This window comes from Sulfuricurvum sp. PD_MW2, assembly GCF_002633015.1.
Lineage (GTDB): Bacteria > Campylobacterota > Campylobacteria > Campylobacterales > Sulfurimonadaceae > Sulfuricurvum.
In genome coordinates, this window is record NZ_NSIU01000017.1 from 1 (window position 1) to 45,627 (window position 45,627).

Annotated in this window: 51 protein-coding genes and 1 pseudogene; 31 read left to right on the top strand and 21 right to left on the bottom strand. The window is 42.3% G+C overall.

Translation table 11 applies throughout. The features are described from left to right. Positions 1 to 50 precede the first annotated feature (50 nt). The 3 genes from CJD30_RS08230 to CJD30_RS08240 all read right to left on the bottom strand — a co-directional run bounded on the left by CJD30_RS08230 (position 51) and on the right by CJD30_RS08240 (position 3,533). The gene (locus CJD30_RS08230) at positions 51 to 950 is read right to left on the bottom strand and encodes a GGDEF domain-containing protein (RefSeq protein ID WP_294918225.1); all 900 of its coding nucleotides are present in this window, start codon (positions 948 to 950) and stop codon (positions 51 to 53) included. A gap of 86 nt (positions 951 to 1,036) precedes the next feature. Next, a complete protein-coding gene (locus tag CJD30_RS08235) occupies positions 1,037 to 2,269 on the bottom strand; it encodes an EAL domain-containing protein (RefSeq protein WP_294918227.1) in 1,233 nt (410 codons plus the stop codon). Positions 2,270 to 2,324: 55 nt separating this feature from the next. Continuing rightward, the gene (locus tag CJD30_RS08240; protein WP_294918229.1) at positions 2,325 to 3,533 is read right to left on the bottom strand and encodes a putative glycoside hydrolase; all 1,209 of its coding nucleotides are present in this window, start codon (positions 3,531 to 3,533) and stop codon (positions 2,325 to 2,327) included. Positions 3,534 to 3,650: 117 nt separating this feature from the next. On the opposite strand from CJD30_RS08240, the gene CJD30_RS08245 reads away from it, so the two are divergent. Next, a complete protein-coding gene (locus CJD30_RS08245) occupies positions 3,651 to 4,979 on the top strand; it encodes a DEAD/DEAH box helicase (RefSeq protein WP_294918230.1) in 1,329 nt (442 codons plus the stop codon). A gap of 11 nt (positions 4,980 to 4,990) precedes the next feature. Beyond that, entirely contained in the window at positions 4,991 to 5,413 is a 423-nt protein-coding gene (gene arfB / locus CJD30_RS08250; RefSeq protein ID WP_294918232.1) for an alternative ribosome rescue aminoacyl-tRNA hydrolase ArfB, read from the top strand. 9 nt (positions 5,414 to 5,422) lie between these two features. Here the strand turns inward: arfB and CJD30_RS08255 are convergent, their stop codons facing one another. The 3 genes from CJD30_RS08255 to CJD30_RS08265 are packed head-to-tail and all read right to left on the bottom strand — an operon-like array spanning position 5,423 to position 6,805. Then, entirely contained in the window at positions 5,423 to 6,127 is a 705-nt protein-coding gene (locus CJD30_RS08255; RefSeq protein ID WP_294918234.1) for a hypothetical protein, read from the bottom strand. 14 nt (positions 6,128 to 6,141) lie between these two features. Further along, the gene (locus tag CJD30_RS08260; protein ID WP_294918236.1) at positions 6,142 to 6,510 is read right to left on the bottom strand and encodes a DNA-binding protein; all 369 of its coding nucleotides are present in this window, start codon (positions 6,508 to 6,510) and stop codon (positions 6,142 to 6,144) included. Position 6,511: 1 nt separating this feature from the next. Further along, positions 6,512 to 6,805 (bottom strand): type II toxin-antitoxin system HigB family toxin, encoded by a 294-nt coding sequence (locus CJD30_RS08265; protein ID WP_294918238.1) that lies wholly within the window; start codon positions 6,803 to 6,805, stop codon positions 6,512 to 6,514. A gap of 100 nt (positions 6,806 to 6,905) precedes the next feature. Here CJD30_RS08265 and nspC point away from each other — a divergent pair, with 100 nt between their 5' ends. Further along, entirely contained in the window at positions 6,906 to 8,051 is a 1,146-nt protein-coding gene (nspC, locus tag CJD30_RS08270) for a carboxynorspermidine decarboxylase (protein WP_294918240.1), read from the top strand. Between the two features lie 10 nt (positions 8,052 to 8,061). Here nspC and CJD30_RS08275 read toward each other — a convergent pair whose 3' ends face one another. From CJD30_RS08275 to CJD30_RS08290, 4 genes are read right to left on the bottom strand one after another with little or no spacing between them, the layout of a single operon-like run. Next, entirely contained in the window at positions 8,062 to 9,129 is a 1,068-nt protein-coding gene (locus CJD30_RS08275; RefSeq protein WP_294918242.1) for a PilZ domain-containing protein, read from the bottom strand. A 31-nt stretch (positions 9,130 to 9,160) separates the two neighbouring features. Further along, a complete protein-coding gene (locus tag CJD30_RS08280) occupies positions 9,161 to 10,657 on the bottom strand; it encodes a hypothetical protein (RefSeq protein WP_294918244.1) in 1,497 nt (498 codons plus the stop codon). Further along, entirely contained in the window at positions 10,654 to 11,580 is a 927-nt protein-coding gene (gene pdxA / locus CJD30_RS08285; protein WP_294918246.1) for a 4-hydroxythreonine-4-phosphate dehydrogenase, read from the bottom strand. The genes CJD30_RS08280 and pdxA overlap by 4 nt, the downstream gene beginning before the upstream one ends. Continuing rightward, the gene (locus CJD30_RS08290; protein ID WP_294918315.1) at positions 11,568 to 12,350 is read right to left on the bottom strand and encodes a pyridoxine 5'-phosphate synthase; all 783 of its coding nucleotides are present in this window, start codon (positions 12,348 to 12,350) and stop codon (positions 11,568 to 11,570) included. The genes pdxA and CJD30_RS08290 overlap by 13 nt, the downstream gene beginning before the upstream one ends. A 403-nt stretch (positions 12,351 to 12,753) precedes the next feature. Here CJD30_RS08290 and napA point away from each other — a divergent pair, with 403 nt between their 5' ends. From napA to CJD30_RS08325, 7 genes are read left to right on the top strand one after another with little or no spacing between them, the layout of a single operon-like run. After that, on the top strand, positions 12,754 to 15,540 hold the full coding sequence (gene napA, locus CJD30_RS08295) for a nitrate reductase catalytic subunit NapA (protein ID WP_294918248.1): 2,787 nt from the start codon (positions 12,754 to 12,756) through the stop codon (positions 15,538 to 15,540). Between the two features lie 2 nt (positions 15,541 to 15,542). Beyond that, positions 15,543 to 16,355 (top strand): ferredoxin-type protein NapG, encoded by an 813-nt coding sequence (gene napG, locus CJD30_RS08300; protein ID WP_294918250.1) that lies wholly within the window; start codon positions 15,543 to 15,545, stop codon positions 16,353 to 16,355. Beyond that, positions 16,355 to 17,173 carry a quinol dehydrogenase ferredoxin subunit NapH gene (gene napH, locus CJD30_RS08305; RefSeq protein WP_294918251.1) on the top strand — a complete coding sequence of 273 codons (819 nt, stop codon included), beginning with the start codon at positions 16,355 to 16,357 and terminating at the stop codon, positions 17,171 to 17,173. Before napG ends, napH begins: the two co-directional genes overlap by 1 nt. Before the next feature lie 3 nt (positions 17,174 to 17,176). Further along, positions 17,177 to 17,758, top strand: coding sequence for a nitrate reductase cytochrome c-type subunit (locus tag CJD30_RS08310; protein WP_294918253.1), 582 nt, complete (start codon positions 17,177 to 17,179; stop codon positions 17,756 to 17,758). After that, positions 17,758 to 18,261 carry a 4Fe-4S binding protein gene (locus CJD30_RS08315; RefSeq protein WP_294918255.1) on the top strand — a complete coding sequence of 168 codons (504 nt, stop codon included), beginning with the start codon at positions 17,758 to 17,760 and terminating at the stop codon, positions 18,259 to 18,261. The genes CJD30_RS08310 and CJD30_RS08315 overlap by 1 nt, the downstream gene beginning before the upstream one ends. Further along, positions 18,258 to 19,187, top strand: a complete 930-nt coding sequence (locus tag CJD30_RS08320) for a hypothetical protein (protein WP_294918257.1) — start codon at positions 18,258 to 18,260, stop codon at positions 19,185 to 19,187. The genes CJD30_RS08315 and CJD30_RS08320 overlap by 4 nt, the downstream gene beginning before the upstream one ends. Beyond that, positions 19,184 to 19,531: a chaperone NapD gene (locus CJD30_RS08325; RefSeq protein ID WP_294918258.1), complete on the top strand. Its 348-nt coding sequence runs from the start codon at positions 19,184 to 19,186 to the stop codon at positions 19,529 to 19,531. Before CJD30_RS08320 ends, CJD30_RS08325 begins: the two co-directional genes overlap by 4 nt. 70 nt (positions 19,532 to 19,601) lie before the next feature. Here the strand turns inward: CJD30_RS08325 and tgt are convergent, their stop codons facing one another. Then, the gene (gene tgt / locus CJD30_RS08330) at positions 19,602 to 20,723 is read right to left on the bottom strand and encodes a tRNA guanosine(34) transglycosylase Tgt (protein WP_294918260.1); all 1,122 of its coding nucleotides are present in this window, start codon (positions 20,721 to 20,723) and stop codon (positions 19,602 to 19,604) included. Between the two features lie 99 nt (positions 20,724 to 20,822). Between tgt and hemL the strand changes: the two genes are divergently transcribed. Genes hemL through CJD30_RS08345 form a run of 3 tightly spaced genes read left to right on the top strand, consistent with a single transcriptional unit; the run spans position 20,823 to position 22,846 of the window. After that, positions 20,823 to 22,106: a glutamate-1-semialdehyde 2,1-aminomutase gene (gene hemL, locus CJD30_RS08335; protein ID WP_294918261.1), complete on the top strand. Its 1,284-nt coding sequence runs from the start codon at positions 20,823 to 20,825 to the stop codon at positions 22,104 to 22,106. Further along, entirely contained in the window at positions 22,106 to 22,402 is a 297-nt protein-coding gene (locus CJD30_RS08340; RefSeq protein WP_294918263.1) for an AtpZ/AtpI family protein, read from the top strand. The genes hemL and CJD30_RS08340 overlap by 1 nt, the downstream gene beginning before the upstream one ends. 6 nt (positions 22,403 to 22,408) lie before the next feature. Further along, positions 22,409 to 22,846: a hypothetical protein gene (locus CJD30_RS08345; RefSeq protein WP_294918265.1), complete on the top strand. Its 438-nt coding sequence runs from the start codon at positions 22,409 to 22,411 to the stop codon at positions 22,844 to 22,846. Here the strand turns inward: CJD30_RS08345 and CJD30_RS08350 are convergent. Together CJD30_RS08350 and rpoD are read right to left on the bottom strand one after the other, a co-directional pair. Then, complete coding sequence (locus CJD30_RS08350; protein ID WP_294918267.1) at positions 22,821 to 23,507, bottom strand: hypothetical protein; 687 nt, start codon at positions 23,505 to 23,507, stop codon at positions 22,821 to 22,823. The genes CJD30_RS08345 and CJD30_RS08350 overlap by 26 nt on opposite strands. Beyond that, a pseudogene (gene rpoD, locus CJD30_RS08355) lies at positions 23,507 to 25,372 on the bottom strand (RNA polymerase sigma factor RpoD); the annotation flags it as partial. The gene CJD30_RS08350 and the pseudogene rpoD, both read right to left, overlap by 1 nt. 141 nt (positions 25,373 to 25,513) lie before the next feature. On the opposite strand from rpoD, the gene CJD30_RS08360 reads away from it, so the two are divergent. The 12 genes from CJD30_RS08360 to CJD30_RS08415 all read left to right on the top strand — a co-directional run bounded on the left by CJD30_RS08360 (position 25,514) and on the right by CJD30_RS08415 (position 33,711). Continuing rightward, entirely contained in the window at positions 25,514 to 26,326 is an 813-nt protein-coding gene (locus CJD30_RS08360) for a flagellar hook-basal body protein (protein ID WP_294918269.1), read from the top strand. Between the two features lie 17 nt (positions 26,327 to 26,343). Beyond that, positions 26,344 to 27,132 (top strand): flagellar basal-body rod protein FlgG, encoded by a 789-nt coding sequence (flgG, locus tag CJD30_RS08365; protein ID WP_294918271.1) that lies wholly within the window; start codon positions 26,344 to 26,346, stop codon positions 27,130 to 27,132. A 129-nt stretch (positions 27,133 to 27,261) separates the two neighbouring features. Then, complete coding sequence (locus CJD30_RS08370; protein ID WP_294918273.1) at positions 27,262 to 27,630, top strand: methionine-R-sulfoxide reductase; 369 nt, start codon at positions 27,262 to 27,264, stop codon at positions 27,628 to 27,630. Positions 27,631 to 27,707: 77 nt separating this feature from the next. Beyond that, the gene (locus CJD30_RS08375; protein ID WP_294918275.1) at positions 27,708 to 28,211 is read left to right on the top strand and encodes a 3-isopropylmalate dehydratase small subunit; all 504 of its coding nucleotides are present in this window, start codon (positions 27,708 to 27,710) and stop codon (positions 28,209 to 28,211) included. Between the two features lie 4 nt (positions 28,212 to 28,215). Then, positions 28,216 to 29,292, top strand: a complete 1,077-nt coding sequence (leuB, locus tag CJD30_RS08380; RefSeq protein WP_294918277.1) for a 3-isopropylmalate dehydrogenase — start codon at positions 28,216 to 28,218, stop codon at positions 29,290 to 29,292. Further along, positions 29,280 to 29,528, top strand: coding sequence for a tetratricopeptide repeat protein (locus tag CJD30_RS08385; protein WP_294918279.1), 249 nt, complete (start codon positions 29,280 to 29,282; stop codon positions 29,526 to 29,528). The genes leuB and CJD30_RS08385 overlap by 13 nt, the downstream gene beginning before the upstream one ends. After that, positions 29,519 to 29,887: a hypothetical protein gene (locus CJD30_RS08390; protein WP_294918281.1), complete on the top strand. Its 369-nt coding sequence runs from the start codon at positions 29,519 to 29,521 to the stop codon at positions 29,885 to 29,887. The genes CJD30_RS08385 and CJD30_RS08390 overlap by 10 nt, the downstream gene beginning before the upstream one ends. Before the next feature lie 25 nt (positions 29,888 to 29,912). Further along, the gene (gene purU, locus CJD30_RS08395; protein WP_294918283.1) at positions 29,913 to 30,752 is read left to right on the top strand and encodes a formyltetrahydrofolate deformylase; all 840 of its coding nucleotides are present in this window, start codon (positions 29,913 to 29,915) and stop codon (positions 30,750 to 30,752) included. After that, the gene (locus CJD30_RS08400) at positions 30,753 to 31,223 is read left to right on the top strand and encodes a tRNA (cytidine(34)-2'-O)-methyltransferase (protein WP_294918285.1); all 471 of its coding nucleotides are present in this window, start codon (positions 30,753 to 30,755) and stop codon (positions 31,221 to 31,223) included. It begins immediately after the preceding gene. Between the two features lies 1 nt (position 31,224). Next, a complete protein-coding gene (locus CJD30_RS08405; RefSeq protein ID WP_294918287.1) occupies positions 31,225 to 31,350 on the top strand; it encodes a hypothetical protein in 126 nt (41 codons plus the stop codon). Between the two features lie 227 nt (positions 31,351 to 31,577). Beyond that, on the top strand, positions 31,578 to 32,237 hold the full coding sequence (locus CJD30_RS08410; protein ID WP_294918289.1) for a S24 family peptidase: 660 nt from the start codon (positions 31,578 to 31,580) through the stop codon (positions 32,235 to 32,237). A gap of 13 nt (positions 32,238 to 32,250) precedes the next feature. Beyond that, a complete protein-coding gene (locus CJD30_RS08415; protein WP_294918291.1) occupies positions 32,251 to 33,711 on the top strand; it encodes an SH3 domain-containing C40 family peptidase in 1,461 nt (486 codons plus the stop codon). Here CJD30_RS08415 and CJD30_RS08420 read toward each other — a convergent pair whose 3' ends face one another. Both CJD30_RS08420 and CJD30_RS08425 read right to left on the bottom strand, forming a co-directional pair. After that, positions 33,712 to 34,017, bottom strand: a complete 306-nt coding sequence (locus CJD30_RS08420) for a hypothetical protein (RefSeq protein WP_294918293.1) — start codon at positions 34,015 to 34,017, stop codon at positions 33,712 to 33,714. 70 nt (positions 34,018 to 34,087) lie between these two features. Beyond that, the gene (locus CJD30_RS08425) at positions 34,088 to 35,284 is read right to left on the bottom strand and encodes a tetrahydrodipicolinate N-succinyltransferase N-terminal domain-containing protein (protein ID WP_294918295.1); all 1,197 of its coding nucleotides are present in this window, start codon (positions 35,282 to 35,284) and stop codon (positions 34,088 to 34,090) included. Between the two features lie 107 nt (positions 35,285 to 35,391). Between CJD30_RS08425 and CJD30_RS08430 the strand changes: the two genes are divergently transcribed. Both CJD30_RS08430 and htpX read left to right on the top strand, forming a co-directional pair. Then, positions 35,392 to 35,877 (top strand): ankyrin repeat domain-containing protein, encoded by a 486-nt coding sequence (locus tag CJD30_RS08430; RefSeq protein WP_294918297.1) that lies wholly within the window; start codon positions 35,392 to 35,394, stop codon positions 35,875 to 35,877. Continuing rightward, on the top strand, positions 35,864 to 36,751 hold the full coding sequence (htpX, locus tag CJD30_RS08435) for a zinc metalloprotease HtpX (RefSeq protein ID WP_294918299.1): 888 nt from the start codon (positions 35,864 to 35,866) through the stop codon (positions 36,749 to 36,751). Before CJD30_RS08430 ends, htpX begins: the two co-directional genes overlap by 14 nt. Before the next feature lie 5 nt (positions 36,752 to 36,756). Here htpX and CJD30_RS08440 read toward each other — a convergent pair whose 3' ends face one another. The 6 genes from CJD30_RS08440 to CJD30_RS08465 form a co-directional block, all read right to left on the bottom strand. Next, positions 36,757 to 36,897 carry a hypothetical protein gene (locus CJD30_RS08440; protein ID WP_294918301.1) on the bottom strand — a complete coding sequence of 47 codons (141 nt, stop codon included), beginning with the start codon at positions 36,895 to 36,897 and terminating at the stop codon, positions 36,757 to 36,759. A 54-nt stretch (positions 36,898 to 36,951) separates the two neighbouring features. Next, entirely contained in the window at positions 36,952 to 37,707 is a 756-nt protein-coding gene (locus tag CJD30_RS08445) for a molybdopterin-binding protein (RefSeq protein ID WP_294918302.1), read from the bottom strand. Between the two features lie 45 nt (positions 37,708 to 37,752). Next, positions 37,753 to 38,400: an adenylate kinase gene (adk, locus tag CJD30_RS08450; protein WP_294918304.1), complete on the bottom strand. Its 648-nt coding sequence runs from the start codon at positions 38,398 to 38,400 to the stop codon at positions 37,753 to 37,755. 15 nt (positions 38,401 to 38,415) lie between these two features. Beyond that, positions 38,416 to 38,988 carry an adenylate kinase gene (locus CJD30_RS08455; protein ID WP_294918306.1) on the bottom strand — a complete coding sequence of 191 codons (573 nt, stop codon included), beginning with the start codon at positions 38,986 to 38,988 and terminating at the stop codon, positions 38,416 to 38,418. Between the two features lie 95 nt (positions 38,989 to 39,083). Then, a complete protein-coding gene (gene aspS, locus CJD30_RS08460) occupies positions 39,084 to 40,838 on the bottom strand; it encodes an aspartate--tRNA ligase (RefSeq protein WP_294918307.1) in 1,755 nt (584 codons plus the stop codon). A 112-nt stretch (positions 40,839 to 40,950) separates the two neighbouring features. Then, entirely contained in the window at positions 40,951 to 41,346 is a 396-nt protein-coding gene (locus tag CJD30_RS08465) for a P-II family nitrogen regulator (protein WP_294918308.1), read from the bottom strand. A 194-nt stretch (positions 41,347 to 41,540) separates the two neighbouring features. Between CJD30_RS08465 and CJD30_RS08470 the strand changes: the two genes are divergently transcribed. Genes CJD30_RS08470 through nifT form a run of 4 tightly spaced genes read left to right on the top strand, consistent with a single transcriptional unit; the run spans position 41,541 to position 45,543 of the window. Continuing rightward, complete coding sequence (locus tag CJD30_RS08470) at positions 41,541 to 42,518, top strand: iron-sulfur cluster assembly scaffold protein (RefSeq protein ID WP_294918317.1); 978 nt, start codon at positions 41,541 to 41,543, stop codon at positions 42,516 to 42,518. 1 nt (position 42,519) lies between these two features. Then, positions 42,520 to 43,641 (top strand): aldo/keto reductase, encoded by a 1,122-nt coding sequence (locus CJD30_RS08475; RefSeq protein ID WP_294918309.1) that lies wholly within the window; start codon positions 42,520 to 42,522, stop codon positions 43,639 to 43,641. Next, positions 43,631 to 45,289, top strand: coding sequence for an FAD-dependent oxidoreductase (locus CJD30_RS08480; RefSeq protein ID WP_294918311.1), 1,659 nt, complete (start codon positions 43,631 to 43,633; stop codon positions 45,287 to 45,289). Before CJD30_RS08475 ends, CJD30_RS08480 begins: the two co-directional genes overlap by 11 nt. A gap of 41 nt (positions 45,290 to 45,330) precedes the next feature. Further along, a complete protein-coding gene (nifT, locus tag CJD30_RS08485) occupies positions 45,331 to 45,543 on the top strand; it encodes a putative nitrogen fixation protein NifT (protein ID WP_294918313.1) in 213 nt (70 codons plus the stop codon). The last annotated feature ends 84 nt before the right edge of the window (positions 45,544 to 45,627 follow it).

Here is a 45,627-nt window from a genome sequence, read left to right on the forward strand (position 1 = left end):
CGGCGACAACCGAGATCTCCACTATCTTCTTCGTAGGCAGCGTCTGATGTTTATAAGAGACAGTTTTTTGCACGGTACAAAGCTTGATCGGCACGAGCGATAAAATCATCATAGCTATCACCGGCATGGTGGATAGTAGCTCCTACGCTAACGGTCATTTTAATGGTTTGCCCTGAATAGATTAAATGGCTTTGTTCAATTTTTGAGCGGATTTTATCGGCTACGGTAAATGCTTTTTCCTTATTGCACCGGTTCAAAAGAACACTAAACTCTTCGCCCCCGTAACGATAAACTTTATCACCGCTACGAAGAATGGATTTGATCGTATGTGCGAAAAAATAGAGAACTTTATCTCCGGCTACATGCCCGTAATGGTCATTGATATGTTTAAAATCATCGGCATCAATCATTAACAAAACGGTTGGAAGCGTTTTCGTCTGACCTGCTTGTATCACGCTGTGTAAATCATCGATCAGCCCTTTGCGATTGGTGACTTTGGTAAGGGGATCTATGGTGAGTTGTGTAATTGTTTCTTGAAGTTCGTTGTGTAATGTATCAATTTTGTTTTGTGCTTTCTTGAGCTCAACGGACATATTGTGTCCCAGCTCGCTGAGACCATCGACAAATTGTATACACCGTTCTATTCCCTCTTTGGGCGTTTTGCTGATATAGGTTTCTTGCAACTGTGCCACATGAGAGATATCTGCATGGGTTTCAACAAAAGCTTCAATACTTCGATGAGCAATATCCAGATAGCGAGTTAGTTCTTCACTGGATACGAAATCGTCGTTTTGAAGAGCAATCAGTTCGCTATCCTCGGATTGGCGTACAATTTGATCAAAATGTTTTTTATAATGGTGAGGAAGGGCCGGAAGTCCGAGAGCTCGAAGTGTACTGAGTGTTTGATCATGAATAGAAGCAATTTTATCGTTTATATCAGCACTGCTCATTCACGAATCCTCAAAAATTTGTGTGATTGTAACATTAAATAGTGAAAAATGATGGTATAAAATTTAATCGATTGCGATGAAAATTCTTAAATTTTGAGTTCGTAATCCCATGCTTTGCAATACATTTTGTAAAGTTTATCGCTTTTTATTTGGAGTTTTGAAGCTATACGGCTGATCAAAGGGTGAATTTGATCCGTTTTTTCTAGTTTTTCAGAAATTTCTAGAAGTTTTCCGAAATGTCCTTCTCTATGTAACAATGCGTCTACAATCGATTGGTCCAGATGGATTTTTTGAAGTATTTCATCCATACTAATGTGTAAATAGGTATCAATCAAGGAGAGACTTCCGGTTAAAAATGCCTCATCACTCAGGTTCGGTTTGCCTAAAGCGATCACTAATTCTCTCATCATATTCGCCCGAAATTTTGCGGCATCGATAATTGCTTCTTGGAACATCTCTTCGCTGGCACTCGAATAGAGAAATAACCCCAACCAAGACCGTAATTTTTGCGGTCCTAAAAGGGTGAGAATATGTTTGACACTCGTGATCTCTTGATGGAATGAGAATTCAGCTGAATTGATATATCGGAGAAGATTGAAGGTTAGCTCGGGATAATAGGAAAACTTCTCACTGATAACATTCATATCACTTGTTGTTCTTAGAGTATTTATCATATCAATCGCATGGATAATCGAGGGTTCAATTTTGATCCCTTGGATAATAGTCGGTTTTTCAAAAAAGAATCCCTGAAAATAATCAAAGCCGGCATTTTTACATCGATTAAATATCTCTATATTTTCAACTTTTTCTGCCAATAATTTAACATTGAGGGCAGAAAATTTTTCGACCATCGCTTCGATCGTCATATCGGTAGTCGCAAGCAAATCGATTTTGATCACATCGACATAGGGAAACAGTAATCTGAAATATTCAATATTTTCATTATCACAGGAAAAATCATCAAGAGCAAATCGGTATCCCAGTTCGTGCAAATAGGCTATTTTGTCAACAACTTCTTGATTTACTTTTGTATACTCTAATATCTCGAAGACAAGTTTAGATTTTGGCAGAGATAAAAAAACATCGCTGAGTATAATGGTTTCATCGATATTGATATAACCGATTTTATCTCCGATGATAGAAGTTAGACCGATATTATGAATAAGATTGAGGATAACTCGGGCAGTTGCGTGAGCGTTATCTGTAAAAACGGCTTCACTGGATTCGTGCGTGCTTCGATAGAGAAGCTCATAGGAAATACACTTTCCTTCTCTATCGAATATTGGTTGTCTACCGATAAAAATATCTGATTCGACCATGACAGATTCCTGCACCCCGCATTTAGTTCAAAGATGCATTATACATCTGAATTTCTTATTTTAGTCCTTCAGTTGAATAGACATTGCGAGGATTCCAAAGAATCCATCCGCAACTCCCAAAAGCTTCACTTGCCGCGATTTGATCCCGTATCTCTTTGGCTCCGTAGATACGTCGATCAAACGCGTAATCTCGGAATGCTTGAAGCCATGGGCGGTAAGCTAACGGAGATGTTCCCGATTTTTCAAGTGCTTTATCGAGGGATAGTTTAACGATTTCATAATTTGCTTTTACCGGATCGGGGTATCCTGGAATTCCCGCATTAAATCCTGATGGATAGAGCATTGGCGAGAGATAGTCGACATAAGGTGAAAGTGCATCAACACGCTGTCCGATCTCAATATCGGCATCATGCCAGCTGACATATCCGAAAATATCGGCTGAGATAAAAACATTGTAGGGAGTCAAACGTGCTCTTGCCGCTTCTAAAAATCCTGTGATCGCTTTTACCCGTTCAGCCTGTGTATTTTCAACCGAGAATTTTACCCCTTTTCGATCCGGGAAGCGGACATAGTCGAACTGAATTTCATCAAATCCAGCAGCTGCGGCTTCGGCTGCAATACTGATGATATATTCTCTCGGTTCTTTACGGGATGCATCGATCCAGTAAAGTCCCTCTTTGTCTTTGAAAAGAGATCCGTCAGTAGTTCTGACACCCATTTGCGGATGTGCTGTGACGTAAGGTGTATCTTTAAATGATACAATGCGGGCAATCACGTAAATACCCTCTTTATGCAAATCGGCAACAAACTTTTTCACGTCTTTAAATAAAACAATTTCTTGTGCACCGATACTGTTTGCGATCGGGTTCGCCGTTTTAAAAGCGATTTGTCCGCGATCCATTTTCACATCGATAACAAACGCATTGATCTCTGTGTTCTCTAAAATACGTTTGGCATTTCCCATAATTTTGCTGCTTGTGGCACCAAAACTTGAAAGATAGAGGGCTTTTGGGCTAAATGGGTTGAGATACATTTTCCCCCCGCCTGTATAAAACTTTCGTTCGTATCCTACTGCACGTACGCCGATAACACCAGAGGCGGGAACTTTAAATGAACCGTTACAGTCACTTCTATACTCTTTGCCTTGTGAAACGATAATAGCATTGGCTATTGGTTTGGAAGTTTTTTTGTCTAAAATAGTTCCACTGATGAGTGCTCCCCATGTCAATGTCACCGCTGTAGCTAACACCACTAATGCTCTCAATTCTATCCCCTGTAATCTGATGGCGACATCGTAGCAAAAAAACGTCTAAAATATGGAGGTTTGAAGGGATAAAATGTTAACATTCTCTAACAAAATACCAAAAAGGTACACCATTTTATGTCATTTACGACTTTAGGGCTAAACCCACATCTTCTTCATACCCTTCAAACAATCGGTTATTCGAAACCGACACCGATTCAAGAACAGGTTATTCCACTTGTATTGCGTGGCCGGGATATTCTCGGCGCTGCACAAACCGGAACCGGTAAAACAGCAGCTTTTACGCTTCCTATTCTCCATAAACTCACTGAAGAGGGATCACAAGCAAGTGCGAGAGCTTTGATCATTGTTCCCACACGAGAATTGGCATCTCAAATCGGATCTGCAATCGAGATTTATGCTCAAGGGTTAGAGTTAAAAGTTCTTCCTCTTTTCGGCGGAGCGAATATGGCTCGTCAGGCGAAAGAACTGAGTAACGGGGTCGATATAATTGTAGCGACCCCGGGACGTTTGATCGAGTTGAATAAACAAGGGCATGTTCCTCTTTCACGAATCGACTTTTTGGTATTTGATGAAGCCGATACGATTTTTGATATGGGATTTATCCGAGAAGTAGAACAAATCATCGATCTGTTGCCGCTCAAGCGCCAAAATATGCTATTTTCCGCAACAATGACGGGTGCAGTAAAACAGTTAAGTGAAAAAATCCTCAAAAAACCGCTTTTGGTGGAGATCGATAACCTAAAAGCTGCCGATATGACGTTGCGTCAAGTGGTTCATCCGGTCGAAAAAGAGCGTAAAAAAGAGCTGTTATCATTTTTGATCGGTTCAAATAACTATCCGCAAGTACTTGTATTTACCCGCACCAAAGTAGAAGCGGATGAAGTGAGTGCAGAACTCACCGCAAGCGGGTTGAAGAATGTCGTCATTCACGGGGATAAAAAACATGGAGCGCGTGACCGAGCCCTCAATGATTTTAGAGAAGGGAATGCCCGTATCCTTGTTGCAACGGACATCGCTGCGCGAGGATTGGATATCGAGGGATTAGACGTTGTGATTAACTACGATATCCCTCACGTAGCTACGGACTATCTCCACCGTATCGGACGGACAGGGCGTGCTGGAAATGATGGATTGGCAATTACGCTTCTCTCTTCCGCAGAACATATCTCTTGGAAAAAGATTATTACGATGCTCGGTAAAAATGTCGAGACGATTTTGGTCAAAGGATTTGAGCCTCCTGCTGAGAATGGATTGGTAAAAACTCGCGGGAAAAGTCTCTCTAAAGAGGGAGAGAAAAAAGGGAAAATTGCCGGAGCATTTGGAAATAAACGTAAAAAAGCTCCCGTTCAGCCAAAACATGTAGGTAAGCGCGGACCACGTGTTGCACGAGAAGAAGAATCCCCAAAAGCGGCTCCGAAAAAAGGGAAAGGGCGAGGGAGATAATTTCTTCGATCATGCTACAAATCTCCCACACCGTTAGTATCCCCGACGCTGAGATCGAAATCACTGCGATCCGATCCCAAGGTGCAGGCGGGCAAAACGTCAACAAGGTCTCTACGGCCATTCACCTCCGATTTGACATCAATGCTTCAACACTCCCCGACTTTTACAAAGAACGCCTTTTAGAACTCACTGATCATCGGATCACCAAAGAGGGTGTCATCAATATCAAGTCTCAAGAATCACGTTCCCAAGAAGAGAACAAAGAAGCGGCGTTGGAGAGGCTCAAAGAGCTGATTAAAAGCGTCACGATTGTCCAAAAGAAGCGAAAAGCGACGAAACCGACCCGGAACTCTCAGAAACGGCGAATGGACAGTAAAACAAAGCATGGAAATATCAAGAAGATGCGGGGGAAAGTGAACGGCGGGGAGAGCTAAACTTTTTATTTATGAAAATATAATCTCTCCATTTCGTTTTTTATGAATAAAATCGCCAAGAATACCAATCTTTATATATATTTCAATGATTTCACAAGAAGTAATAAACTCGATAATTTGTTCTTTGTAACGGCTGTAATACATATGTGTAAAGTCGTCAAATTTTGGGATATAGATAAAGATCAATCCTTCACCATAGTGAGATATTTGAATAGTAGCTTCGTCAAACTTGCTTTTTAATTTGGTAAAAAACCCTTCTTGCAATGAATAATAAACTGATCCATCATAACTTTCTCCAGATTTACTGCGATTCAGTTCGTCAACTGATACTCCTATACTTTTTACTTCACAATAAAATTGTTTTCCCACAATCTCGTAACTAAGGTCAGGAATCTTTTTTTTCTTTGCAGAATCATCTAATATTTTAATATTTTCATAGCCTTGATTTTGTAGATATTGATAAGCAAAGGCTTCATTAAGTTGATTATAAAAGGCTTCTTTTAATTGACCATCTCGGTGCTGTTTATAATGTTCGATTGCTTTTGTAGAAAGTATATTCCATGATTCTGAATCAAGACATTGAAATACTTCTTCGTAAGGAGCATATATATTTCTCCAAGATGGATCTATCAGAGTGGTTTTCATTGTTTCCAGATAGCTATCATGTTTTTCTGCATTTTCAATTTTCTGAATCAATTCATTAAAATGTTTCATAGAATTCTTTCAGATTACGCCGAAGCTTTCGGTACCAATACTTCCAACGGAATATGAAGCTGTGCCGAGAGGTTGGAGATCATACTGAGCGATAGTCCGATCTTACGGTTGAGTACTTCGGAAACCTTGCTTTTGCTCCCGATGAGGGGAACCAAATCTTTTTGTTTGAGTCCCATCTCTTCCATACGATATTTGATCGCTTCGATGGGATCGGGTGCGGCGATTTGCCAGTGTTGCTCTTCGTATTTCTCGATCAACAGCGCAAGAATTTCGAGTTCGTCGCCCTCCGTGCTTCCGATCTCAGGTTCTAAATCCATGAGTACGTCGATGCGCTCAAGTGCCTTTTCATAATCGGCTTCGGTTCGGATAGGGGATAGGTGCATGTTAAATCTCCTCTGCATTTATTTTGTCGTATTCGCTGTGGGTTCCGATGAACTTGACTCGGACAATTTTCCGTTTGTAATCGATATGGACGATCAGGCGGTAATCGTTACCCTTGATATTGAAAACAACGCGGTTGTCTCGTAAAAAAGAGGCACTGGAATACTCTCGTTTTATTTGACCGGGGCTTTCCCATAGTGCTTTGCGCACATCTGAGTGCCACACTTCCAAAGGTATTTTTACCTGAGGATGCTTTTCATAAAACAGTATCAATGTCTTTTTACTGATAACATTCATAGAGAAAGTATAAGTTTTGTTCCTTTAAAAGGAACTTAGTGTATTCGGAAATAACTCTATGCTACAATCACGTCATTAAAACCTCTTTTAGGACTTATCCATGAGCACTATCGATTTTTCTCAACTCCCCCATACACCATGTTATATTTGTGAGGAGGAACTTTTAGAAAAGAATCTCCTTGTGATGGATCGGGTACAGAGAGAATCAGGCGCAAAAATCATCCTTGCCCTCAAAGGGTTTGCGATGTGGTCAACTTTTCCTATGGTAAGCAAGTATCTCTGCGGATGTACTGCGAGCGGACTGCATGAAGCCAAGCTTGCCCGTGAGAAAATGAACAAAGAGGTGCATACTTACTCTCCAGCGTTCAAAGACGAAGATATAGACGAAATCGCCTGTATCAGCGATGATATCGTATTTAATTCACCTGCACAGTTTCACCGCTATTACGAGCGTGTCAAAACTGTCAATCCGAACATCTCCGTATCACTCCGCGTCAATCCCGAATACTCCTCAAGCCCCGTCGACCTTTATAACCCGTGCGGACTTTACAGCCGTTTGGGAACAACATTGGCAAATTTCGATGAGAGTATTGTGGCACAGCTTGATGGACTCAATTTTCACGCCCTTTGCGAACAAAATGTTGATGCGTTAGAAGGAGTTCTTGAAGCGTTTGAAGCAAAATTCGGCTCCTATATTGACGGACTGAAATACGTCAATTTCGGAGGAGGGCACCATATTACCCGAGTTGACTATGATGTCGACCGCCTGATCGAAGTGATCCGTGCATTTAAAGCGCGTCATAACGATATTACTGTTTATTTAGAACCCGGTGAAGCAATCGGTTGGCAGACGGGACCATTGGTTGCATCGGTGCTCGATATCGTTCATAACGGGATGGATATTGCGATTTTGGATACCTCTGCCGAAGCGCATATGCCTGATACCCTTGCGATGCCGTATCGTGCTATGGTACGAGGATCAGGAGAAGCAGGCGAGAAAGCCTATACCTACCGTTTCGGAGGCAATACGTGTCTGGCGGGGGATATCATGGGGGATTATTCGTTTGATGAGCTGCTTCAAGTAGGTGACAAGATTATCTTTGAAGATCAAATACATTATACGTTTGTCAAAAATACGACATTTAACGGAATCAAGCTCCCCTCGCTCGCGATCTGGACAAAAGAGGGTGAGCTTAAAATCGTTCATGAATTTGGGTATGAGGATTATCGCAACCGTCTCTCGTGAAGGGATACTGTTAGATGATCTGATCACGAAGGGCTTTGATAATTTCTTGTTCCCTTCGTGTAACGTATTTTCCAATTTCTCCCTCTTGTTGTAGCGTAGGATCGATTTGAAAATGGTACTTATAACCGCTTTCATAAGAAGATTTAAAAACCATTTTGGCTTTTACTCTATTATGGTTTCCTATAATTTCTAAGGGAAATTCCAGAATCAAATCGTGACAGTTTATTTCATAGGAGTGCATGCTTGTAAGTGCTACTCCTCCAAGAGAGATATCATAGGCATAACATGTAGTCTCTTGTTTTTCAGGGCAGAGAATTGTAAAGCGAAGTGGATGAAAAGGGCGTACTCGAATGGTCTGTCGATGAAATAACGAATTATGGAGTTGTTCAAATCGATAGACGCGCAAATAATTTCTACCATTAATGTCGATAGGGGATACGGAAGCAAAAACATCGGTGATCAGGTCATTTGTTTTAAGTAGATAAATGCTATTTTGAATTAAAGCCGCTTTTTCTTGTATCGGATGAGTCTCTATAATAATACTTTCTTCATCGGTATGGATAACGCGTGCAGGGTAGTGAATCGGTACTCCCAAGTAGGTATTTAACACATGAAGATTTTTTTCTTGGCGACGTATTGTTTCGATAGCATCGATTAGAGTTGCTTCAAAAAGAGAAGCGATATTGTTGTTTGGATTGAGTATATGGCTAATTAACTCTTCTACCGTTGTCGCAAAAGCAGCTATTTTGCTCCATCCATCCGATTTACCGGTATAAAATGATTTTACGTAAAAATTTAGAATCATATAAAACGTATTATTGATGAATTGTTCAAATGCATCATCCGTATCAAAATTAGAACGTATTTTTGTAACAGTGTTCTTTAAGCGAGTGTGTTCGGTAGTAAACAATATGTCACATAACTCTCCAAAAAGTTCTTTCATTTGGATATCGTTTTTAAGGTGAGATGAAATGTATGTCTTCCATGCCGCTTTAACGAATAATTCACGAAATGCCGTAATGTCTAAGTCATTATGAACTGTATGACGAAGTTTTTTAAGGTTATGAGGTTTTTTCATGATATTTCCAAAAGACTACGATATTCATATACTAGCGTTTTGTTAAAACCGTAGCAAGCGCTTCGGTGATGAGATCATACGATTCGATAAATGAAGCCATTTGCTCAAGATAGGTTTTGAGTGATTTTTTTTCATAATCGAGTTTGCGTTGACGTCTGATAAGTTCACTCGTTTTTCCCGATATTTTATTTTTACTAAGTTCGGCTTGAGAGAGTATTTTTTTTCTCATGTCTAAAAGTTCTATTTCATGATAATTAAGACGATTGATCTGAGATTTAAGAGAGAGTACCTCTTCGGAAGTATTGCCTGTTTTATGTTTTAAACGTTCGATAGCTGCTTCGTTTTCAGTAATGGTTTCTTCGATATCTGCCAATTTCAGATTTATAGTGTTTTTATTGTTTTTCTCTTCTGCTAACTCGTTTTGACAAATTGCTAGATCATTTTCCGTATTTTGTATCGTCTCTTTTTGAGTAGCTATTTTTAGTTTGACCTGTTTGTATTGCATAATCACGGATAAGATCGAACTGTAATTCCATCGCTGTTGTTTTGTATCGATAATGGCATATTTTTGAATTTTATTTCCATGATTGTCAATAACGACTTCATCAGCAAAAAACTTTATAAACGATTCTGCATTTTTATCCCGTTTTTCGATAAAAAGGAGTAGATTTTTGGCCGTATAGATAAAAATATCATGAAAATTTTGGCGAAGGACGTATCCGGTGAATCCCTCAATTCTTGGATGGTCACTTTGTCGCATGATTTCAAGAAGCAAAATTTCGATCATAGAGCGAAAAACAGTGATAAAGGTACGGGTAAACGTAAAATTATCAATGACTCCGAAATTGAGTTTTTCTTCGAGTACTTCATCTAGAAAGGATTCGATATGCTCCCATGCTCCGTTAGGAAAATAGGTTTGATACATCGCTTCCATATCCTCTACAGACTCTCCTGCGAACCGTTTGTCGATACCCTCGGCAAATCGTTTTGGAGGTGTGTAGATACGAATCGTAAGTCGACCCCGTAAAAAGAAGATAATATCTTTGGAATCCAGATTGAAAATTTCATTGATTTGCTGGCGTATCACTTGGCGGATATAATCTAGATCGGTATCGAATAAGAGAAAATTGTTCAAAATTGGATTACGAATTTCACCCGGTATAGAGACGATGTAGGGTACCGGCGAAAAATCAGATTTTCGATCATAAATATCCAAGAGTATAGAACTGTTGCGATGCAGCATTCGGTCATACTCTTCTGATTTTGAGGAATCAAGAAACTGTTTTTTGAGTGCGAATGAGGCAAAAGTAACTTGCAGTTCAATGGATTGATTATTATTGGCAAAGTATTTTACGATCCCTTTTCGGATGGAACCTTTTTTCTCTTCAAAAAGTTTTTGATCACTATCGACAGAGATTTTTTTGAGTAATGTTTTGTATTGTTCAGTTGTAAAATCTAGAGCATAGAGCCGTTTAGGGAGGAAATCATTTAAAATCTCGGCGATCTCTGCTATGAAACGAGGGTTCATCGTTTTCTCATAAAGTGTAAAGAGGCTGTAATAGCATTGATATAGCTTTGCAAAGAAGCAATGTTTTTATAGGCAATATCAAATGCTGTTCCATGATCAACTGAGGTACGTATGATTGGGAGTCCTAACGAGACATTAATCCCTTCATCAAAATAGAGCGCTTTGAGCGGAGCAAGACCTTGATCATGATACATCGCGGCAATCATGCTATAGCGTTCACGAAAACGGGGAGTGAATGCTATATCAGGGACAATAGGACCGACGAAAACTTCTTTGCCGATATGAATATTGGCTTCTTTTATCGCTGCTTCGATAAAACACTCTTCATCTCCTAATACACCGTGATCTCCTGCATGAGGGTTTAATCCTAACACGGCGATAGGACTGTGGTTTGTTGTTTCATGCAACTGAAGTAAAAATGAGACTAACGGCTTGGTTTGGATATGTGAAGCAACTTCGCGAAGAGGGATATGCTCGGTATAAAGAGGGACATAGAGCTTATCGCATCCGAGCATCATGATTGCATTGCACTGAAAAATATCTCGCAGTGCATCGGTATGCCCGACATAGGTTATTCCTGCCAACATCCATGCTTCTTTATGGATAGGAAGAGTGGTGATGGCATCCACGATACCGTCTTTGGCAAGTTCAACGGCAGATATAAAAGATTCAAAGCTGTAACGTCCGCTTTTTGCACTCACAAGACCGGGCTCGATTGTAAACTCACCTGCAATTTCATGACACACAAAATCTTCTGGTAGAGGCATATCGAGGTGTTCAGCTGCCTGAGTAGCCATGAAACGGCTAATGCAGTAGATCGGATGACATAGTCTTATAACGTCATTATGGGCTTTTAGGGCAATCTCAAACCCGATTCCATTCAAATCGCCGATACTGATGGCGATACGTTTTAGCGTTGACATAATGCTTTCATGTCCGAAACGGCAGTTGCTAACCCTGTAAAGACAGATCGAGCAACAATGCTTTGTCCGATATTGAGTTCTTCGATAGTATCGATACTGACAATCGGAGTAACATTTTGGTAATTTAGTCCGTGTCCTGCCGCAACTTTGAGCCCGAGTGAACGGGCATAATTGGCTGCATCGACAATTGTACCGTACGCATTTTCAAGCAGGTTGTCGAGCTCATTGCGAGAGAGGTTCAGTGCTTCAATGCTGTGATGCGAATGGGGAAGGGCAGAATAGCGCATGGCATAAAGATTTGCGTAGGTTCCCGTATGGAGTTCTACCCATTCTGCTCCTAGGCGCTCACTGGCCTCTATCGCTTCACGGGTTGGATCGATAAAGAGAGAAATTTCAATTTCATGTTGCTTCAGCTGTTTGATAGCATCTAATATGAAGTTGTGATGTCCGATAACGTCTAATCCCCCTTCCGTAGTCACTTCTTGTCGTTTTTCAGGAACGAGCGTGGCACGATGGGGACGGAGAGCGCAAACAATTTCGATAATTGAGGGCTCAATCGCACATTCGAGATTCACCGGAATAGGTGACGTTGTGATGATACGATAGGCGTCGTCATCGTGAATATGGCGACGGTCTTCACGCAAATGTATCGTGATTTGATCGGCACCGCTCTGCGCACAGATAGCAAGTGCCATGAGCGGATCAGGATCGTTGATCTTACGCGCTTCACGTAGAACCCCGATATGGTCTATATTGACACCAAGATTCATTTTAGGCTTGATGGTGTGCATAAAAATCCTTTTATTATTGAAGATATATCATGTTCGTTGATAGTTGTTTTATGGCTTTTCAGCAGGTTGATTTCAACAAAATAATAAAGATCGTATATCTCTATGATTTTTGCAATTTAAAAATACAAATCTTTCCTTGAATTATATCGAACAATTAACGCTTGAGACTATATTGATGGGTAGTATTTTGAATTTAGAGATACAAAAGGGAGGCTATTCTGAAATTTGATTCTGTATTAGATAAATTTATTATTTTCCCTTGACTTAAGTTTATAAATTAGATTAGAATGATTAGTGTGAATGAAAACAATATATCTCAAAAAAGGTTCTTTTAGAACGTTTTTTAAAGGTATTCTCAAAATCCAATCCTAAAGGATACATTATGCAAGAAAGTCGTAGAGAGTTTCTCAAAGCAAGTGTTGCTACTGCTGCCGCATCTGCGGTAGGGATGGTATTGCCCAAGGAAGTTCAAGCTGCATCGGAACAAGGAGAAAGCGGATGGCGCTGGGATAAGTCAGTATGCCGTTTTTGCGGAACGGGATGCGGAGTCATGGTCGCAACTCAAAATGACAAAATCATTGCTGTCAAAGGTGATCCTGCTGCTCCGGTGAACAAAGGGCTCAACTGTATCAAAGGGTATTTTCTGGCAAAAATTATGTATGGTGCTGATCGTCTGACGCAACCGTTGCTTCGTGTTGATGCGAGTGGAAATTTCAGTAAGAAAGGGAAATTTCAACCGGTCAGTTGGGAGAAAGCATTTGATGTTATGACCGATAAATTCAAAGAGACGTATGCTAAAAACGGACCAACTTCGGTAGCCGTTTTTGGTTCAGGGCAATACACTATCCAGGAGGGGTATGCCGCACTAAAGCTTATGAAAGCGGGATTCCGATCTAATAATATTGATCCAAATGCCCGTCACTGTATGGCTTCTGCGGTTGCCGGATTTATGCAAACCTTCGGGATTGATGAACCGGCAGGATGTTACGATGATATTGAACTAACCGATACCGTCGTAACATGGGGAGCGAATATGGCAGAAATGCATCCGATCCTTTGGTCACGGGTTTCTGATCGCAAGCTAACCAATAAAGCAAAAGTAAAAGTAGTTAATCTTTCGACATATGCTACACGTACATCTGATCTTGCGGATATCGAAATTATTTTTCGACCAAATTCGGATTTAGCAATTTGGAACTATATCGCACATGAAATCGTTTACAACAATCCTGAATCGATCGATTGGAAATACGTTAATGACAACTGCGTGTTTACAACCAGCTGGGTTGATACAGGATTTGGTATGCGTAACAATCCGAATCACCCGAAATTTAAAGCTGAAGAGAAAGATACCGTAGCTAAAGAGGTATCTAAAAAAGTAAGCAGTCTCGAAGCTCCTGCACTTAAGCCATTTGGATACGATGCCGGTGAAACGATGAAAATGACCCATAATGCCAATGCAGCTGAAAACTGGGTTATCGGATTCGAGGAGTTCAAACGAGGTCTTGCCCCCTATACTCTGGATTATACCGCACGTGTCGCCAAAGGGAATCCTGACGAAGATATCGAAACGTTCAAGAAAAAACTCAAAGCCCTTGCCGATCTCTATATTGAAAAAGGGCGTAAAGTAGTTAGTTTCTGGACAATGGGTATGAACCAGCATACACGCGGTACGTGGGTTAACTCTCAATCGTATATGGTGCATATGTTGCTTGGTAAACAATCAAAACCTGGAACCGGCGCATTCTCTCTTACTGGTCAGCCATCAGCTTGCGGAACGGCGCGCGAGGTAGGAACATTCAGTCACCGTCTTCCTGCTGATATGGTTGTTGCGAATCCAAAGCACCGTGAACATACTGAACATATTTGGAAAATACCGGAGGGTACGATTAACCCTGTACCGGGAAGTCACTATGTCCAGATTATGAGGGATCTCGAGGATGGAAAAGTAAAATGGGCATGGGTACATGTTAACAATCCATGGCAAGATACCGCTAATGCTAACCACTGGATCAAAGCGGCACGGGAAATGGATAATTTTATCGTTTGTTCCGATGCCTATCCCGGAATCTCAGCCAAAGTTGCTGACCTGATCCTCCCATCGGCAATGATTTATGAGAAATGGGGCGGATACGGTAATGCGGAACGCCGAACTCAACAATGGCGCCAACAAGTCACACCGGTTGGGGAGGCAATGCCTGATTTATGGCAATATACAGAGTTTGCAAAACGCTTTACCCTTGCCGAAGTATGGAAAGAGTGGAAAATCAACGATAAAGTCACTTTGCCGTCAATTATGGATAAAGCATTGGCGATGGGCTACAAACCGACTGATACTTTGTTTGATGTCTTGTTTGCAAATAGTGAGGCTCGTAGCTTCCGTTGGCCAGATCCGATCGGTAAAGGATTTATGAATACCGAAGCAGCCGGAGACAAACGTAATGTTGTCGGTTCGGATGGAAAGGTATTTAAAGGCTATGGATTCTTTATCCATAAATATATTTGGGAAGAATACCGTAAATTTGGTCTTGGGCATGGGCACGATTTGGCCGATTTCGATACTTATCACCGAGTGCGTGGTCTTAAATGGCCGGTTGTCAATGGCAAAGAGACTCAATGGCGTTTCAATTCCAAATACGATCCGTATGCGAAGAAAACGGGACGTGATTTTGCATTCTATGGAGAGTTTAGCAAAGTGATTCCGCAAGGGACTTTGGCAGGGCCGGATGCGTCAAAACCGAAAGTGGATTTGAGCAATAAAGCGAAGATTTTCATGCATCCTTACATGGATCCTCCAGAAGTTCCGAGTGAGGATTATCCGTTATGGCTTTGTACCGGACGGGTACTCGAACATTGGCATTCCGGGACGATGACCATGCGTGTGCCGGAACTCTATCGTGCGGTTCCGGAAGCATTATGTTATATGCATCCTGAGACCGCAAAAGATGCGGGAGTTAAAGACGGTCAGCTTGTATGGGTAGAGAGCCGACGCGGAAAAGTGAAAGCACGTGTTGAAACCCGTGGCCGTAACAGACCTCCGAAGAGCCTTGTATATGTTCCTTGGTTTGATGAAAAAGTCTATATTAACAAAGTATGTTTGGATGCGACATGTCCGATCTCCAAACAGACCGACTTTAAAAAATGTGCGGTCAAGGTTTATAAGGCATAACCATGATCAAGGAAAAACTCCCTCCGCTTAGTGAACGGCGCCGATTTTTGTTGCAGGCTTTGCAAGGGATCGGTTTGGCGACATTGGGTGCTTTGACGTGGAGTGCATATTTGAATGAGGCAAAAGGGTCTATGCTCTTTTTACGCCCTCCGGGTGCATTGAAAGAGAAAGATTTTATAACACATTGTATCCGATGCGGGTTATGTGTCGAAGCGTGCCCGTATGATACCTTGAAACTTGCTCGTGCAGGGGATAATGTACCGCTTGGAACACCGTATTTTAACGCTCGCGATATTCCGTGTTATATGTGTGATGATATTCCGTGTGTTCCACCATGTCCAAGTGGAGCCCTTGATGCGATACTGGTATCTAAAACCAATGCAAAGGGTGTGAACCAGTTGGACATCACTAAGGCTAAAATAGGAATTGCAATCGTCGATAGCGATCAGTGTATTGCCTATTGGGGGATACAGTGCGATGCATGTTTTCGTGCATGTCCTCTGATGAATGAAGCGATTGTGATCGATCATAGCCGAAACGATCGAACAGGCAAGCATGCGTTATTGGTTCCACGTATTGTTCCTGATATATGTACGGGATGTGGTATGTGTGAAAAAGTGTGTGTGACCGAAAAACCATCGATTATCGTGTTACCGCTTGCAGTTGCTAAAGGCAAAGCGGGTAGCAACTATATAAAAGGATGGGATAAAGGGGATGAAAAACGGCTTGAGACTCAAGAGAGTGGAGGGCAAACAACCATTACTCCGACCAGTTCACAAAAAACGGTCGATTATCTCAATAACGAGGAGTTTTAATGAGATGGGTCTATAAACATCGACTGATAATTCTTCGTCGGTTGTTGCAGTCCGCATTGATTCTTCTCTATGCCGAAGCCCATATATGGGGATGGAAAATCCTCGAAGGAGATTTGGGAAGTTCGCTTTTGATGGGAACTATCCCTTTGGCTGATCCTTTTGCGGTTGTTCAGATGAGCATTGCAGGGGCGCTACTGGGAATTGATGTCCTCATAGGTGCGGCTATTATTGCCCTTTTTTATGCAATTATTGGCGGACGGGGATTTTGTGCATGGGTCTGTCCGATTAATATTGTCACCGATATAGCAAATGGTTTGCGTCGTATGCTTCGTATCAATGAAGTAGAACATCGTGTGGTGATTAGCCGTGGTCTGCGGTATTGGATCTTAGGTATCTCATTAGCTCTTTCAGCCCTCTTTGGTGTAGCGGCGTTTGAGTTAATCAGCCCGATCGGGATACTTAACCGTGGTTTGATTGTTGGCATCGGATTCGGCGGAGCGGTTATAGTAGGGGTCTTTTTGTTTGACCTTTTTGGGATTAAAAACGGTTTTTGCGGTCATTTGTGCCCGCTTGGTGGATTTTATTCACTAATCGGTCGCTTCAGTGTGATTCGTGTTAAACATAATCAGGAACAATGTACGCAGTGTATGAAATGTACCAATATATGTCCTGAAAAACCGGTCTTGCACATGATCGGTAAACGGAGTGAATTTGTTGCCATGGGAGAGTGTACCAATTGTGGTCGCTGTGTCGAAGTGTGTGACGATGAGGCTTTAAATTTTGAGATTCGATTATTGAGTAAACAATCTAAGGAGTAGCACATGAAACGTAGTGTGATGAGTGTTATCGCTGCATTGCTAGTAGGAACAGCATGGGTGAGCGCAGGACAAAATGTTGAGATTGCAGAAGAGACTCTTGGTCTTTCAAAAGTGAGTGTAGATGCAGATACCGGATTGGTTGAAAAACCGTATTCTTATAAAGGGACGGCTCCGGGTGCGGGAAATAAACGTATTCCAAGGGCGTATGACAATGCCCCTCCGATGATTCCGCATGATATCAATGAGTTACCGATCATCACCCAAGAAGAAAATACCTGTACGTCATGTCATATGCCTGATGTAGCATCGAGCGTCGGAGCGATTCCGATTCCGAAAACGCATTTGACAAATTTGCGTAAAATGGAAGATCTAAAGGGGCAATTGTATCAAGGGCGATGGAATTGTACACAGTGTCACGCACCACAAGCTGAGCTTGATCCGGCTGTTATGAACAAGTTTAAAGGTGCCTACCGTAAAAAAATCGGCGGTGAATACAAAACGAATTTGATCAAAACATTACGTGAAGGTGTTGTGGAAGACAAATCAGGTTCGTTTGATTTAAATAAAGATTTATTGGAAGAATAATGGATTCACGCCGCAATTTTTTTGCATCATTGTTATCTATTGGAAATGGGAAAAAAGAAGAAGCCGTTTTTCGACCTCTTCTGCCTGGGTTCATAGTCAACAGTGTCGAACAATGCGGTAAATGCAACGATTCTTCTTGCAAAACAGTATGCGAAGAGGGGATCATTATACGCGAAGGCGATGCCATTCCTTATCTTGATTTTTCCCGTCGCGGTTGTACGTTTTGTGGAGAGTGCTCAAAAGTATGCGAATACGATTGTTTTATTGCGCAGCCTGTTGAATCTATTGATGTCAGGGTTGAGATCAATATTTTGAATTGTTTGGCGTGGAATAAAACAATTTGTCGAACGTGTGCTGATGTTTGTAACGAAAAAGCGATCCATTTTACAGGATTATGGAATCCGGAAATCGATATGAACGCGTGTAGCGGATGTGGATTTTGTATCGGAGTATGTCCAAGCAATACAATTCAAATTCATCCACAACCAAAAGAGAAAATATGAAACTTTTAGTCACACTAATATGTGTCGTCACTTTATGGGGTACTACGATTACACCGAAAATGATTGTAAAAACGTCATCCCCTGTTTTGGATTTTGTCGTTCATGACATGATTTGGGCGGGTACGGATAATGGTGAAATTCTTAAAATAGGGTTGAACGGCAAAATTCTCTCTACGCAAAAGCTTGACCCGATCAAAAACTCGTTCGGAGAGAAGCTTATTCCTAAAGTTATGAGCCTTGATATCTCTCCTGATCAACAAACACTTGCCGTAGCGACCGAAGAGGGAAAAATCGTATTGTTTAAAGACGGAAAAAAGATTCCTACCTCTTTTCATACGTATAGTGTCATAAAAAAAATCGGATTTGTTTCGGAGACTACAGTATTGGTGACATTGTTAAGTAACGAAATACTTTGGTTTGACCTTCAGCTTAATAAAACCCTTAAAACCCTCAGTGCCGGTACTTCTCCACTTTCTGATATGGCTCTCTCAAAAGATCGAAAATATGCTGCTGTAGCTGGTGAAGCAGGTATCGTGACGCTCATAGATACCCATTCGATGAAAATTCTCCGTAATATACAAGGCGGGAATGTGGATAATATTTATAAAATCGATCTTCAAAACGGTTTTATTGTTACGGCGGGGCAAGATCGCAGAGCTATCATCTATTCGCTAGACGGCAAACGCTATACACGGTATTATGGAACCTTTTTGATCTATAGTGCTGCTATGTCGCCAAATGCAACTCGAATGGCGGCTGCGATGGATGAAGATAATATGATTTCTCTTTTTGATGTTGCCAAACAATCTAAAATCGCTTATGCCAAAGGGCATAATGCAACGTTGAATCGGATCGTTTTCATCAATGAAAAACGGTTTGTTTCCAGTGCAGATGAAAATAAAATAATAATTTGGGAGCTACCATGAATATATCAAGCGTTGTTGTAAAATGTGCACCGGAGTACATTGAATTTGTATTAAATGAGCTGCATCAAAGCGGTCAGTGCGAAGTGTATGCACACGATGAATTAGGCCGTATAATCATCATTCTAGAAGGTGAGAATACAGAAGAAGAGAGTGAAAAATTACGTAAAGTTCAAGAGATTCCTCATGTGCTCTCAGCTGAAATGGCAATGGCATTTAGTGAAAACGAATTTGCTGAAGAACAGGGAAAGTTTGAGGTACTAAGTGATAATTTAATCAATTTTCTCAATGCTGAAGATGTTGACGCAAAAGATATTATTTATCATGGTCATTTAAAGGACAAATAAAGAAATTGCTTATCTCTCATTGCAGCATAGAGGTTGTTTTTTTGAGAGTATTGGTATCTAATCTCTAAAATTATGCTTGCCGGCGTGCGTAAAAGTCCTTTTTAAATTCTTTGAATTTACCCTCTATGATTGCTTGACGGGCTTGTTTGACCAGCCATAGATAGTAGTGGAGGTTATGTAAAGATGCGAGACGAAAATAGGTAATTTCACGAGAACGGAAAAGATGGTGTAAATACGCACGGCTATAGCGGCGGCAAGTATAGCATTCGCAAGCAGGATCTATCGGTTCAGAGTCGAATTTATAGGCGGCTCCTTTGATGTTTACTTTCCCGAATGTGGTGAAGAGTGTCCCGTTTCGGGCATTACGGGTCGGCATAACACAATCGAACATATCGACGCCGCGCTCGATATTTTCGACTAAATCTTCAGGCGTTCCGACTCCCATGAGATAGCGGGGCTTATCACTCGGCATCAGCGGAGTGGTGTGCTCCACCGTATCGTACATGAGGTTGTTCGCTTCACCGACTGAAAGCCCTCCAATGGCAAATCCGTCATAATCCATCGCGCAGAGCTCTTCGGCGGATTGGGTACGGAAATTAAAGTCCGTTCCACCCTGGATAATCGCAAAAATGTTTTGGTTGATCCCGATCCCTTTGCTCTGGTTGTTGCGATGGTAATCGATAGATTGCTGTGCCCATTGGGTTGTTCGTTTAATCGAAGTTCTGATTCGCTCTTGTGTGGCAGGTAGAGCCACGAGATCGTCCAAAATCATCATGATGTCGCTGTTTAGATTATTTTGAATGTCGATCACTTTTTCGGGGGTAAAGAAGTGTTTACTGCCGTCAATGTGGGAACGAAATTCGATTCCATGTTCCGTAGGTTTGGAGATGTCGCTGAGACTGAATGCCTGAAAACCGCCACTGTCGGTCAAAAAACTTTTAGGATAGGTGGTAAAACCGTGTAGTCCTCCGAGCTTGGCGATGGTCTCATCTCCCGGGCGCAAATAGGTGTGATAGGTATTGGCGAGGATGATCTGCGTATCGAGTAGATCGGTCATATCGGACATATCGAGTGCTTTTACCGAGCCAACCGTTCCCACTGGCATGAAAATAGGAGTTTGGATCGTAGAGTGCGCCGTAGTGATGGTGCAGGCTCGTGCGTTGCCGCAGGTAGCATCGACGTGAAATTGCATAAAAGACCTTATGTTTTTTCGTTATTTTAGCGCATCGTGAGGCTTTTGAACAACCCATTTCGCTATAATGGCAAAAAGATTACTATTTTAGGATGAAGAATGAGCATCGAACATTCACAGAGCGCTTTTGAAAGAGCCCAACAACTTATTCCCGGTGGTGTAAACTCCCCGGTTCGAGCGTTTAAAAGTGTCGGAGGAATTCCACGATTTATTGCTCGGGGAGAGGGCGGTTATTTGGTTGATATCGATGAAAATCGTTACGTCGATTATGTCCAAAGCTGGGGACCACTGATCTTCGGACATCGTGATGAATCTATCGAAAATGCTGTCATCGAAGCGGTTAAACACGGTCTCAGTTTTGGAGCACCGACCGAAGCTGAATCAGAACTCGCGGAGCTGATTATCTCTATCTACGACTCTATCGAGAAAATCCGCTTTGTGAGCAGCGGAACCGAAGCCGTGATGAGTGCAATCCGTCTTGCTCGCGGATTTACGGGCCGAGATGACATCGTCAAATTCACCGGATGCTATCACGGTCACAGTGATGCATTGCTGGTTCAAGCGGGTTCAGGTGCCGTGACGTTCGGAACTCCGAGTTCTCCTGGAGTACCTGCCGATTTTACCAAACATACCCTTTTGGCGGAGTACAACAATATTGAAAGTGTCAAACAATGTTTCCAAGATAGCCCTGGAATCGCGTGTGTCATTATTGAGCCGATTGCCGGAAATATGGGACTGGTTCCTGCAACTAAAGATTTCTTAGCCGAACTTCGTGCTCTATGTGATCAATATGGTACATTACTCATTTTTGACGAGGTTATGAGTGGTTTTAGAGCATGTTTACACGGTGCGGAGAGCATTACGGGAACTAAACCTGACCTTGTTACTTTGGGTAAAGTGATCGGTGGCGGTATGCCGGTCGGTGCATTTGGAGGTCGCCGCGAGATCATGGCACATCTTTCACCGGAGGGTGGTGTTTATCAGGCAGGAACTTTGAGCGGTAATCCGGTTGCGATGGCGGCAGGTCTTGCATCGATTCATAAGCTTAAAAACAATGCACGAGTATTCAGTATCCTTGAGGAACGTGCAAAACGTTTGATGAACGGGTTTACGGAAGCAGCCAAAAAGCACAATATAGGTTTGCAAACCGACGTGCGCGGTTCGATGTTCGGATTTTTCTTCTCCGATGAATCGGTAGGAAACTTTGCCGAAGCACTCAAAAGCGATACGGCACGTTTTGCTAAGTTCCATGCGGCAATGTTGGATGCGGGATTTTATTTTGCGTGTTCACAGTTTGAGACGGGCTTTATCTCAACGGCCATAACGGATGCGATGATCGAAGAGACGATTGCAGCGGCAAATAAAATTTTTGGGGAACTGTAATGGATAACCAAGAAGAGCAAAAACCCCGTTTAAAACCGATTATCGAAGGGGCTGAGACCCTTTCATTAGGCATTTCGATGGTGGTTGCGATCCTGATTGGTGTTGCGATGGGATTGGGGCTTAAGAAGCTTACGGGGGTTGCATGGCTTTTATGGGTCGGTGTTTTTATTGGTATCGCTGCTGCCTTTTTGAATGTTTATAAAGCGTACAGTAAGCAGTATAAAGAGTTTGAAAAATTAGCAAAAGACCCGCGTTATAACATGGGTAAACAAAGTGATGATGACGATGAGGATTGATCACTCATGAGTAGTTTTATCGTTGCACTGTTCTCATCGATGTTGATCGTGCTTGGATCGCTTTATGCTTACCGCAATATGATTCAAAGCCGTGTCGGAGATGTTGATGTCTCGGATACAAAAGATGCGATCGATATGATGGATGATCCGTATGATCTGTACGAAGAGGAACGTGAGCAGGAGATCACTGATATAAAAACGATGATCAAAGAGGAAAAAGCACGTCAAAAAGGGAATGTTCTCAAAAATACAACGCAAAACGCTTCTGCGATGGTATCGATTTATCGGTTATTACCCTATGGGTTTTTGATCGTAGGATTCATAGCTCTTAAGAACTCTAACTCTCTATCGATTCTGCCGTATCTGATCGGCTTGGCAGCAGGGATGCCGTTGGGGTATCTGTTGGCGAAAAAACTCTTTATTTTACGATCATCGGAACGTTGATCGTAATACGCTGTTCTTTTATATCCACAAAAAGATTGTTCTCTTCTGCTAAATGGGTAATTTCCGCTAGATATCGCCGGCTGATCGTTTCGGCTGAAACTTCGATCGAAAAGAGAGAGTATTTCTCCCCTTCGAATTTAATATGCTCCCCAACCCGGAAAAATAATCGGGTCGCAATTTTTTCATTTCCTGCCATAGAGGTATAGATTTTATTTAGCAGTTTGATGAACCATTCTGTTTGAAGACGGATTTCAGGGATGGTCGGATCGAGTTCTTTGGTATATTTGGTCTGCGAACCGATAGAATTGGAGCTGATACACAAATCAATCAGGGTGTAGACATTGACCAATTGCCCTTCCGGTTTTTGAGCGGTAAATTGAAAAGAAGGCAACTGATAGAGACGAATACCGATTTGCTCTTCGTCTTCGTATCCTACAGTGATACCAAAAAATTTAAAACGGCCGAATTCGAGTTCTAAGAATGTCGTTTTAAATCCAAAAGAAGAACTCGCATACGTGGTGGCGATTTTATAGATGGCGGAAGCTTCGATAGCTCCGAGGAGATACTGAGCTTCAGTATTTAGAGAGAGTATTTTCCCGCTTGAGCTAAAAAGGATGAATGGATTAAAATCGTATTCAATCCATTGTTGATCGAACGTCATTAGTCCTCGATATAGTTTTTGAGTTTACGACCCACTTTAGGGTGTTTGAGCTTTTTGATCGCGCTGCTTTCGATTTGGCGCACGCGCTCACGGGTAACATTGAGCTCTTTTCCGATCTCTTCAAGAGTACGGTCACTTTCATCGTCCATGATTCCAAAGCGCATTTTGATAACCGCTTTTTCACGTTCGTTGAGCTGTTCGAGAACGCTTTCAATTTGAACTTTCAAGTCATCTTTCAAGATAGCATCACTTGGTGAAATTGACATTTTATCTTCGATGAAATCACCGAAACGACCGTCTTCTTCATTACCGATCGGAGCTTCCAGTGAAATCGGCTCTTTTGTGATTTTGATGACGTTTTTAACTTTCTCGACCGACAAGCCCACTTCTTCTGCGATGGTTTCAACATCCGGCTCTTTTCCGTGCTCTTGGAGATGTTTACGCATGATTTTGTTGATACGGTTGATCGTTTCAATCATATGGATCGGGATACGAATGGTACGTGCTTGATCGGCGATAGCACGGCTGATTGCCTGACGGATCCACCATGTCGCATACGTCGAGAATTTATACCCTTTTTGGTATTCAAATTTATCGACGGCTTTCATCAGACCGATGTTACCTTCTTGAATCAAATCCAGGAACGGCAATCCACGGTTGGTATAGCGTTTGGCAATCGAGACAACCAGACGGAGGTTCGATTTTGCCATACGGGTTTTTGCCGTTTCAGAGATGCTTTTACCACGTTTGATCTGCTCCAAAATATCGGCGAGTTTTTCAGGTTCCATGTTGAACCCGCCTTTGGAAGCCTCTTTGGTTTGGATCAGTTTTTTGATCTCCATATAGGTACTGACCATCGTTGCTTCCGGTACTTTGGTTGCGATCTCTTCTTTGGTCAAATCGCAGATTTTATTGAGAATCAAAGTATGATTCTTTTTAAGCTGATCGTTAAAAAGCGGAAGTTTATACTCCAAGCGTTTGAGTTCGCGATCAAATCCTTCATCGCTGCGAAGAGCCGTCTCCATGGAACGGACAAGCTCATTAATGAGTTTTGAGGTAGGTCCAAGATCCAAAAGGGCTTCTTTGAGCATTTTTTTCTTGAAGCTCACATTGAGGAAGAAAAGGACATATTCTGCATCCATCTCATCGATTGGGCGCTCTTCCAACATTTTTTCGGTCGCTTTTACCCACTCTTTTTTCGCTTTTTCGAGTGATTTAAAGGATGTTACGACTTTTTCAACCCGTTTTTTATCTTTTGCCGAAGGGGCTTTTTCGGTTGATTCTTCATCATCGACTTCATCATCGACATCATCATCCCCTTCGTCTTCTCCGTCTTCTTCGAAGCTTTTGAAGAGCTCTTTTACGCGTCGTTCACGATTGATGAGCGGGTCTTTATAATCAAGAATAAAATCGATGAGATACGGGACAGAACAGATCGCATCGATGATGATCCCTTCCCCCATCTCCATACGCTTAGAGATTTCAACTTCTTCTTCTTTTGTTAAAAGGGGAATTTGCCCCATTTCACGAAGATACATACGCACCGGTGAATCGGAACGTGACCATTCGAGAAGTTCGTGCTGTTTGAGGATATCAAACTCATCCCCGCTTGCTTCTTCGATGTATTTGAGTTGCGCGGCACGTTTTGCGGCAGCTTCTTGCTGATTGAGCATTTTGGCATGTTCTGAAGAGGTAAAAAGACAGATCTTATGTTTTTGCGCCAATTTTAGAATGTTTTTTGCTTGAGCAAGGGTAGGTTGTTTGTCAAAAGGATCGACAATTGTTTCATAGGTGAGACAATTTTTGGATTTATGTTCGGAAAATAGGGTTTCGAGATGTTTATTTAGATCTTTGACGCTCATACGAGAAGGGCTCCCTTTACTGTTAAAAGAGGTGGATTATACCGAAATTTTTCTTAAATAGCGGTTTCCCTCAATATAAAGGGAAATTTTTGATATTGGAACACTTGTTGCTAAACATCGCTAACAACTTCACAAGGATGATGAATGCAGACCGGATATTATGCAGCTACCGGTGGAATGGTTGCTCAATTTAATCGTATGGACACGATTGCATCCAATCTGGCTAATGCCAATACGGCAGGGTTTAAACGAGATCAACTTATTACAGGGGATTTCGCACGCTTATATAAAACGGCGCAAAGCGAGTTGCCGATAGAAAATAATACAGAGGACGCAGCTCAGTATTTCAACCGTGCAATGAGTCGTGTTCCTCAGATTACTGATGCTTATACCGATTATAGTGTCGGATCGATGCAAGAAACAGGTAATACGTTTGATCTTGCTCTTGCCAAAGAGGGACAATTTTTTGCTGTTAAAACACCGCAAGGGATCCGATTAACGCGAGACGGTACATTTACCCTCAGTGATGAAGGCAAGTTGGTTAACAAACAAGGATATGAAGTTTTATCCAGTGATAAATCAGCTATTACCTTCAATCCGCAAGATAGCATTGTTACTATTGATAAAAACGGTCAAGCAATGACCAATGTTCCAGGTACGTCACAAATGGTAGCCAACAAAAAGCTCCTTATCGTGGAACCTCAAAATTTGCGGATGTTAAAAAAAGAGGGCGAAAATTTATATGTTCCCGAAGCAGCAGATCCGTTGAATGCAAAAGCTGATAGTGGAACGGTGATGCAAGGGTTTACTGAAAAAAGTAACGTAAATGCTGTTAATGAAATGATTGCATTGGTGGAAGCCAACCGTTTGGTCGGAATGTACCAAAAAGCGATGGATTCACAAATGAACGATCTAAATAAAGACGCTATCGAAAAACTAGCGGTAACACGACGATAAACTAAGGAGATAAGACTATGATGCAATCGCTTTATACCAGCTCTACAGGGATGCTGGCAATGCAAAATCAGATCGATACCACGGCGAATAACGTAGCCAACGTTAACACGATGGGGTATAAAAAATCTCGCGCCGAATTTGCCGATTTGATGTATAAAGTCATGACGTATGCCGGTACATCTACCAGTGATACGACAAAATCTCCGACAGGGATTGAAGTGGGGCTTGGGGTTCGTCCTACTGCGATCAACAAAATTTTCACCGAAGGAAGTTTGAAACAAACCGACAATACGCTCGATCTTGCGATTACAGGAAAAGGTTTTTTCAAACTTCAACTTCCAAACGGTACCGAAGTGTATACCCGTAATGGATCGTTTAAAGTCGATCAAAACGGAACTCTTGTCAACTCTGATGGTTATACGGTTACACCTGAGGTTGTTATTCCCGAAGATGCTACAAGTATTAGTATCGGTGTTGATGGTATTGTTAGTGTTATCCAAGCCGGTCAGGCACAAGCGACGCAAATCGGACAAATCTCTTTGACCAATTTTATCAATCCATCGGGATTGCATTCAATGGGAGATAATCTTTTTGTCGAGACGGACAGTTCGGGTCAACCGATCGAAGGTACTCCGGGAGAAAACGGTCTTGGAAATATTCGACAAGGGTTCGTTGAACTTTCAAACGTTCAGTTGGTCGTTGAACTTACCGATCTGATTACAGGTCAACGTGCCTATGATGCCAACTCTAAAGTAATTACTACCAGTGATGAAATGCTGGCAACAACCAATGGCTTGAAACGCTAATATTAAACTTCTCTTTCTCTTAGCCGGGGCTTTTTCCCGGAAGACACTTTTTATCTTCAATTTCATTTTTAGCTTTTGACACTATTATCATCATTGACTAAATTTTGAATTCGATAGCTAGGAAAAAACATGAATTACAATAAATTAACTCCCGAAGAAGAGTATGTTATTTTACGCAAAGGGACAGAACGCCCCTTTGGAGCGAATTATGAAAAATTTTTACACGAAGGCAAAGGGATTTATATATGCCGTCAGTGTAATACCCCGCTGTATATGACTGAAAACAAGTTTGATTCTCATTGCGGGTGGCCGAGTTTCGATGATGAGATTGCGGGTGCGGTTAAACGAGTCCCTGATGCAGACGGACGACGTGTAGAGATTATTTGTGCTTCTTGCGGAGGACATTTAGGACACGTATTTATCGGAGAGAGAATGACACCGAAAAATACGCGTCATTGCGTCAATTACACATCCATAAAATTTATTTCTGCAGAGTGAGATTATCGGGTTTTAAAACTCTTTCAACTCTTATTGGCTATAATCACCTAATTTTATGTAACTATTAGGATTTTTTGATGCAGAAAATTGAAGGTAAAGTCTGGAATTTCGGTAAAGATATCGATACCGACCTCATTATCGCCGCCCGTTATCTTAACACCTCTGACCCGAAAGAGCTTGCAAAGCATGTTATGGAAGATGCCGATCCGGCGTTTGTAAATAAAATGACTCCTGGGGATATCATCGTTGCCGATGAAAATTTCGGATGCGGTTCATCTCGTGAACATGCTCCCATCGCACTCAAAGCTGCAGGCGTTGCGGCGGTTATCGCTCCGACGTTTGCCCGTATTTTTTACCGTAATGCATTTAATATGGGACTCCCGATTTTCGAACTTCCTGAGAGTTTAGAGATAAAAGAGGGTGAATCGGTTAGTATCGATATGGATGCAGGGACCATTACCAACACAACAAATGGGAAAGTATACAACTTTATCCCTATCCCACCGTTTATGCAAGAGTTGATCGCCGCTGGCGGTTTGATGAACTATGCAGAAGCTGAAATTGCCGCGCAGGAGAAATAATACGATGAAAAGTTACAATATTGCATTGATCAAAGGGGACGGAATCGGCCCTGAGATCGTTGATGAAGCGGTAAAAGTTTTAGATGCGGTAGCCGCATGCGAAGATCTGGAGTTCAATTATCAAGAAGTTTTGATGGGTGGATGTGCTTACGATGCAGTCGGCGATCCGTTACCGCAAGAGACGATTGATGTCTCTTTGAAAAGCGATGCAGTTCTTTTCGGTGCGATCGGTGGACAAAAATGGGATAACCTTCCTCGTGAAAAGCGTCCTGAGAGCGGATTACTCCGTTTCCGTAAAGAACTCGGTGTATTCGCTAACCTTCGCCCCGCAAATGTGTATGATGAATTGGTGAATGCCAGCTCTCTCAAACCGGAGATCGTCAAAGGGGTTGATTTGATGGTTGTTCGTGAGTTGATCGGCGGGATCTACTTCGGCGAACCGAAAGGGCGCGATGAGAACCGTGGATGGAACACGATGGTGTATACCCGCCCTGAGATTGAGCGGATTGCTCATGTAGCATTTAAAATCGCGATGGAACGCTCTAAAAAAGTATGTTCGGTTGATAAAGCTAACGTGTTGGACGTGAGCCAATTGTGGCGTGAAGTGGTCGAAGAGGTTGCCAAAGAGTACCCAGAAGTGGAACTTAGTCATATGTACGTTGATAATGCGGCAATGCAATTGATCCGTGATCCGAAACAATTCGATGTTATCTTGACCGGCAATATTTTTGGAGATATCTTAAGCGATGAAGCAAGTATGCTCTCAGGATCGATCGGATTGTTGCCATCTGCTTCAGTGGGAGCGGCGATTGGTGTCTATGAGCCGATTCACGGTTCTGCACCTGATATCGCTGGACAAGGGATTGCCAACCCAATCGCTACCATTGCGAGTGCTTCGATGATGCTTCGATTTGCACTTGGTGAAAATCGTGCAGCAGATCGTATTGACTATGGTATTAAACAAGCATTGGCTGAAGGTTACCGCACAAAAGACATTGCTGGATTTGATGCTAAAGAGGTCTGTTCGACTAGTGAAATGGGCTCTATTATTGCTAATTTCGCCGCAAAATGCAAACTTTAACGCTTGCCAATATTTATGAGCTTCAAGGGCTCAAAGAAGATGCCCTTGAGATTTACAAAGAGATATTGAAAAAAGATCCTTCCAATGCCGATGCAAAAATTGCTATTCGCCGATTGTCAGGAATGCGGAAAAAGTTTTTAGGGGTCAACAACGAGATGAAAAGTTATTTCATCGAGATGGAAGAAGAAGCAGAATTCATTCAATTTGAAAGGTGGTTATTGCGCGCATGGAATTAAAAGATGTTATTTTATCGACATTAGCCGAAATTGAAGAACTGACCATCGCTCCAGAACCCGTTGAAAAAAATACTGTTCGTCCTCAAAAAGAGGAAAAATCTTCTTTTCAAGAAGAACTGATAGCAGCACAAAAAGTAATAGTTGAACCGGTAAGTCAAGTTGTAGAGACGGTTCATGTTGTACGGGATGATGAAGCTCGTATGCTAGAAGGGATTCGAGAACGTTTATTAGTTCTTTTTGAAGGATTCCAATCCCCAAACAACAAACAAATTGAGGCAAAAGTCGATTTGACGTTGAATTTTTTAGAGTATCTTCTCGCTACGATCGATCATCGTTTAGAAACGATCAAAGAATCATAACCTTTTTTAACCCTAGGATAGTTGTATGAATGAACATTATCGAGTATTGATTGATTGCAGTGATGAAAAAGGGTTGGTATATAAAGTATCCGGTGTTTTTTTTAACCGTAATCTCAATATTATCTCCAATAACGAATTCGTTGATAAAGCACAGAATAAATTTTTTATGCGCAGTGTCGTCGCCGGTGAGATCGCACCTGAAATGTTAGAAAGTGAATTGCGTGCAGTTCTTCCAGCAAATGCTCAGCTTGAAGTGATTACACCTCGAAAAAAACAAGTTGTGTTGATGGCAACCAAAGAATCTCATGCTTTGGGTGATTTATTGATTCGATATGAAGCAGGAGAACTTGATTGTCATATTATCGGCGTTGTTTCTAATTATGATCTTCTTGAGCCGTTAGTCTCTAAATTCGGTATCCCTTATTATACGGTTTCACACGTGGGATGTGATCGTGACGAGCATGAACGCCGTGTCCTTGAACAGTTAGGAGAACTCGGAGAAATCGACTATATCGTATTGGCAAAATACATGCGTATTTTGACGCCGCGGTTTGTTGAAGCGTATGAGGATAAAATTATCAATATTCATCACTCATTTCTTCCCGCTTTCATCGGTGCAAATCCCTATAAACAAGCGTATGAACGCGGTGTAAAAATTATTGGTGCCACAGCCCACTTTGTCAACAATAATCTGGACGAAGGGCCTATCATCGCACAAGATGTTATTCATGTTAACCATGCGCACGGATGGGAAGAGATGCAACGTCAAGGGCGAGATGTGGAAAAAATTGTCCTTTCGCGGGCGCTTAAATTGGCATTGGAAGATCGTATTTTTGTTCATGACAACAAAACGATTATCTTTTAAATGTTTAATATCGTTTTAGTACACCCTCAAATTCCCAACAATACAGGTGCCATCGGACGGCTATGTGTCAATACCGGTTCATCATTGCATCTGATCAAACCGATCGGGTTTGATATTGATGAGAAAGCGGTACGTCGTGCAGGTCTGGATTATTGGCACAAAATTGATTTGCATGTTTGGGAAAATATCGATGTATTTATGGATGCTCATCCAGATAGAAACCGTTTTTTCTTTGCAACGACCAAGACCGATAAGAGCTATTTTGAACATGAGTTTCAAGAGGGAGATTACCTTTTTTTCGGTAGCGAAACAGCCGGTATCCCAACGGATATTTTAGAAGCGTATCCAGAACAGACAATGACGATTCCTATGACAAAAGAGGGGAGAAGCCTCAATTTAGCGATTAGTACAGGGATCATCCTCTATGAAGCGATCAAACAAAATTTTACTAACTACCGAAAGATGATGTAATATGATGCAATTTCTCGATACTATTATGACAGTACTGTTTGTCTTGTTTTTAATCTATATTTTTCGCGGGTATCATCTTTCCCGTTTGGATAAAATGGAAAAAGAGAAAAACGATCAGCAAGAATAAGATTAAAACAGTTTTTCTGCCCAGACTCCCATTTTTCTCTCAAATTTATCCATCCATCCATTTGCTTGGCGAATTACCTTTGCCATTGTCTACTCCTTGACATTAATTAGGCAAATAGTAAAATATTTCGAAAAGTGTTTTAATAAATATGACATTTTGCAATATATATCCAATTTTTGTGTCATAATTCTTACAATACACTATCGATAATTCAAAAGGATACTACTATGAAAACATTCAGCGATATTGTCGAGACAATCAAAGACATCGTCTCATCTGAATTTCCCGATAAAAAAGTATTTGATAAAGATGTAGCGGATTTATTGGAGATAACGCAAATGAATTTTGCTACAATGAAAAAGCGTAACAAGATCCCTTTTAACGAATTGCTTGATTTTTGTGCCAAGCGTTCTATTGCAATCAATTGGCTGCTGTACAACCAATCACCTGAAAGTTTAATCGAGCCGACGAACCGTTTTTATATGGTGCGTTATTTCTCTTCGGTTAACGCCTCAGCAGGGGGAGGCGCCGATAACGAAGAATTGGATTTTGAACCTCTGATGCTTGAAGAAAATTTTGTCCTCTCTTTAGGCGGTGAAAAAGAGCTACGCCATATCGAAGCGATAAATGTATCAGGTGATTCCATGGAACCCTCCTTTAGCTATAACGATATTATTTTTATAAATCGCTCAAAAACCGATATTAGTCGAGGCGGAATCTTTACGATTCGTACGGAACATGGGCTGTTTATTAAGCGATTGCAAGTACGAATTGATGGTAAACTTGATATTATTTCAGATAACAAAGACTATCCTACCTATGTTGCCCGAAAAGATGAAGTAGAGATTATCGGAAGAGTTGTAGGGCGTTTTGGTGGAGTTGAATAAAATGGAAGAGTAGATGAATAAAACGTATTGGATGAGCACTATCTTATTAATGGCGTTAGGGGGATGTAGTACCCATACGCCTATTGCTGAATCTCAACCAAAACCATTTCCTTCTCTTACAAAAAGCGATGCTAATCTAACCGATCCATTTTGTTGTATGCTTCCCCAAGATCTTGATGTAAAACTTCCTGAATACGGTCCAAAAATCAATGATTTGGAGCGTTTTGAGCAATCGATGGCCCCTTATGCTGAACAAAATGGTGTCGATAAAGAGAACTTGCTGGATATACAACTGACCTTTGATGATCGGTATTATTCTCCATGGAGCTATACTCTTGCTCCTCAAAAAGTTCAGGAAGTGACCTGGCCGTTGAGAGCATTTCGAGGTGGGTATGGAAACAATCTGCTTCCTGTTAGCCCTTCATGGTTCGAAGGGATGAAAAATCAATCAAATTTTGAAGCATATGGCAGTATCAATAAAAAAGCAATTGCCCTCAAGTGGATGGATATACGAGCTTTTCCAACGAATAAACCGCTTTATAAAGACCCTTCAAAAGCGGGTGACGGATATCCGTTTGATCTTTTGCAAAACAGCAGTGTCAACTATAATGAACCGATTTTTGTCTCGCATACCTCAAAAGACGGGGCATGGAGCTATATTTTTACCAATAACGCATCGGGTTGGGTTCCATCTGAAGGTGTCAGTATGCTTGATGATTCAACCGCTCTTTCTATTAAAAAGTCAGAAAAACTCTTTATTACTGAGGATAATATAGCTCTTTACGATGCAACAAATCGTTTTGTAGCATATTCACGGATCGGAATGGTATTACCTTTAGAAAAAGAGGAGGGTGAATTCTATTTTGTTAAAGCAGTCGATGCAAACGGAGCGATAAAAATACTATCACTTCCAAAGCATGCCGCACACATCGGTGTGAGTCGATTCACAAAAAACGATTTGATTTCAATTGGGAATCAGATGCTAAAAAATACATACGGGTGGGGCGGAATGTATGGTGAGCGAGATTGCTCCTCCATGATTCGTGATTTCATGACCCCTTTTGGCATAATGCTTCCAAGAAACTCCTCATCACAAGCAAAAAAAGGGGAAGTTATCTCGTTTAGTGGGATGAGTAATGAGCAAAAACTCTCACTGATCAAAGAACAGGGGATCCCTTTTGAAACCATTGTTTATCTCAAAGGGCATGTTCTTTTGTACGTTGGTACTTATCAAGATAACGTCATGGTCATGCATAACTTTTGGGGTGTAAGAACTCTGGATAAAAGTGGAAATAAAGGGCGTCATATCATAGGCAAAGCGATTATTAGCACACTTGAAATAGGATCGGAGTTAGAGGAATACGACTCATCTATGAAATTGCTTTCACGGGTTGAAAGTATGAATATATTTACGAAAACAGCTACTCCTCTTGCACGTCAAAGCAAGAGTGTAGCAAGTAAAAAACCGCTTTAATTATCCTCGAATATCCAAAAGGGATCCGTACATCTCGTTTTGTGTACGTATAGCCTGAACATTTGCTTGAGTTGTTTTTTCAATCGTAGTCTGATCGGTTAACTCTTTTGAGAGATCTGTTTGTGATTTTTCACTTCCGTTGGATGTTGCCATTTGTGTATTTGCTTGCGTTGAGCCGTTTTGAGTCTCACTGATGGCAGTTTCTTGCGGTACAAAGCGGTCGGTATTTACGTTGGCAATATTATTAGCATTCGCATTCATCCACGTTTGATGCGACATGATGGAAGATACATTCGAGCTTATCATAATCAGCTCCTTTGGCTAGATGAGTATCAGTATAGTTCCCATCACCTTAAACGGTGATAGAAAATCAAGATTAGTGTAAATCAGCGTTGAGTTTTACTTCACGGGTTGAGCGACGGATAAGCAATTGCCCAGTAGTGGAGTCTTGGCGGTAATGGATACCGTTGAGTCCTACCAAGTCTTTGCCTTTGAAGCTTGTTCCGTTAAGTGTTTTGGACGGATTTGCCTCTTGGATTTTGGCAAGTTCTTCGGCACTGACTGAAAATTTTGTTCCCGCAAGTACTGCGATTCCGGCATCAACAATACAGCCATCTCCTAGTGCGATTCCTGTAACAGAGTTTGCACCCAAGAGCGTATTTTTACCGATAGTGACCGGAATACCGTCGGTTCCGCTGAGAACGCCAAGGATAGATGCACCTCCCCCAACGTCTGAACCATCACCTACAACTGCAGAACTTGAAATACGCCCCTCAACCATGCTGACACCTGTGGTTCCCGCATTGAAGTTTACATAACTAGCACCCGGCATTATGGTTGTTCCTGCATGAAGCTGTGCACCAAAACGAACTTTTGAGTCATCCAATACACGAGTATTGTTTGCAGGGATAATGTGTTGAAGATAGCGCGGGAATTTATCGACGAAATCGATTTTCGGATATTCGTTGGCGAATTTGAGCTCGATCTCGTTTTCACGGAGCCATTCGAGTTCAATCGGTTGACCATCCGACCATGCTACGTTATGAAGTGCCCCGAACGCACCGTTTAGGTTGAGTGAACGAAGTGCTGCTTTTGAGGTAGAGAGGGCATAGAGTTTGAGATAGGTTCCCTCTACGCTCGTACATGCTACATCGTTGAAAAGGATAACAAGACGGAATTCACCATCGCGCATCCCGCGCTCTTTGATCTGATTGTAAAGGGCTGAGACGACTTGAATATTTTTGTGTGCATCGCCGAATGCTTCATCAGCATACGGGGTAAAAGCATTTAAACATCCTTCTAAAAATTTTGTTGTTACAGGGATGATCACTTCATCAGCATTGAAATCAATTTCAAACCCTTGTTCTTGTGCACTTTTAATAAAAATAGCAGCACTGCCGAAATTCTCGTTCCAGTTGATGTGCGGATAGGTTGCCTGGAGGATTTTTGAGCTGTCAAGCTGACCAAAATCGACACGGCAGATACCGAATGCAAGGGGATTTTTGTATCCGGCGGTATTTTGAATATCTTGAACACATGCTTTAAAAGCGGCTTCGGTCTCTAAAATTTCCATATTTTCTCACTTGGTGTAAAATTAATATAGAATTTTACCACAAGAGCCTATGGATGGGTTGAATGTTGCGTGTTATACTGTCGTTATATTAATCAAATGGAATATTTATGGATCAGTGGATTAGTTTATTAAAAGCAAATGATTATCTTGGGATCAAAAAATATCTCAGTAATGGTGCCAATGTCAATGCCCAAGAAGATAATGGGGAATCAGTTATATGTTTTGCAATGCGATATCGATGCGATGATGAGATTATAGAGCTGTTGATTGAAAATGGTGCGAATCTGACACATGTTGATAATGAAGGGGTCAGCGTTTTCGATGTAGCTGTTACCTACAATCATCTTCCCATCATCGAGCAACTATTGGAAAGTGAGTTTGATATTAACACACCGACCCGTAAAAGTGGGTTTACGCCGCTCATGGGAGCCGTATGTTATGGACGTATTGAAGTGGTGCGTAGATTATTAGGGAAAAAAGCAAATTTATCCGCCCGTGACAATCACGGATTTACGGTATTTGATTATGCACGTAAAATGAATAAAAAATCTATTTTAGCTCTATTAGAGGCAGAATTGCATGGAACAGATTAAAACCTTTTTATTGCTTGGGACATTGAGCGTACTGCTCGTCTTTATCGGTGGATATTTAGGCGGTCAGGCGGGAATGGTGATCGCATTGCTCATGGCTGGCGGTATGAATTTTTATGCCTATTATTTTTCTGATACGATGATATTGAAACACTATAACGCACAAGAGGTCGATCCGCGTGAAGCTCCGATGCTTTATCGTGTTGTTGAGCGGTTGGTGGAACGTGCCGATCTGCCGATGCCGAAGGTGTATATTATTCATGATCATATTCCCAACGCTTTTGCAACGGGTCGTAATCCCTCTCATGCAGCGGTTGCTATTACAACGGGATTACTTGAACTCTTGAATGAAGATGAGATTGAGGGGGTTATGGCGCATGAACTCTCACATGTTGCCCATCGCGATATCCTTGTGGCTACAATAGCCGCAACGATTGCGGGTGCAGTTGCCTTTATAGCTAATATGCTGCAGTTTGGAGCGATGTTCTCTCAACGGGACAATCGTAACGGAAATCCCATCTTGATGCTAGTCATGGCGATTTTATTACCGATTGCCGCTACTGTGATTCAAATGACGATTAGCCGCTCACGCGAGTTTATGGCGGATGCGGGAGCGGCACATCTCACCGGTCACCCCGAGTGGCTTCAAAATGCACTGATCAAACTCTCCAATTATAATGCGAGAGGAGAAGTGCATGGAGCAACACCGGAAAATGCCCACATGTTTATTATTAGTCCGTTTGATGGCAAAAGCGTTTCGTTTGCGAATTTATTTCGGACTCATCCGACGACCGAGCAGAGATTGGAACGCTTGGAAGCATTAAAAGAAGAAGTTTCTCATCCTAAGAATAAATTGTATGAGCGTCATTACCGATAAGCGGGTTACTCCGGCTCAATCTTAAGAGTGAAGTGCGGCTTTGGGGGGCTCTTTTTTTTCGGATGTTTCAAAAACGTATGACGATAGATAATATAGATAAAGAGACTGATTCCCAATCCGATCATCAAGATCATTACTTTACTCATTCTAACTTGCCCTCCCGTTTTCTTTTAAATAAATCGGCAGTTTAAAAAAAACGTTTATTCAGAAGTATTGTTGATGAGGGAATAGGGTATCGATTTTGACTCTAATGCATCAATAAAACGTTTAAAATTGGCTTTTGACAGTTTTTGATCAGATGATGCGACTGAAATTTCGACCGTTGGATTTCCTCCGTTCATCATTGGTAACGATGAAAAATCGATCCCCTCATCCATCAGCTCCATTACATCGATTAATGTATTTTCAGATGTTTGCGCTACGAGGGTATGCCGGTAAGTGAGAGAAGCTTTTGGATAAAAACGTTCTAATGCATCTTCGACCATCGGATGGGACATCTCCGGAAATCCTGGCATGAAGAAATAGCGATCGTAGAGATAAAAGCCTGACATGTTATTGATGACGTTATGAAGCAGTCCCGAATTTTTGGGAAGCTCTGCCATATGAATACGGTGCGGATAGGCCGCATCTGCGAACCGTTCGATGATGTGATCGGTAAATTCTTTGTGAGGAACCAATACACCGTCACTAAAGACATTGGCAGCGATCTGACGGGTTAAATCATCAGGGGTTGAACCGATCCCGCCAAAACTGAACATCACCGCGTCGGGATCATTTTTGATCATGTTAAATGTATTATGGATCAGTATAGGATCATCTTTGATGATGAAGGAAGAGAAGAGGGTATGACCGCGGCGGAGCAGGGCGTCACGTACATAGAGAAAATGTTTATCTTCTCGACGGGCATTGAGGATTTCAGATCCGATAATAACGGCATAAAAGTGAGGTGTTTTCATACGAAGATTATAACATGAGATTCCCCGCTAAGGGGAGTGGGAGAATTATTTTAATTGTGACAGAATTGCTTGCTCAACGGCATCGATTTTTTGTGTTCCATCGATGGTGATGTATTTGACTGAGCTATCAGCCGCTGCAACCCCTTTGTAGTAGTTGACAAGCGGAGCGGTTTGTTCATGGTAGACACGAAGACGGTCTAGGACGACTTCAGCTTTGTCATCGTCACGTTGTACCAAATCTTCTCCAGTCTCGTCATCCTTTCCTTCCACTTTTGGTGGGTTGTAGACGATGTGATAGGTACGTCCTGAACCGAGGTGGGCACGGCGTCCTGACATACGTTCTACAATAATGCTATCAGCAACGTCAATTTCAATCACTGCATCGATTGCTACGCCTGCTTCTTTGAGTGCATCGGCTTGAGGAACGGTACGTGGGAAACCATCAAGAAGAAAGCCATTTTTACAATCATCTTGCGCAATACGCTCTTTGACCAAACCGATAATGATTTCATCGGTGACGAGTTTGCCGGAATCCATAAACGATTTTGCCAATGTTCCGAGCTCTGTTCCCGCTTTGATCGCGGCACGGAGCATATCTCCGGTAGAGATTTGTGGAATGTCGAATGTTTTTGTCAAAAACTGAGCTTGTGTCCCTTTTCCTGCACCCGGTGCACCCAAAAGAATGATTTTCATATTAATTCCTATTAATTAAATTTTTGTTTTGATGAACGCTTCCATCTCATCGACAATTGCGTCGATGGAACGTTCACCGTTGATTTTTTGGAGGAGATTTTTCTCTTCATAAAACGCTTGGATGGTACTGAGCGGTTCGGTATAAACATTCATGCGGTTATTGAACACCTCTTCTTTGTCATCCGCACCGCGAGAACGTCCGAGAACACGATCACGTGCTACCTCTTCGCTCACGACGACTTCTATGACACTCTCCAATACAATAGAGGTATCGTGCTGCAAAAATTTGTCGAGTTCATTCATCTGCTCGAAGGACCTTGGGTAACCGTCAAACAAAATCACATCGGATGGAGCAGCTTTGATTGCACTGGTGATGGTTTCAATCGCAATTTCAATCGGAACGATCATTCCACGGCTGATAAAGCTGTCGATTCGCATACCGCGTTCACTTCCGCTTGCTACCTCGGCACGGAGGAGATCGCCTGTGGAATAGTGAACAATAGCATCACTGTTGCGCGCTGCTATCATCTCTGCATCGGTTGTTTTTCCTGAACCCGGTGCACCGATAATCAAAAAAAGCTTTTTCATGACCCTCCTTTATTTTTAAACGTCAAAGGAATAAAATCCTTTTGACTCTGCTAGCCGCTTGGGCTACTAAAGCTTGCCTCTAAAGAGGCAGAATTTTATTTTGCACTCTCTCTGAGTCGGATATGAAGCTCACGTAATTGGGTGAGTTCTACCGGACTTGGCGCTTGCGTCATGATACATGAGGCTTTTTGCGTTTTCGGGAACGCGATAACGTCACGAATACTGTCTTTTTTCGACAATAGCATCATAAAACGGTCAAAACCGATCGCAAATCCACCGTGCGGAGGTGCACCGAATTTGAGTGCATCGAGCAAGAAGCCAAATTTCTCTTGAGCCTCTTCTTCTCCAATCCCCAAAAGACTAAAAATTTGTTCTTGAAGTGCTTGTTTGTGGATACGGATCGATCCTCCCCCGAGTTCGGTTCCGTTAAGGACGATATCATACGCGATCGATTCGATGTCTTCGAGGTGCTCGTGGTTGAGATCACGCGGCATGGTGAACGGATGGTGGAGAGCTTTGACACGACCTTCTTCGATCTCGAACATCGGGAAGTCTACAACCCAGACAAATTCGAAACGATCTTTGTCGATCAGGTTCATTTTCTCATGCTCTGCGATGAAGATACGGAAACGTCCCATATAATCCCAGACGGTTTTTTTATCTCCCGCACCGAAGAAGACGACGTCGCCCACTTCCATTCCTGTACGATCAACGAGGAGCTGTAGATCTTCAGGGGTGAAGAATTTCTCCAACGGTCCTTTGAGACCGTCTTCTTTCATTTGGAAATATCCGAGGCCTTTCGCACCGAATTTACGCACATAATCTTCGAAGCTTTTCATTTCACGTTTGGAGAATACCAAATCGGCACCCGGAACGCGAAGCGCTTTGATACGGTTCATTTTCGGGTTGGCAGCGATTGACGTGAAAATCTCATTGTCACAGCGTGCAAAGATGTCGATCACATCAACCATTTTAAGGTCATATCGAAGATCCGGTTTATCCGATCCGTACCACTCCATCGCATCGCTATATTTGATACGGTTGAACGGAGTCGTAACGGTGTGTCCCGCAGCGGCGAACATACCGGTAATCAACTCTTCGGCAACGCGGATAACGTCTTCTTGGTTACAGAAGCTCATCTCAACGTCGATTTGCGTAAATTCAGGCTGACGATCGGCACGCAAATCTTCGTCACGGAAACATTTCGCGATTTGGAAATAGCGATCAAATCCACCCACCATCAACAGCTGTTTAAAAAGCTGCGGAGATTGGGGGAGGGCGTAAAATTCACCTTCGTGAACACGGCTCGGAACAAGATAGTCACGTGCTCCTTCCGGAGTTGATTTGGTCAAAATCGGCGTTTCCACTTCCAAGAATCCAAGACGGTCAAGGACGTTACGTGCCGCGATCGCCGCTTTTGAACGCATTTGGAAGGTTTGGAACGCGTTCGGATTACGCAAATCAAGGTATCGGTAACGAAGACGGGTCTCTTCACCGACGTTGTTATCGCCGATACCGAACGGTACCGGTTCTGAACGGTTTTCGATAATGAGGTTTTCAACCACCACTTCAATCGCACCCGTTTTGAGACGAGGGTTCACAAGACCTTCACCACGGTTACGGACACGTCCGTGAGCGATAAGAACGAACTCGTCGCGTACTTCGCTCGCTACTTTGTGTGCATGGGCATTATCAGCGGGATCACATACGAGCTGGATCAAACCGCTTTTATCGCGCAAATCGATAAATACGATCCCTCCATGGTCGCGGTAGCTGTTTGCCCAACCGCATAAAACGACGTTGTCGCCTACGTTTGCTTCACTTAAATCGGTACAAAAATGACTTCTCAAATCAAAGTCCTTACAAAATATTTTGCGCGATTATAGCGCTAATAAGCTTGTGGTTTGATAATACGTAGGGGATGTACGCACCTGTATGCGTACATATATTAAGCACTCAGTTTTAGCTCGATGGGGTATCGACAGCGGTAAAGAAGGTATTGGTTTTAGCTGTAGTACGCGGTATCGGTTGCGTTAGAGCCGATTCATTTTTTTCTCCCGTACGGATACGTTCAACTTCGAGAACCGGAGTGACCCACATTTTCCCTGCGCCGTGACCCAAATCCTGTGTATGGGCACGGATCGCTTCCATCGTGATCTCTTTGGTCTTATCGTTGGAGACGACGATGAGGAGCATTACTTTCGGATACAAATCGGGAGCGTTGTTTTTCTCTGCAATCCCGAGTGAACCTTTACCGATTACGTCAGTAACGGTAACCCCTTCGATTTCATTATCGAACAGTTCGCGTAGAACATCATTCAAGCAGTGTTTATTAAATACAGCGGTAATTTGAAACATTTTGGACCCCTTGTGTGGTGTTGTGATAGAGACATTATAAATTGAATCTGTCTTTTGAATAATCATTTTACTGATTATTTATTAATCAGTTTACAAAAGGTGTCGAAAATACAAGTACGACAAAATTGTCAGATCTCGATGAGAATGGCACTTGCATTGGTATGGACAATGAATCCATTTTGGGAGAAGAGACAATGGCACGAGATACGCTGATCGGCGGAGCATTATGGGAAGAGTATTCCAGCGAAGTACAACGACGGATGAATGATCCGGTCAATATGGGTGAAATTACCCAAGAAGAGGCCGATGCTGCGGATAAAAAACTGATTATTGCCGATTTCGGTGCGGAGAGCTGCGGGGATGCGGTGCGACTTTATTGGATGATTGATCCTAAAAATGATGTTATTGTAAAAAGCCGTTTTAAAAGTTTCGGATGCGGAACGGCGATTGCCAGCTCGGATATGATGGCGGAATTGTGCATGGAAAAAACGGTTGATGAAGCGCTCAAAATTACTAACATCGACGTTGAAAAAGCGCTTCGTGATCATGAGGACATTCCAGCCGTTCCGGGACAAAAAATGCACTGTTCGGTAATGGCGTACGATGTGATCAAAAAAGCGGCGTCGATCTACAAAGGTGTCGATATGAGTGAATTCGAGACCGAATTTATCGTGTGCGAATGCGCCCGTGTGAGTCTTGATACCCTCAAAGAGGTGATTCGTCTCAATAAGCTTGAAAGTATTGAAGCGATCACCGACTATACCAAAGCGGGCGGATTTTGTAAGTCGTGCATCAAGCCCGGAGGGCATGAGAAAAAAGATGTTTATCTTGTTGATTTGCTGGCGGAAGTTACCGCAGAACTTCAAAAAGAGGCGATCAGTAAAAAAATAAAAGAGGCGAAAGGGGATGGAAATTTCAATGCGATGAGTTTGGTGCAAAAGCTTCGCAGTATCGAATCGATCCTCGAAGAGTACATTCGCCCGACCCTCAAAGCCGATCATGGTGATGTTGAAGTGATTGATCTCAAAGAGATAGACGGAGAGCATGAACTCTACATTCAATATAAAGGTGAATGCATGAGCTGTTCGATGAACACGACGACGACGCTCGCAGGGATGCAGGATATGCTCAATTTCAAACTCAAAAGTAATCTACGAGTGATGGTGGTGTAAGATGGCATACGCCACAAAAGAGGGGACGTTTCGGTATCTAAAGAGATTTGGGAAGTATTCCAAAGATTTTTACCGTTTTAACGGCGAACTCTTTTTTCCCTCACTGGGAATCGGAACGTATAAAGCCGAACCCTACAAAGAGGATAACTACATCATCAACTACGCAGATGCGATTCAGATGGCATTACGCAAAGGGATTCATCTAATCGATACGTCGATCAATTATCGCTATCAGATGTCTGAACGTGAAATTGCTGAAGCGATTCATCCGATGCTCCAAAGCGGTGAAATAATGCGTGATGAGATTATCATCGCCTCCAAAGCAGGGTTTATACCTCTGGATTTCCCGTTTCCCGAGAATCCGTACGGCTGGATACAAGAAAATATCATCAAAGCAGGGTTGGCGAGTGCTGATGAGGTGATTATCGATCAGCACTGTATGAGTCCCGCATATCTGCGTTGGAGTTGTGAACAGTCGCTTAAAAATCTGGAGTTAGAGATGATCGATATTTTTTATCTCCATAATCCTGAAACCCAGTTGGGATATGTGGATCAAAACACGTTTTATGAACGTATCGAAGCGGCGTTTGGGCTTTTTGAAGAATTGCGTAGTGAGGGAAAAATCGTCTCTTACGGTATAGCGGCATGGAACGGATTTTTATACGAAGCGGATCATACCGAATATATCTCTCTCAAAAAAGTGGTGGAGATTGCCCGTCGTGTCGGCGGAGCAGATCATGGACTTAAATATATCCAAAGCCCGTTCAATCTTGCCAAGCCACACGCATACGGTTATGTAAATCAAGAGTGCGAAGATGGAAAGTTTTATCCTCTGATGCATGCGTGTGCTTCGTATGGCTTGACCTGTATTGCTTCATCTCCTTTGTTGCAAAAAAATCTCTTTAAACGTCCGTTCGCTTCCAATGTTGCGGAGTTGCTGAATACGACAGAGTTGAGTGATGTAGCCAGCGCGCTACAGTTTGCTCGTAGTGCCGGAGCGATCAGTGCGATTTTCGGTGCCGTTGATCCTTCACACGTAGAGGATAATGCTATTTTGGCGTATATTCCGGAGGCGTCGGTGGACGCCGTAAATACATTGATGAGGGGTGCGTATGCTGTATGATGTCGTGGTGGTCGGAAGCGGAATATCAGGATTGTATGCCGCGCTCTATGCCAGACGTGCTGGTTTGAATGTCGCCCTGATTTGTAAAAGCAACCCTCTGCGCACCAATTCTGCGGTTGCATCGGGCGGGATCAATGCGGTGCTCAAAACGACACGCCATGATTCCATTCGCGACCATGTTGCCGATACGATCAAAGGCTCAGATAAACTGGCCCGTTTGAGTGCTGTGAGTGCTATGGTTACGGGTGCCGAGGAGATCATTTATGAACTGCAGGAGATGGGCGTTCAGTTTGATCGTGATAACGAGGGTAACATAGCACAACGCCCTTTTGGCGGTACGAAGGCAAAGCGAACCTGTTATATCGCTGATAAGACGGGGGCATCGATTACACAGACGCTTTTGGTACAGTGCCGCCGCGAAGGGGTCAGTATTCTCCAAAATCATGTCATGCTCGGGATTGCTACGTACAAAGAGAAGTTCTCCGGGATTACACTATTGCGTCGCCGTGATTCCCAAGTGATCGCTTTTGCGTGTAAATCACTCGTATTGGCGGGTGGTGGATATGCGGGTATCTATCGGGGGCATTCGACCAACTCCCAAGAATCCAGCGGAGATATTCTCGCAATTGCCTTACGCGCAAAAATGCGTTTAGCCAATATGGAATTTGTACAGTTCCATCCAACGACGTTGATAGGCAGCGGTACTTTGATCAGCGAAGCGGCGCGAGGCGAGGGGGCATATATCGTCGATGAGAGAGAGGAGCGTTTTACCGACGAGCTTCAGACGCGAGATAAGCTCTCCCGTGATATTGTCAAACATCAGCTTGAAGGGCATCGTGTTTATCTCGATTTTCGTCATTTAGGGGAAGAGTTGATCGATAAAAAACTTCCATCCGCACGAAAACACGCACTTAATGGTGCAGGTATCGATATTCTTACCGAATTATTGCCGATCACCCCGTCCGCTCACTATACGATGGGGGGAATATGGAGCCGCAATGATACATCAACCGATATCCCAAATCTCTTCGTATGCGGCGAATGTGCTTATAGCGGTGTTCATGGGGCAAATCGATTGGGCGGCAACAGTTTGCTTGAAGCGGCATATTTTGGTCGTCTTGCAGGTCTCGAAGCGGCAAAAGCCGCTAAAAAAGGGGAATATCATCCGATAGATTATGCACTGGTGGATAAAGAATCCCGTTATGTGGAGTCGATATTGGAGGGTGAAAATCGCTTTAATATCAATACTATGCGTCGTAATTTGGGTAATAATCTCTATACGAACGCGGGTGTATTTCGTACCCATGATTCACTGGCGTCCGCATTGGAATATGTCCATTATCTGATGAAAATGTCATCTGGACTGTGCTGTATCAACAAAGAGCGAAGTGATAACGTCGAGCTTCTCTCAATCATTGAGTTTCGTAACTCATTAACCGTTGCCGAAGCGATGATAATGTCGGCATTAGCGCGTGAAGAGTCGCGTGGCAGTCATTACCGTAATGATTTCCCGCAATGTGATGATAAGCAGTACGAGGCCAATACGATTATCAGACGATTAGCGGGAACATTTTTACGGATCACGTTCGAGGGTCATCTTTCATCGGATTGGTGGCACCGGATACGAGAGTTTTTTCACGCAAAGTGATGCGATGAATTTAAATATTAATCAATATTAAGGAGCGAGAAATGGCAAAGGTAATGTTACGTTACGATTCTAAGGGGATGATCTCTTTTTATGTCGCTAAAAAAGATATGGAAGAGACCATTCTATCATCAGAATTTGACAGTGATGAAAAATGGGGTGGAGAGGTAAAGCTTAGCAATGGAGAAACATGGTTTATTGAGCCGTGTATGAAGAAATTCCCGAGTGAAGTTGTAGCAAAACGATTGGGTGATTAATATATTTGAAATTTTGTGAAAAACTAGGAAATTTCTCTAGTTTTGTTCACGTGATTTCTAAACCTGTATCAAGTATTATAGTAT

Bases quoted from the DNA above. Each gene is read 5' to 3' on its own strand.
- CJD30_RS08230 (WP_294918225.1), bottom strand. From the start codon at position 950: ATGAGCAGTGCTGATATAAACGATAAAATTGCTTCTATTCATGATCAA.
- CJD30_RS08235 (WP_294918227.1), bottom strand. From the start codon at position 2,269: ATGGTCGAATCAGATATTTTTATCGGTAGACAACCAATATTCGATAGA.
- CJD30_RS08245 (WP_294918230.1), top strand. From the start codon at position 3,651: ATGTCATTTACGACTTTAGGGCTAAACCCACATCTTCTTCATACCCTT.
- arfB (WP_294918232.1), top strand. From the start codon at position 4,991: ATGCTACAAATCTCCCACACCGTTAGTATCCCCGACGCTGAGATCGAA.
- CJD30_RS08255 (WP_294918234.1), bottom strand. From the start codon at position 6,127: ATGAAACATTTTAATGAATTGATTCAGAAAATTGAAAATGCAGAAAAA.
- CJD30_RS08260 (WP_294918236.1), bottom strand. From the start codon at position 6,510: ATGCACCTATCCCCTATCCGAACCGAAGCCGATTATGAAAAGGCACTT.
- CJD30_RS08265 (WP_294918238.1), bottom strand. From the start codon at position 6,805: ATGAATGTTATCAGTAAAAAGACATTGATACTGTTTTATGAAAAGCAT.
- nspC (WP_294918240.1), top strand. From the start codon at position 6,906: ATGAGCACTATCGATTTTTCTCAACTCCCCCATACACCATGTTATATT.
- CJD30_RS08275 (WP_294918242.1), bottom strand. From the start codon at position 9,129: ATGAAAAAACCTCATAACCTTAAAAAACTTCGTCATACAGTTCATAAT.
- CJD30_RS08280 (WP_294918244.1), bottom strand. From the start codon at position 10,657: ATGAACCCTCGTTTCATAGCAGAGATCGCCGAGATTTTAAATGATTTC.
- pdxA (WP_294918246.1), bottom strand. From the start codon at position 11,580: ATGTCAACGCTAAAACGTATCGCCATCAGTATCGGCGATTTGAATGGA.
- CJD30_RS08290 (WP_294918315.1), bottom strand. From the start codon at position 12,350: ATGAATCTTGGTGTCAATATAGACCATATCGGGGTTCTACGTGAAGCG.
- napA (WP_294918248.1), top strand. From the start codon at position 12,754: ATGCAAGAAAGTCGTAGAGAGTTTCTCAAAGCAAGTGTTGCTACTGCT.
- napG (WP_294918250.1), top strand. From the start codon at position 15,543: ATGATCAAGGAAAAACTCCCTCCGCTTAGTGAACGGCGCCGATTTTTG.
- napH (WP_294918251.1), top strand. From the start codon at position 16,355: ATGAGATGGGTCTATAAACATCGACTGATAATTCTTCGTCGGTTGTTG.
- CJD30_RS08310 (WP_294918253.1), top strand. From the start codon at position 17,177: ATGAAACGTAGTGTGATGAGTGTTATCGCTGCATTGCTAGTAGGAACA.
- CJD30_RS08315 (WP_294918255.1), top strand. From the start codon at position 17,758: ATGGATTCACGCCGCAATTTTTTTGCATCATTGTTATCTATTGGAAAT.
- CJD30_RS08320 (WP_294918257.1), top strand. From the start codon at position 18,258: ATGAAACTTTTAGTCACACTAATATGTGTCGTCACTTTATGGGGTACT.
- CJD30_RS08325 (WP_294918258.1), top strand. From the start codon at position 19,184: ATGAATATATCAAGCGTTGTTGTAAAATGTGCACCGGAGTACATTGAA.
- tgt (WP_294918260.1), bottom strand. From the start codon at position 20,723: ATGCAATTTCACGTCGATGCTACCTGCGGCAACGCACGAGCCTGCACC.
- hemL (WP_294918261.1), top strand. From the start codon at position 20,823: ATGAGCATCGAACATTCACAGAGCGCTTTTGAAAGAGCCCAACAACTT.
- CJD30_RS08340 (WP_294918263.1), top strand. From the start codon at position 22,106: ATGGATAACCAAGAAGAGCAAAAACCCCGTTTAAAACCGATTATCGAA.
- CJD30_RS08345 (WP_294918265.1), top strand. From the start codon at position 22,409: ATGAGTAGTTTTATCGTTGCACTGTTCTCATCGATGTTGATCGTGCTT.
- CJD30_RS08350 (WP_294918267.1), bottom strand. From the start codon at position 23,507: ATGACGTTCGATCAACAATGGATTGAATACGATTTTAATCCATTCATC.
- CJD30_RS08360 (WP_294918269.1), top strand. From the start codon at position 25,514: ATGCAGACCGGATATTATGCAGCTACCGGTGGAATGGTTGCTCAATTT.
- flgG (WP_294918271.1), top strand. From the start codon at position 26,344: ATGATGCAATCGCTTTATACCAGCTCTACAGGGATGCTGGCAATGCAA.
- CJD30_RS08370 (WP_294918273.1), top strand. From the start codon at position 27,262: ATGAATTACAATAAATTAACTCCCGAAGAAGAGTATGTTATTTTACGC.
- CJD30_RS08375 (WP_294918275.1), top strand. From the start codon at position 27,708: ATGCAGAAAATTGAAGGTAAAGTCTGGAATTTCGGTAAAGATATCGAT.
- leuB (WP_294918277.1), top strand. From the start codon at position 28,216: ATGAAAAGTTACAATATTGCATTGATCAAAGGGGACGGAATCGGCCCT.
- CJD30_RS08385 (WP_294918279.1), top strand. From the start codon at position 29,280: ATGCAAACTTTAACGCTTGCCAATATTTATGAGCTTCAAGGGCTCAAA.
- CJD30_RS08390 (WP_294918281.1), top strand. From the start codon at position 29,519: ATGGAATTAAAAGATGTTATTTTATCGACATTAGCCGAAATTGAAGAA.
- purU (WP_294918283.1), top strand. From the start codon at position 29,913: ATGAATGAACATTATCGAGTATTGATTGATTGCAGTGATGAAAAAGGG.
- CJD30_RS08400 (WP_294918285.1), top strand. From the start codon at position 30,753: ATGTTTAATATCGTTTTAGTACACCCTCAAATTCCCAACAATACAGGT.
- CJD30_RS08405 (WP_294918287.1), top strand. From the start codon at position 31,225: ATGATGCAATTTCTCGATACTATTATGACAGTACTGTTTGTCTTGTTT.
- CJD30_RS08410 (WP_294918289.1), top strand. From the start codon at position 31,578: ATGAAAACATTCAGCGATATTGTCGAGACAATCAAAGACATCGTCTCA.
- CJD30_RS08415 (WP_294918291.1), top strand. From the start codon at position 32,251: ATGAATAAAACGTATTGGATGAGCACTATCTTATTAATGGCGTTAGGG.
- CJD30_RS08420 (WP_294918293.1), bottom strand. From the start codon at position 34,017: ATGATAAGCTCGAATGTATCTTCCATCATGTCGCATCAAACGTGGATG.
- CJD30_RS08425 (WP_294918295.1), bottom strand. From the start codon at position 35,284: ATGGAAATTTTAGAGACCGAAGCCGCTTTTAAAGCATGTGTTCAAGAT.
- CJD30_RS08430 (WP_294918297.1), top strand. From the start codon at position 35,392: ATGGATCAGTGGATTAGTTTATTAAAAGCAAATGATTATCTTGGGATC.
- htpX (WP_294918299.1), top strand. From the start codon at position 35,864: ATGGAACAGATTAAAACCTTTTTATTGCTTGGGACATTGAGCGTACTG.
- CJD30_RS08440 (WP_294918301.1), bottom strand. From the start codon at position 36,897: ATGAGTAAAGTAATGATCTTGATGATCGGATTGGGAATCAGTCTCTTT.
- CJD30_RS08445 (WP_294918302.1), bottom strand. From the start codon at position 37,707: ATGAAAACACCTCACTTTTATGCCGTTATTATCGGATCTGAAATCCTC.
- adk (WP_294918304.1), bottom strand. From the start codon at position 38,400: ATGAAAATCATTCTTTTGGGTGCACCGGGTGCAGGAAAAGGGACACAA.
- CJD30_RS08455 (WP_294918306.1), bottom strand. From the start codon at position 38,988: ATGAAAAAGCTTTTTTTGATTATCGGTGCACCGGGTTCAGGAAAAACA.
- CJD30_RS08465 (WP_294918308.1), bottom strand. From the start codon at position 41,346: ATGTTTCAAATTACCGCTGTATTTAATAAACACTGCTTGAATGATGTT.
- CJD30_RS08470 (WP_294918317.1), top strand. From the start codon at position 41,541: ATGGCACGAGATACGCTGATCGGCGGAGCATTATGGGAAGAGTATTCC.
- CJD30_RS08475 (WP_294918309.1), top strand. From the start codon at position 42,520: ATGGCATACGCCACAAAAGAGGGGACGTTTCGGTATCTAAAGAGATTT.
- CJD30_RS08480 (WP_294918311.1), top strand. From the start codon at position 43,631: ATGCTGTATGATGTCGTGGTGGTCGGAAGCGGAATATCAGGATTGTAT.
- nifT (WP_294918313.1), top strand. From the start codon at position 45,331: ATGGCAAAGGTAATGTTACGTTACGATTCTAAGGGGATGATCTCTTTT.